This window comes from Nocardioides sp. YR527 (assembly GCF_900101045.1).
GTDB lineage: Bacteria > Actinomycetota > Actinomycetes > Propionibacteriales > Nocardioidaceae > Nocardioides.
In genome coordinates this window covers 168,812-224,423 of sequence record NZ_FNFN01000009.1, presented here as the reverse complement: position 1 = coordinate 224,423, position 55,612 = coordinate 168,812, and the positions used below count along the sequence as shown (strand labels likewise).

54 protein-coding genes and 2 pseudogenes (2 of these 56 cut by a window edge) are annotated in these 55,612 nt (G+C 69.9%); 10 read left to right on the top strand and 46 right to left on the bottom strand.

Annotated features, from left to right (window positions below):
* The 6 genes and pseudogenes from BLT25_RS24990 to BLT25_RS24970 all read right to left on the bottom strand — a co-directional run.
* Nucleotides 1-1,429: the 5' portion of an acetyl/propionyl/methylcrotonyl-CoA carboxylase subunit alpha gene (locus BLT25_RS24990; RefSeq protein WP_091051891.1), read on the bottom strand. It extends 287 nt beyond the left edge of the window; only the first 1,429 of its 1,716 coding nucleotides appear in the window; the start codon lies at nt 1,427-1,429; its stop codon lies beyond the left edge, outside the window.
* A gap of 1 nt (nt 1,430) precedes the next feature.
* Nucleotides 1,431-2,366, bottom strand: a pseudogene (locus BLT25_RS30740) (biotin-dependent carboxyltransferase family protein); the annotation flags it as partial.
* A gap of 93 nt (nt 2,367-2,459) precedes the next feature.
* Nucleotides 2,460-3,062 (bottom strand): annotated as a pseudogene (locus BLT25_RS30735) (allophanate hydrolase subunit 1); the annotation flags it as partial.
* On the bottom strand, nt 3,059-3,853 hold the full coding sequence (locus tag BLT25_RS24980; RefSeq protein ID WP_091051889.1) for a putative hydro-lyase: 795 nt from the start codon (nt 3,851-3,853) through the stop codon (nt 3,059-3,061). The pseudogene BLT25_RS30735 and the gene BLT25_RS24980, both read right to left, overlap by 4 nt.
* Nucleotides 3,850-4,635, bottom strand: a complete 786-nt coding sequence (locus BLT25_RS24975; RefSeq protein WP_091051887.1) for a LamB/YcsF family protein — start codon at nt 4,633-4,635, stop codon at nt 3,850-3,852. Before BLT25_RS24975 ends, BLT25_RS24980 begins: the two co-directional genes overlap by 4 nt.
* 5 nt (nt 4,636-4,640) lie before the next feature.
* Complete coding sequence (locus BLT25_RS24970) at nt 4,641-5,897, bottom strand: NRAMP family divalent metal transporter (RefSeq protein WP_091051886.1); 1,257 nt, start codon at nt 5,895-5,897, stop codon at nt 4,641-4,643.
* Nucleotides 5,898-6,043: 146 nt separating this feature from the next.
* On the opposite strand from BLT25_RS24970, the gene BLT25_RS24965 reads away from it, so the two are divergent.
* Nucleotides 6,044-6,685: a GntR family transcriptional regulator gene (locus BLT25_RS24965; RefSeq protein WP_091051884.1), complete on the top strand. Its 642-nt coding sequence runs from the start codon at nt 6,044-6,046 to the stop codon at nt 6,683-6,685.
* Between the two features lie 52 nt (nt 6,686-6,737).
* Here the strand turns inward: BLT25_RS24965 and BLT25_RS24960 are convergent, their stop codons facing one another.
* From BLT25_RS24960 to BLT25_RS24890, 15 genes are all read right to left on the bottom strand, one after another.
* Nucleotides 6,738-6,923 (bottom strand): hypothetical protein, encoded by a 186-nt coding sequence (locus tag BLT25_RS24960; RefSeq protein WP_091051882.1) that lies wholly within the window; start codon nt 6,921-6,923, stop codon nt 6,738-6,740.
* A 248-nt stretch (nt 6,924-7,171) separates the two neighbouring features.
* On the bottom strand, nt 7,172-7,543 hold the full coding sequence (locus BLT25_RS24955; protein ID WP_091051881.1) for a DoxX family protein: 372 nt from the start codon (nt 7,541-7,543) through the stop codon (nt 7,172-7,174).
* Between the two features lie 191 nt (nt 7,544-7,734).
* Nucleotides 7,735-8,766, bottom strand: coding sequence for a hypothetical protein (locus tag BLT25_RS24950; protein ID WP_143033852.1), 1,032 nt, complete (start codon nt 8,764-8,766; stop codon nt 7,735-7,737).
* Nucleotides 8,767-8,802: 36 nt separating this feature from the next.
* The gene (gene guaA, locus BLT25_RS24945) at nt 8,803-10,377 is read right to left on the bottom strand and encodes a glutamine-hydrolyzing GMP synthase (RefSeq protein WP_091051878.1); all 1,575 of its coding nucleotides are present in this window, start codon (nt 10,375-10,377) and stop codon (nt 8,803-8,805) included.
* A 248-nt stretch (nt 10,378-10,625) separates the two neighbouring features.
* A complete protein-coding gene (locus BLT25_RS24940) occupies nt 10,626-12,338 on the bottom strand; it encodes a GMC oxidoreductase (protein WP_091051876.1) in 1,713 nt (570 codons plus the stop codon).
* Nucleotides 12,335-13,957 carry a succinic semialdehyde dehydrogenase gene (locus tag BLT25_RS24935; RefSeq protein ID WP_091051874.1) on the bottom strand — a complete coding sequence of 541 codons (1,623 nt, stop codon included), beginning with the start codon at nt 13,955-13,957 and terminating at the stop codon, nt 12,335-12,337. The genes BLT25_RS24940 and BLT25_RS24935 overlap by 4 nt, the downstream gene beginning before the upstream one ends.
* Before the next feature lie 48 nt (nt 13,958-14,005).
* Nucleotides 14,006-14,605 (bottom strand): hypothetical protein, encoded by a 600-nt coding sequence (locus tag BLT25_RS24930; RefSeq protein ID WP_091051873.1) that lies wholly within the window; start codon nt 14,603-14,605, stop codon nt 14,006-14,008.
* 89 nt (nt 14,606-14,694) lie between these two features.
* Nucleotides 14,695-15,390 carry a hypothetical protein gene (locus BLT25_RS29560; RefSeq protein ID WP_143033851.1) on the bottom strand — a complete coding sequence of 232 codons (696 nt, stop codon included), beginning with the start codon at nt 15,388-15,390 and terminating at the stop codon, nt 14,695-14,697.
* A complete protein-coding gene (locus BLT25_RS29555; protein ID WP_143033850.1) occupies nt 15,363-16,523 on the bottom strand; it encodes a hypothetical protein in 1,161 nt (386 codons plus the stop codon). Before BLT25_RS29555 ends, BLT25_RS29560 begins: the two co-directional genes overlap by 28 nt.
* Nucleotides 16,523-16,810 carry a hypothetical protein gene (locus tag BLT25_RS24915; protein ID WP_091051868.1) on the bottom strand — a complete coding sequence of 96 codons (288 nt, stop codon included), beginning with the start codon at nt 16,808-16,810 and terminating at the stop codon, nt 16,523-16,525. Before BLT25_RS24915 ends, BLT25_RS29555 begins: the two co-directional genes overlap by 1 nt.
* On the bottom strand, nt 16,807-17,103 hold the full coding sequence (locus BLT25_RS24910) for an SAV_915 family protein (RefSeq protein ID WP_218131474.1): 297 nt from the start codon (nt 17,101-17,103) through the stop codon (nt 16,807-16,809). The genes BLT25_RS24915 and BLT25_RS24910 overlap by 4 nt, the downstream gene beginning before the upstream one ends.
* Nucleotides 17,104-17,173: 70 nt before the next feature.
* The gene (locus BLT25_RS24905) at nt 17,174-18,913 is read right to left on the bottom strand and encodes a glycerol-3-phosphate dehydrogenase/oxidase (protein WP_091051867.1); all 1,740 of its coding nucleotides are present in this window, start codon (nt 18,911-18,913) and stop codon (nt 17,174-17,176) included.
* 84 nt (nt 18,914-18,997) lie between these two features.
* Nucleotides 18,998-19,576, bottom strand: coding sequence for a C40 family peptidase (locus BLT25_RS24900; protein WP_091051865.1), 579 nt, complete (start codon nt 19,574-19,576; stop codon nt 18,998-19,000).
* The gene (locus tag BLT25_RS24895) at nt 19,573-20,754 is read right to left on the bottom strand and encodes a dipeptide epimerase (protein WP_091051939.1); all 1,182 of its coding nucleotides are present in this window, start codon (nt 20,752-20,754) and stop codon (nt 19,573-19,575) included. The genes BLT25_RS24900 and BLT25_RS24895 overlap by 4 nt, the downstream gene beginning before the upstream one ends.
* Before the next feature lie 2 nt (nt 20,755-20,756).
* Nucleotides 20,757-21,527 (bottom strand): serine hydrolase, encoded by a 771-nt coding sequence (locus BLT25_RS24890; RefSeq protein ID WP_176884248.1) that lies wholly within the window; start codon nt 21,525-21,527, stop codon nt 20,757-20,759.
* Between the two features lie 70 nt (nt 21,528-21,597).
* On the opposite strand from BLT25_RS24890, the gene BLT25_RS24885 reads away from it, so the two are divergent.
* The gene (locus tag BLT25_RS24885; protein WP_091051862.1) at nt 21,598-22,503 is read left to right on the top strand and encodes a S41 family peptidase; all 906 of its coding nucleotides are present in this window, start codon (nt 21,598-21,600) and stop codon (nt 22,501-22,503) included.
* A gap of 50 nt (nt 22,504-22,553) precedes the next feature.
* On the opposite strand, the gene BLT25_RS24880 is transcribed toward BLT25_RS24885, so the two are convergent.
* The 6 genes from BLT25_RS24880 to BLT25_RS24855 all read right to left on the bottom strand — a co-directional run bounded on the left by BLT25_RS24880 (nt 22,554) and on the right by BLT25_RS24855 (nt 28,265).
* Complete coding sequence (locus BLT25_RS24880; protein WP_091051860.1) at nt 22,554-23,333, bottom strand: SDR family oxidoreductase; 780 nt, start codon at nt 23,331-23,333, stop codon at nt 22,554-22,556.
* Between the two features lie 95 nt (nt 23,334-23,428).
* On the bottom strand, nt 23,429-24,757 hold the full coding sequence (locus BLT25_RS24875; protein WP_091051858.1) for an ABC transporter substrate-binding protein: 1,329 nt from the start codon (nt 24,755-24,757) through the stop codon (nt 23,429-23,431).
* A complete protein-coding gene (locus tag BLT25_RS24870; protein ID WP_091051857.1) occupies nt 24,754-25,836 on the bottom strand; it encodes a branched-chain amino acid ABC transporter permease in 1,083 nt (360 codons plus the stop codon). The genes BLT25_RS24875 and BLT25_RS24870 overlap by 4 nt, the downstream gene beginning before the upstream one ends.
* Nucleotides 25,837-25,839: 3 nt before the next feature.
* Entirely contained in the window at nt 25,840-26,718 is an 879-nt protein-coding gene (locus tag BLT25_RS24865; protein ID WP_091051855.1) for a branched-chain amino acid ABC transporter permease, read from the bottom strand.
* A 9-nt stretch (nt 26,719-26,727) separates the two neighbouring features.
* Nucleotides 26,728-27,432 (bottom strand): ABC transporter ATP-binding protein, encoded by a 705-nt coding sequence (locus BLT25_RS24860; RefSeq protein WP_091051854.1) that lies wholly within the window; start codon nt 27,430-27,432, stop codon nt 26,728-26,730.
* On the bottom strand, nt 27,432-28,265 hold the full coding sequence (locus BLT25_RS24855) for an ABC transporter ATP-binding protein (RefSeq protein ID WP_256328776.1): 834 nt from the start codon (nt 28,263-28,265) through the stop codon (nt 27,432-27,434). Before BLT25_RS24855 ends, BLT25_RS24860 begins: the two co-directional genes overlap by 1 nt.
* A gap of 165 nt (nt 28,266-28,430) precedes the next feature.
* Here BLT25_RS24855 and BLT25_RS24850 point away from each other — a divergent pair, with 165 nt between their 5' ends.
* On the top strand, nt 28,431-29,636 hold the full coding sequence (locus BLT25_RS24850; RefSeq protein ID WP_143033849.1) for a PucR family transcriptional regulator: 1,206 nt from the start codon (nt 28,431-28,433) through the stop codon (nt 29,634-29,636).
* A gap of 130 nt (nt 29,637-29,766) precedes the next feature.
* On the opposite strand, the gene BLT25_RS24845 is transcribed toward BLT25_RS24850, so the two are convergent.
* The 10 genes from BLT25_RS24845 to BLT25_RS24800 all read right to left on the bottom strand — a co-directional run bounded on the left by BLT25_RS24845 (nt 29,767) and on the right by BLT25_RS24800 (nt 39,882).
* Nucleotides 29,767-30,855 carry an acyl-CoA dehydrogenase family protein gene (locus BLT25_RS24845; protein WP_091051938.1) on the bottom strand — a complete coding sequence of 363 codons (1,089 nt, stop codon included), beginning with the start codon at nt 30,853-30,855 and terminating at the stop codon, nt 29,767-29,769.
* An 11-nt stretch (nt 30,856-30,866) separates the two neighbouring features.
* On the bottom strand, nt 30,867-32,054 hold the full coding sequence (locus BLT25_RS24840; RefSeq protein WP_091051848.1) for an acyl-CoA dehydrogenase family protein: 1,188 nt from the start codon (nt 32,052-32,054) through the stop codon (nt 30,867-30,869).
* Nucleotides 32,051-33,283 (bottom strand): acyl-CoA dehydrogenase family protein, encoded by a 1,233-nt coding sequence (locus BLT25_RS24835; protein ID WP_091051846.1) that lies wholly within the window; start codon nt 33,281-33,283, stop codon nt 32,051-32,053. The genes BLT25_RS24840 and BLT25_RS24835 overlap by 4 nt, the downstream gene beginning before the upstream one ends.
* Nucleotides 33,284-33,286: 3 nt before the next feature.
* On the bottom strand, nt 33,287-34,321 hold the full coding sequence (locus BLT25_RS24830; protein WP_091051845.1) for a phosphotransferase family protein: 1,035 nt from the start codon (nt 34,319-34,321) through the stop codon (nt 33,287-33,289).
* Nucleotides 34,318-34,953, bottom strand: a complete 636-nt coding sequence (locus BLT25_RS24825) for an HAD family hydrolase (RefSeq protein ID WP_091051843.1) — start codon at nt 34,951-34,953, stop codon at nt 34,318-34,320. The genes BLT25_RS24830 and BLT25_RS24825 overlap by 4 nt, the downstream gene beginning before the upstream one ends.
* The gene (locus tag BLT25_RS24820; protein ID WP_091051842.1) at nt 34,950-35,933 is read right to left on the bottom strand and encodes an NADPH:quinone oxidoreductase family protein; all 984 of its coding nucleotides are present in this window, start codon (nt 35,931-35,933) and stop codon (nt 34,950-34,952) included. The genes BLT25_RS24825 and BLT25_RS24820 overlap by 4 nt, the downstream gene beginning before the upstream one ends.
* On the bottom strand, nt 35,930-36,706 hold the full coding sequence (locus BLT25_RS24815) for an SDR family oxidoreductase (RefSeq protein ID WP_091051840.1): 777 nt from the start codon (nt 36,704-36,706) through the stop codon (nt 35,930-35,932). Before BLT25_RS24815 ends, BLT25_RS24820 begins: the two co-directional genes overlap by 4 nt.
* A complete protein-coding gene (locus BLT25_RS24810) occupies nt 36,706-37,461 on the bottom strand; it encodes an SDR family oxidoreductase (protein WP_091051936.1) in 756 nt (251 codons plus the stop codon). Before BLT25_RS24810 ends, BLT25_RS24815 begins: the two co-directional genes overlap by 1 nt.
* A gap of 436 nt (nt 37,462-37,897) precedes the next feature.
* Complete coding sequence (locus BLT25_RS24805; protein ID WP_091051839.1) at nt 37,898-39,004, bottom strand: GuaB3 family IMP dehydrogenase-related protein; 1,107 nt, start codon at nt 39,002-39,004, stop codon at nt 37,898-37,900.
* 59 nt (nt 39,005-39,063) lie between these two features.
* On the bottom strand, nt 39,064-39,882 hold the full coding sequence (locus tag BLT25_RS24800; RefSeq protein WP_176884246.1) for a class I SAM-dependent methyltransferase: 819 nt from the start codon (nt 39,880-39,882) through the stop codon (nt 39,064-39,066).
* A 178-nt stretch (nt 39,883-40,060) separates the two neighbouring features.
* Between BLT25_RS24800 and BLT25_RS24795 the strand changes: the two genes are divergently transcribed.
* A complete protein-coding gene (locus tag BLT25_RS24795) occupies nt 40,061-40,744 on the top strand; it encodes a winged helix-turn-helix transcriptional regulator (RefSeq protein ID WP_091051836.1) in 684 nt (227 codons plus the stop codon).
* Here BLT25_RS24795 and BLT25_RS24790 read toward each other — a convergent pair.
* On the bottom strand, nt 40,729-41,184 hold the full coding sequence (locus tag BLT25_RS24790; protein ID WP_176884244.1) for a DUF3224 domain-containing protein: 456 nt from the start codon (nt 41,182-41,184) through the stop codon (nt 40,729-40,731). The genes BLT25_RS24795 and BLT25_RS24790 overlap by 16 nt on opposite strands.
* Nucleotides 41,185-41,247: 63 nt before the next feature.
* Between BLT25_RS24790 and BLT25_RS24785 the strand changes: the two genes are divergently transcribed.
* A complete protein-coding gene (locus BLT25_RS24785) occupies nt 41,248-42,033 on the top strand; it encodes a helix-turn-helix domain-containing protein (protein ID WP_091051832.1) in 786 nt (261 codons plus the stop codon).
* Here the strand turns inward: BLT25_RS24785 and BLT25_RS24780 are convergent.
* On the bottom strand, nt 42,030-42,857 hold the full coding sequence (locus tag BLT25_RS24780) for a helix-turn-helix transcriptional regulator (protein ID WP_091051831.1): 828 nt from the start codon (nt 42,855-42,857) through the stop codon (nt 42,030-42,032). The genes BLT25_RS24785 and BLT25_RS24780 overlap by 4 nt on opposite strands.
* 118 nt (nt 42,858-42,975) lie before the next feature.
* Between BLT25_RS24780 and BLT25_RS24775 the strand changes: the two genes are divergently transcribed.
* From BLT25_RS24775 to BLT25_RS24755, 5 genes are read left to right on the top strand one after another with little or no spacing between them, the layout of a single operon-like run.
* Nucleotides 42,976-44,397, top strand: a complete 1,422-nt coding sequence (locus BLT25_RS24775) for an MFS transporter (RefSeq protein WP_091051829.1) — start codon at nt 42,976-42,978, stop codon at nt 44,395-44,397.
* A gap of 27 nt (nt 44,398-44,424) precedes the next feature.
* Entirely contained in the window at nt 44,425-45,651 is a 1,227-nt protein-coding gene (locus BLT25_RS24770; RefSeq protein ID WP_091051827.1) for an LLM class flavin-dependent oxidoreductase, read from the top strand.
* Nucleotides 45,648-47,027 carry an NtaA/DmoA family FMN-dependent monooxygenase gene (locus tag BLT25_RS24765; RefSeq protein ID WP_091051826.1) on the top strand — a complete coding sequence of 460 codons (1,380 nt, stop codon included), beginning with the start codon at nt 45,648-45,650 and terminating at the stop codon, nt 47,025-47,027. Before BLT25_RS24770 ends, BLT25_RS24765 begins: the two co-directional genes overlap by 4 nt.
* The gene (locus tag BLT25_RS24760) at nt 47,024-48,109 is read left to right on the top strand and encodes an LLM class flavin-dependent oxidoreductase (RefSeq protein ID WP_091051824.1); all 1,086 of its coding nucleotides are present in this window, start codon (nt 47,024-47,026) and stop codon (nt 48,107-48,109) included. The genes BLT25_RS24765 and BLT25_RS24760 overlap by 4 nt, the downstream gene beginning before the upstream one ends.
* Nucleotides 48,106-49,233, top strand: coding sequence for an LLM class flavin-dependent oxidoreductase (locus tag BLT25_RS24755; RefSeq protein WP_091051822.1), 1,128 nt, complete (start codon nt 48,106-48,108; stop codon nt 49,231-49,233). Before BLT25_RS24760 ends, BLT25_RS24755 begins: the two co-directional genes overlap by 4 nt.
* A 21-nt stretch (nt 49,234-49,254) precedes the next feature.
* On the opposite strand, the gene BLT25_RS24750 is transcribed toward BLT25_RS24755, so the two are convergent.
* The 7 genes from BLT25_RS24750 to BLT25_RS24720 form a co-directional block, all read right to left on the bottom strand.
* Nucleotides 49,255-50,049, bottom strand: coding sequence for a DUF1684 domain-containing protein (locus tag BLT25_RS24750; RefSeq protein WP_091051821.1), 795 nt, complete (start codon nt 50,047-50,049; stop codon nt 49,255-49,257).
* A gap of 17 nt (nt 50,050-50,066) precedes the next feature.
* Nucleotides 50,067-51,020: a transporter substrate-binding domain-containing protein gene (locus BLT25_RS24745; protein ID WP_091051819.1), complete on the bottom strand. Its 954-nt coding sequence runs from the start codon at nt 51,018-51,020 to the stop codon at nt 50,067-50,069.
* A gap of 25 nt (nt 51,021-51,045) precedes the next feature.
* Nucleotides 51,046-51,807 carry an amino acid ABC transporter ATP-binding protein gene (locus BLT25_RS24740; protein ID WP_091051818.1) on the bottom strand — a complete coding sequence of 254 codons (762 nt, stop codon included), beginning with the start codon at nt 51,805-51,807 and terminating at the stop codon, nt 51,046-51,048.
* Nucleotides 51,807-52,775: an amino acid ABC transporter permease gene (locus tag BLT25_RS24735; RefSeq protein WP_091051816.1), complete on the bottom strand. Its 969-nt coding sequence runs from the start codon at nt 52,773-52,775 to the stop codon at nt 51,807-51,809. The genes BLT25_RS24740 and BLT25_RS24735 overlap by 1 nt, the downstream gene beginning before the upstream one ends.
* Nucleotides 52,776-52,912: 137 nt before the next feature.
* A complete protein-coding gene (guaB, locus tag BLT25_RS24730) occupies nt 52,913-54,412 on the bottom strand; it encodes an IMP dehydrogenase (protein ID WP_091051815.1) in 1,500 nt (499 codons plus the stop codon).
* Nucleotides 54,413-54,473: 61 nt separating this feature from the next.
* A complete protein-coding gene (locus BLT25_RS24725; protein ID WP_256328774.1) occupies nt 54,474-55,373 on the bottom strand; it encodes a GNAT family N-acetyltransferase in 900 nt (299 codons plus the stop codon).
* Nucleotides 55,374-55,449: 76 nt separating this feature from the next.
* Nucleotides 55,450-55,612, bottom strand: the final stretch of a protein-coding gene (locus BLT25_RS24720; protein ID WP_256328773.1) for a DUF1684 domain-containing protein. Its footprint extends 623 nt past the window's final position; only the last 163 of its 786 coding nucleotides appear in the window; its start codon lies beyond the right edge, outside the window; it ends in the stop codon at nt 55,450-55,452.

Sequence of the window (55,612 nt, the reverse complement as noted above, 5' to 3'; positions counted from 1 at the left end):
GCATCACCCGGCGACCGTCGATCTCGATCGGCACCCGCCGCAGCGGCTTCTCAGGCGCCGGCTCCGGTCGCCGCTGCGCCTCGAGGCGCGGCATCAGCTCGGTCTCGATCCACTGCGTGTGCACGGCGAACCCGGCGGTCGAGATCGCCGGGTCGTCGAGCAGCGTACGAGCGAAGGGGACGACGGTCGCGACCCCCTCGACGCTGAGCTCGCGGAGGGCGCGGCGGGCACGTACGACGGCGGTGTCCCGGTCCGGCGCGTGCACGATCAGCTTGGCGATCAGCGAGTCGAAGGCGGCCTGTACGGTGTCGCCCGCCTCGATCCCGGCGTCCCAGCGCACCCCGGGGCCGGCGGGTACCCGCAGGCCGGTGACCACGCCGGGGCTCGGCAGGAAGCCGCGGCCCGGGTCCTCGGCATTGATCCGCAGCTCGATCGCGTGGCCCGAAGGCGCCGGCGTCTTCGAGAAGGAGAGGCCCTCGCCCGCGGCGATCCGCAGCTGCTCGGCGACGAGGTCGACGCCGGTGACCGCCTCGGTGATCGGGTGCTCGACCTGCAGCCGGGTGTTGACCTCGAGGAACGAGATCACCCCGTCGGCACCCATCAGGAACTCGACGGTCCCGGCACCGCGGTAGGAGACCGCGGCGCAGATGTCGCGGGCAGCCTCGTGGATGCGAGCACGCTGTCCGTCGGTCAGTCCCGGAGCCGGTGCCTCCTCGACGAGCTTCTGGTTGCGACGCTGCAGCGAGCAGTCCCGGTCGCCGACGACCACGACGTTCCCGGCGCCGTCGCCGAGCACCTGTGCCTCGATGTGTCGCGGTCGCTCCAGGAAGCGCTCGACGAAGCACTCGCCCCGGCCGAACGCGGCCAGCGCCTCGCGCGAGGCGGACTCGAAGGCATCCGCGACGTCGTCGAGCTCGCGGGCCACCTTGAGCCCGCGCCCGCCGCCACCGAAGGCAGCCTTGATCGCGATGGGGAGCCCGTGCTCGCGCGCGAAGGCGACCGCCTCGTCGGCGGACTCCAGCGGTCGGTCGGTGCCCGCCACCAGCGGTGCTCCGACGCTCTGCGCGATCCGGCGGGCGGTGATCTTGTCGCCGAGCTTGTCGATGCTTTCCGGGCTCGGTCCGATCCAGATCAGGCCCGCGGCCTCGACGGCGCGCGCGAACTCGGCGCTCTCCGAGAGGAACCCGTAGCCCGGATGCACCGCGTCGGCGCCGGAGGCCTGCGCCGCGGCCATGAGCCATTCGATGCTGAGGTAGGACTCGGCGGCGGTCGAGCCGCCGAGCACGTACGCCTCGTCGGCCAGGCGCACGTGCAGCGCGTCGGCGTCCTGGTCGGCGTAGACGGCGACCGACACGAGGCCGGCCTCGGCAACCGCCCGCACGACGCGGACGGCGACCTCTCCCCTGTTGGCGATGAGCACCCTGCGCATGTCAGTCTCCTCGGATGTCGGTCGTCGGCCCACCGGCCAAATCAGGCACGGTGGGGGCGACGGGGCGGAAGCGGATGCGGACCCCGGGCGGCAGCTGACCGGCCAGGTCCAGGTCGCGGTCGATGACCGCGCCGATGATCGGATACCCGCCGGTGAGCGGATGGTCGGGCAGGAACAGCACCGGCTGCCCGTCGGGTGGCACCTGGATCGCGCCGGTCACCGCGCCCTCGCTCGGCAGCTCGCCGGCGATGTCGCGCTCGAGCGGGACGGGGCCTTCGAGGCGTACGCCGACGCGGTCCGAGCGCGGCGTGACGGTCCACTCCTGCTCGAGCAGGGTGCGTACGCCGGCCGGGGTGAACCAGTCCTCGCGCGGACCGAGCACGATGCGCAGCTCGACCGTGTCACCGGGGGCGGGCAGCGGGTCGGTGGTCGCCGGGTTGGGGTCGACCGCGTGCGGCGCGGCCGCGGGGCCGTTCAGGGGCACCACATCGCCTGCGCGCAACGGCCGCCCACCGAGGTCACCGGGGCCGAGACCCGCGAGCGTGTCGCTGGAGAGGCTGCCGAGCGCGGGCGGGAGGTCCAGGCCACCGCGCACCGCGATCACCGCGCGCAGACCGGCGCTGACCGCGCCGAGACGCAGCTCCTCGCCGTCCTCGAGCGCGGTGGCCGCGCCGTGCGTCACCGGGAGCGGCGGGCCGTCGCTGCGTACGATCGTGGTCTCGGCGGGTGCGCCCGTGACCGCCACGACCACAGGGCCGGTGAAGCGCAGGGCCGCGCCGCCACCGGCGAGCTCGAAGGCGGCGGCGCCGGGCCGGTTGCCCACGGCACGGTTCGCGGCCCGCAGGGCACGGCGGTCGGCCGCGCCCGACGCGGAGACGCCGAGAGCGGCATGGCCGGAGCGGCCGAGATCCTCGATCACGAGCTGCAGGCCGGGGCGTACGACCTCGACGGCGAACGGGGATGTGTTGGTCTCGACACGACTCCGCCTAGCGGCTCCTTCGGCTCGACCAGCGGTGTCCCGCTCGAGCCGCTCGAACCGCACGGTCATCCCGGGCGCGAGCAGGGCGGGCGGGTCCCGGTGCAGGTCCCACATCGGGGCGTCCGTACGCCCGATCAGCTGCCAGCCACCAGGGCTCTCTCGAGGGTAGACGCCCGAGAACGTCCCGGCCAGGCCGACGGAGCCGGCCGGGATCCGGGTGCGCGGCGAGGAGCGCCGCGGTACGTCGAAGAGCGGTTCGTCGCCGACGAGGTAGCCGAAGCCGGGCGCGTACCCGGTGAAGGCCACCCGCCAGGTCGCGGCCGTGTGGCGCGCGACGACCTCCTCGGCGCTGACCCCGAGCAGGTCGGCGACCTCGTCGAGATCCTGGCCGTCGTAGCGCACGCCGATCGTGACCGAACCCGCCGTCGGCAGGCCGCCGTGGACCGGCTCGACGCGAGCCAGCTCCTTGGCGAGCGTCGCCTCGTCGACGAGCGTCGGGTCGAACCGGACGAGCACCGTCCGGGCGGCCGGCACCAGCTCGACGACGCCGGTCGGCGGCGCGGCCACGAGCGCCGCGTGCAGCCGCATCGCGCCCTCGAGGTCGTCCTCCTCGACCAGCAACGCCCGGTCCGATGCGATGAGCACGCGCCTCACGCCAGATACTCCGAATCCCGTACGTCGGTGATGAACATGTGGCCGGGCGCGTGGGTGAGCGCGAACGGCGGACGTGAGTCCATGATCGCGGCCTGCGGCGTGACACCGCAGGCCCAGAACACCGGCACCTCGCCCTCGCGCACCTCGGGCGCGTCCCCGAACTCGGGAGCGGCGAGGTCGGCGATGCCGAGCGACGCCGGGTCACCGACGTGCACGGGCGCACCGTGCACCGCCGGATAGCGCCCGGAGATGCGTACGGCATCGGCGACCCGGTCGGCGGGGATCGGGCGCATCGAGACCACCATGTCGCCGCGCAGGCGCCCGGCCGGGGCGCACTGGCGCGAGGTGCGGTACATCGGCACGTTGCGGCCGAGCTCCTGGTGACGGATCGGGATCCCGGCGTCTGCCAGACCCGCTTCGAAGGTGAAGCTGCAGCCGATCAGGAACGAGACCAGGTCCGGGTGCTCCTCCCACGCCGCACTCGCGTCGGTGACCTCCTCGGTCAGCACCCCGTCACGCCAGATCCGGTACGCCGGGATGTCGGTGCGCAGGTCGGAACCCCGCGCCAGGGTCGACTCGTACGCGCCCGGGTCGAGCACCTCGAGCACCGGGCACGGCTTCGGGTTGCGCTGCGCGAAGAGCAGCACCTCGAAGGCCCAGTCGGCGGGGACGGAGATCAGGTTGGCCTGCACCAGGCCGTGGGCGACGCCGCTCGTCGGAGCGATCTCGCCCGCTCGGTAGGAGGCGCGCGCGGCGCGCGCCTCCTCCAGCTGGGTGAAGCTCGCGGTCATGCGGCGGTCCCCGTGAACGACGCGATGACGATGCCCTCGGCCTCGAACAGCGCCCGGGTCGCCGCGGCCATCCGGATGGCTCCGTCGCTGTCGCCATGCACGCAGATCGAGTCGGCTCGCACGGCCACATCGGTGCCGTCGATCGCCTCGATCACACCTTCCCGCGCCAGCCGCAGCATCCGGGCCGCGACAGCGTCGGCGTCGTGCAGCACCGCACCGGGCTCGGCGCGCGAGACCAGGTCGCCGCCGGGCGTGTAGGCACGGTCCGCGAACGCTTCGGCGGCCGTGGCGAGGCCGGCTCTGTCGGCCACCTCGAGCACCACGCCGCCCGCCAGGCCGAGCAGCACGAGGGACGGGTCGATCGACTTGACCGCAGCGACGACGTCCTGCGCCTGGCGCTCGTCGCGGGCGATGGTGTTGTAGAGCGCGCCGTGCGGCTTGACGTACCGGACCGCGCCGCCGACCGCCGAGGTCAGGCCGATCAGGGAACCGAGCTGGTACTCGACGTGCGCCTGCAGGGTCGCGGAGTCGAGGTCCATGGCACGGCGTCCGAATCCCTCGTAGTCGCGGTAGCCGGGGTGCGCGCCGATGGTGACGCCGTTGGCCACGGCGTCGGCGAGCGTCCGCCGGATCCCTTCGGGGGTGCCGGCGTGGAACCCGCAGGCGACGTTGGCGCTCGAGACGATCGCGAGCATCGCGGCGTCGTCGGCGACGACCCGGTCGGGCGCGTTCTCGCCGAGGTCGGAGTTCAGGTCGATGGTTGCTGCACGGTTCGTTGTCACAGTGCTCACGCTCCAATGCCGATGAAGGCGAAGATCGGGCCGATCGAGACGACGCCCATGTACCAGCTGAGCAGCGTCGCGAGGGTGCCCAGGGTCAGCAGCCACACCGGGTAGCGGTAGCCGTTCAGGACGTCGCGCTGACGGAACCAGCCGATGTACATGAAGATCGTCATGCCGATCGGCAGGATCAGGCCGTTGAAGCCGCCGACGAAGACCAGGATAGCCGCGGGCGCGGCGCCGATCAGCAGGTAGAGGACGAGGGAGACCACGATGAAGCCGACCGTCGCGACCTGCAGCCGCCACCCCGTTCCCAGCTTCTTCGAGAAGGTCGAGATGAAGGTGGCCGAGGTGTACGCGGCGCCGATGACCGAGGTGATCGCCGCGGCCCAGAAGATCGCACCGAAGATGCGGATGCCCGCATCGCCGAGCACGGCCCCGAAGGCCTGACCGGCAGGGTTGGCGGCCTGGCTCGAGAAGTCGAGGGTGACGCCCGAGGCCACGACACCGAGGATCGCCAGGAAGAGTACGTAGCGCATGATCCCGGTGACCAGGATGCCGCTCATCGAGGCACGGTGCACGGCCGGGACGTGCTCGGGGCCGACCAGGCCGGAGTCGAGGTAACGGTGGGCGCCGGCGTAGGTGATGTAGCCACCGACGGTGCCGCCCACGATCGTGGTGATCGTCGCGAAGTTGAGCGTGTCGGGCACGAAGGTCTGGCGCAGCGCGTCGCCGACCGGAGGCTGTGACGCGATCGCGACGAAGAGCGTCAGCCCGATCATCAGCAGACCGAGCACGAGCACGACCATGTCGACGACGCGACCGGCCCGCTTGTACATGAAGATGCCGATCGCCAGCAGCGCCGAGAGCAGACCGCCGACCTTGGGCTCGATGCCGAGCAGGGCGTTCAGACCGAGGCCAGCGCCGGCGATGTTGCCGATGTTGAACGCCAGACCGCCGATCACGATGAGCGTGGCCAACAGGTGACCGGAGTACGGCACGGCCTCGTTGGCCAGGTCACCGGCTCGCTTGCCGGCGACGGTGATCATCCGCCACACGTTCATCTGGAGCGCGAAGTCGATCAGGATCGAGGCCAGGATCGCGAAGGCGAAGGCCGCGCCGAGCTGCGCGGTGAAGGTCGCAGTCTGGGTGATGAAGCCGGGGCCGATGGCCGAGGTGGCCATCAGGAAGATGGCGCCGAGGATGGGTCCTCGGCGGGAACGGGCGAAGCTCTTCGCGCGCTCGGCGCTGGTTGTCTCAGTCATGGGGGACTCCTGCCATCTACGGGCCGTGTGGCTGGCGCCACACTCTAGGTGTAGTACAGGATGGCACTGATTGTTCAACAATGATAGTTCGGCCTGTTAAATTGATGTTGCGATTGTCCACGGATGCGATCCCCTAGGATGCGGTCATGCCCGATGCCGACGACACCCTCACGAACGCGCTGCGGCGTCGGATCATCGACGGAGAGTTCGCGCCCGGCACCCGGCTGTCCGAGATCTCCCTCGCGGAGAAGCTCGGCGTCTCGCGCAACACGCTCCGCGAGGCGTTCCGCGTGCTCTCGGAGCAGGGGCTCATCGAGCACGTACCCCATCGCGGAGTCTCCGTCGCCTCACCCGGCGTGGCGGACGTCGTCGACATCTATCGGGCGCGGCGCTACGTCGAGCCCGCAGCCCTGGCCGCCGGCTCCCCGCTGCATCCGGCCGTGACCGCGATGCGCGAGGCGGTGGAGCAGGGAGAGTCCGGCCTCGAGGCGCGCGACTGGCGCTCGGTCGGCACTGCCAACATGGCGTTCCACGACGCCATCGTCGCCCTCGCCGACAGCCCGCGCCTCGAGCGGCTCTTCCGCGACATCGCCGCCGAGCTGCGCCTCGCGTTCCTCGAGATCGACAACCCCGAGGCGCTGCACGCTCCGTTCGTCACCCGCAACCGCGCCCTGCTCGAGACCTTCCTCGAACAGGGCGGACCCGCTGCCGCGGCCGAGCTGCAGGACTACCTCGTCCTCTCCGAACGCACCGTCCTCGGCGCCTTCACCCGCCTGCGCCACGACTAGACGCTCGAAGAGCTCGAGTGAGATCAGGCGGTCTTGAGATGCCGGAGTCGGGTCACGGCATCGGCACCGACCGGCGGTGCGGCCATTCAGGAAGGGCATCCACCACCGCCACTGAGACGGTCTCGGGGGCGCGTTCGATCAGCTCGATCAAGGAGGTCAGATACTCGCCTGCATCGATGTCGTCGCCGATGACCTCGAGCACATCGGCAGGGATGGACGGCAGGGCCTCCATCAGCACGCCGTAGGCGGAGTCCTCGATGTTCAGCGCTCCAGTCTGCGGGAAACTTCGACTTCCGGGACCACTCCCGCTCGGACTCACGAGTGGCTCGGTGCCGCTCCAGGAAGTGCGCGCTCATCCATGCCGAGATCTTCGGGCGCTCCGACGGGCGGAACGGCGCACTCGCACCGTCCGCCATCGTCGGATAACTCCATCTCACGAACAGGAACGGGAGTCCGGACCACCGACAGTCTCGGACGCCCGCGAGCTCAGGCAGCGACCAGGCCGCGCAGCCGCTCGTCGCGCGGCCAGGCACCGGCCCAGACGAGGACCGCGGTGGCAATGGCGAAGACGGTGTTGAAGGCCGGCTGTCCGAAGACCAGGTTCACCGTCACCGCGCCGCCCAGGTAGGCGGTGATCAGGACCGTCCCCATCGCCCGGGTGGCCGGGACGTGGTAGGCGATCAGCGAAAGGCCGAGGACCGCGCCGCAGACGACCGGGAACCAGCCCGCTGCGCCGATCTTGTCGTTGAAGTCCATGACGGGTTCGACCCGCAGCAGGTGCGTGACGATGTCGAAGCCGAGGAACAGGGTGACCAGGACGGTGATGACCCAGCCGGCTCGTTGTGCGTTGGTGCTCATCTCGATCTCCTCAGAGGTGGGTGGTGTTGCTCGTACCCACGCGTCGAGCCGGAGCCCGGGATCTCGACATGCCCCTCGAATCTTTTTGGGACCGCAGTGCAGAATCCCGCCATGGCAGGGAAATTCAGCCAGAACCGCGGAGCCAGGCGGACGCTTTCCCGCCATGGCGGGAAAGCGTCCCGTCCCGCCCGTTACGCCAACAGCGCGCGAGCCTCCGGCGAGTCGTAGAAGCTCGAGAGCCGGCGACGGACCAGCTGCTCGAGGACGCCGGCCTCGGCGAGCGCCTCGATCACCGGCGGACCGAAGCGGAGCGCCTCCTCGACCAGGTCGTCGCGGCCCAGCCCCCACTCCTCCAGGAGCCGGTCGAGGGTGAAGCTCCCATAGGTGTCGAAGAAGAAGTCGACACCGGTGTCGACCAGGGCCTGCAGGTAGTCGGAGTCTCGGACGTCGAGCCAGACCTGATAGAGCCCCACGAAGAGCGCGACCAGCTGCTCGTCGTCGACCAGGTCGGCGATCTCGCGCACCGGACGGGTCGCGAGCGCGTCCCAGACCTCCAGCAGCGCGTCGTGCACCTCCTCGTCGGTCACCGAGGTCGCGGCGGTGTCGCTGAGATAGCCGAGCAGTGCGCCTGCACCCCGCTCCGCGAGCTCGCGGGCACTCTGGTCGACGGCCGCGCCGACCGGGGTGCCTTTCACCGTGTCCGCCATCCGGCCGGCGAAGCGCTCCGCGATCGAGAAACCGAAGGAGCCGCCCGGCAGGTTGTCGGCGAGCCGGCGGCCGGTGTCGACGGCACCCCTCGCGGTGCCACGCACCAGGGTGCCGACGCCGGCCTGGATCCCGGAGTTCTCGGCCAGACTGCGCAGGACCTGCTGGCGCAGCGTACGCATCTCGACGAGGGCCTCGACCAGCTCCGCGATCCGCGGCCGGCTGACCACCTTGCCCAGCTGGGTGTCGTTGGCGGGATGCGCCTTCAGCCGCGTCGCGAGCGCCCCGGCGACCTCCGGGATTGCGCCCGGGAGCCGGAAGGTGCTGACGTACTTCAGCGCGACCTCCTTGATCAGGTCGCGCGGCATCACCTGGTCGAGCGTCAGCCCGTTGGCGGCACCCAGCGCGAAGTCGATCTCGCCGGTGACGAGATCGAGAAAGCGTACGCCGCGCAGCGCCGCCATCTCGTGGGCGACATGTGCGTCGAGGAGTCGTCGAGCGAGGTCCGGCTCAGTCATGGACGACATTGTCCACGGCCGGAGTCACTCAACGAATCATTCCCACTCGATGGTGCCCGGGGGCTTCGAGGTGATGTCGACGGTGACCCGGTTGATCTCGCTCACCTCGTTGGTGATCCGGGTCGAGATGCGCTCCATGACCTCGTAGGGCAGCCGGGCCCAGTCGGCGGTCATCGCGTCCTCGGAGGTGACCGGGCGGAGCACGACGGGGTGGCCGTAGGTGCGGCCGTCGCCCTGGACGCCGACCGAGCGGACGTCGGCGAGCAGCACGACCGGCATCTGCCAGATGTCGCGGTCGAGACCGGCGAGGGTCATCTCCTCGCGGGCGATCGCGTCGGCCTCGCGCAGGATGTCGAGCCGCTCCTTGGTGACCTCGCCGATGATGCGGATGCCGAGGCCCGGGCCGGGGAACGGCTGGCGCTGGACGATCTCGTCGGGCAGACCGAGCTGGGAACCGACCGCGCGCACCTCGTCCTTGAAGAGCTCACGCAGCGGCTCGACCAGCTCGAACTCGAGGTCCTCGGGGAGGCCGCCGACGTTGTGGTGGGACTTGATGTTGGAGGTGCCGGCACCGCCGCCGGACTCGACGACGTCGGGGTAGAGGGTGCCCTGGACGAGGAAGGCGACCTTCTCGTCGCTGTCGCCCAGGATCTCGACCTCGGCACGCTCGAAGCAGCGGATGAACTCGCGGCCGATGATCTTGCGCTTCTCCTCCGGGTCGGTGACCCCGGCGAGCGCGTCGAGGAACTCCTTCTCGGCGTCGACGATCTTCAGCTCGGCGCCGGTCGACTCCCGGAACGCCTTCTCGATCGCAACCGACTCGTTCTTCCGCATCAGGCCGTGGTCGACGTAGACGCAGGTCAGCCGGTCACCGATCGCCTTGGCGACGATGGCCGCCGCGACCGCGGAGTCGACGCCGCCGGAGAGGGCGCAGATCGCGCGGTGGTCGCCGATCTGCTCGCGGACCCGCTCGATCTGGTCCTCGGCGATGTTGCCGATGGTCCACGTCTGGCGCGCGCCGGCGATGTCCCACAGGAAGTGCTCGAGGACCTTCTGGCCGTGCTCGGAGTGGAGCACCTCGGGGTGCCACTGCACGCCCGCCAGCTGCTTCTCGACGTTCTCGAAGGCGGCCACCGGGGTGTCGGCGGTGCTCGCGAGCACCGTGAAGCCCTCGGGCGCCTCGGAGACCGAGTCGCCGTGCGACATCCACACGTTGTGGGCCGGCGGGATGTCCTTGAGCAGCGTGCCGGAGACACCGACGGTGACCGGCGTGCGCCCGTACTCCCGCGCGCCGTTGTCATCCACGGTCCCACCCAGGCCCTGGGCCATCAGCTGGAACCCGTAGCACATCCCGAACACCGGGGTGCCCGCGGTGAACAGGGTGTTGTCGATGGCGGGGGCGCCGTCGGCGTACACGCTCGACGGGCCGCCGGAGAGGATGATCGCCTTCGGGTTCTTGGCGAGCATCTCCTCGACCGGCATCGAGTGCGGCACGATCTCGGAGTAGACCTTCGCCTCACGTACGCGGCGGGCGATCAGCTGCGCATACTGCGCGCCGAAGTCCACCACGAGAACCAGATCGTGCTCTTCCGCCCCAGGAGCCTGCGTCATGCACGAATCCTAACGACGCGGTACGCCGCCCGCGAAATGCACCAGGGCCCGGCCGGGGAGGGAGGTGGCCGGGCCCTGATTGCCCGAGGCAAAGCTGTCCCGGACGTAAGACCCGGCATGTATTAGGGAGGGAGCAATCCCGGGTCTGATCACTCCAACGAACTCTCTTAACCACAGTTACGGGTCAACCAAAAACTTCCTGCCAGAAAACTTCCTGCGCAGTTCATGTCACCATGGCAACGGATTGGTCAACGGACGTCAACAATTGGCAGCTGCAGGGCAGCGGGCGCGCTCGCGGGCACCGCGGGCGAGGCCGGCCTGACGGGCTGGATGCGCGCGTAGCCCGCACCCAGCTCCGGCCGCGGGTCGGCCTGGTCCTTGTTGGGCCAGAACGCCATCGCCCGCTCGGCCTGCGCGGTGATCGTCAGCGACGGGTTCACACCCAGGTTGGCGGAGATCGCGGAGCCGTCGACGACGTGCAGCCCGGCGTGGCCGTAGAGCCGCTGGTAGGGGTCGATCACGCCGGTGTCCACCGAGTCGCCGATCGTGCAGCCGCCGATGAAGTGGGCCGTCATCGGCTTGTTGAACGGCTCCCCGATCGTGCCGCCGGCGTACCCCGGCTTCTCGCCCGAGCTCATCACCCCGGCCATCTTCCGCACGGCGTCGAGGCCGGCCGGGATCCAGGTCGGGTTGGGCTTGCCGTGGCCCTGCTTCGACGACATCCGCCACCCGAAGATCGTGCGCTTCGGGAAGGTCGTGATCGAGTTGTCGAGCGCCTGCATGACCAGCGCGATGACGGTGCGCTCGGACCAGTGCTTGAAGTCGTAGAACGTACGCAGCGAGCGCCGCTGCAGCCACATCTCCTTGATCCACCGACGGAGCCGATGCGGACCACCCTCGGTGAGCACCGTCTGCATCGCCGCGATCGCGTTGCTGCCGTGGCCGTAGCGGACCGGCTCGATGTGGGTGTGCTCGTCGGGGTGCCACGAGGAGGTGATCGCCACGCCCTCGGTGTAGTCGACGGCCGTGTCCGGCGCGATGGCGCCGAGGATCGACTCGGAGTTGGTGCGGGTCAGCTCGCCCAGGCGGTCGGAGATCTGCGCCAGATCGCCGGTGCGCTTGAGCTTGTGGAGCAGCTTCTGGGTGCCGAGCGATGCCGCCGAGAAGATCACCTGGTCGGCGGTGAACTTCCGGGTGCGGCCGATGCCGAGCTTCGCCGTGGTGGAGCGGGTCTCGATGACGTACCCGCCTCCGGTCCTGGCCGGGTAGACGCGGGTCACCGTGGTCAGCGGGTGCACCTCGGCGCCGAACTTCTCGGCCAGGTAGAGGTAGTTCTTGACCAGGGTGTTCTTCGCGTTGTGGCGGCAGCCGGTCATGCACTCGCCACAGTTGACGCACGTACGCCGGGCGGGGCCCTCGCCGCCGAAGTAGGGGTCCGCGACCTCCTGCCCGGCCACGTGGTTCGGTCCGCCGAAGAAGACGCCGACCGGCGCCTTGTGGAAGGTGTCACCGCGGCCCGACTCGGCCGCGACCTTCTGCATGACCTCGTCGGCCGGGGTCAGGCCGGGATAGAGGTTGACGCCGAGCATCCGCTTGGCCTGCTCGTAGTAGGGAGCGAGCTCGTCCTTCCAGTCGGTGATGTGGCTCCAGGAAGGGTCCTCATAGAACGGGTCGAGCGGCTCGTAGAGGGTGTTGGCGTAGACCAGCGAGCCGCCACCGACCCCGGCGCCGGCCATGATGACCGCGTCCTTGACCATGTCGATCCGCTGGATCCCGTAGCAGCCGATCGCCGGCGCCCAGAGGTATTTGCGCAGGTCGAAGGAGGTGTTGGGCAGCTCGTCGTCGCTGAACCGGCGACCCGCCTCGACCACCCCGACCTTGTATCCCTTCTCGGTCAGCCGCAGCGCGGAGACCGAGCCACCGAAACCCGACCCGATGACCAGTACGTCGTAGTGGCTCATGCGCGGCCCAGCGACTTCAGCACGCGCAGCGAGGCGGTCATGAACTTGGCGTACGCCTGGTCGCTCATCCCGAACTGCGGGGCGAAACGCAGGATCGCCTGGGAGGCGACCGACTGGGTCTCGGTGTAGCGCAGGATGCCCTCGACACCCTGGCGACGGCCCTGACCGGACTCGCGCATGCCGCCCATCGGGGCGTCGATGCTCGCGAAGGTGGCGCCGAAGGCCTCGTTGATGTTGATCGTGCCGCACTTGATCTGGCGGGCGATGCGGCGGGCGCGGGCGGTGTCGCGGCTGTAGATCGAGCCGTTGAGGCCGTACTCGCCGTCGTTGGCGCGCTCGATCGCCTCCTCCTCGCTGTGGAAGCGGTAGACGGAGACGACCGGGCCGAAGGTCTCGTTGCCGAAGCAGGTCATCTCCGGGGTGACGCCCTCGAGGATGGTCGGCTCGAAGAAGAACGGCGCCAGGTCGGGGCGGGCCTTGCCGCCGGCGAGCACGCGGGCTCCCTTGGAGACGGCGTCCTCGACGTGGGCGGCCGCGGTGTCGACCTGGGCCTGCGAGATCAGGGTGCCCATGTCGTTCTCCCACCCGAGGGTGGCGCCGAGGGTCATCGCCTGGGTGCGGGCGACGAAGCGCTCCACGAACCGGTCGTAGACCTTGTCGTCGACGAAGAGCCGCTCGACGCTCACGCACAGCTGGCCGGAGTTGGAGAAGACCGCGCGGGTCGCGCCCTCGGCCGCCTTCTCGATGTCGGCGTCCTTGAGGACGAGCATGGGGTTCTTGCCCCCGAGCTCCAGGCTGGCGCCGATCAGCCGCTCCGCGGCCTGCTTGGCGACGATCTTGCCGGTGTTGGTCGAGCCGGTGAAGCAGACGTAGTCGGCGCGCTGGATGATGCTGGTGCCGATCTTCGAGCCCGGTCCGGCGACGACCGTCCACAGGTTCTCCGGGAGCCCGGCCTCCGCGAGCAGCTCGGCGCCGAGGAGCGCGCTCAGCATGGTCTGCGAGTCGGGCTTGATGACCACCGCGTTGCCGGCGGCGATCGCGGCCAGGCCGTCGCAGAGTGCCATCGTGAACGGGTAGTTCCACGGGCTGATGATCCCGACGACACCCTTGGGGACGTGGTTGAGCTCGACCCGGGTGAGCACCGGGATGACGCCGAGCTTGCGCTCGGTGTCGAGGATCTTGCTGCTCTTGCGCCCGTAGTAGCGGGCGGTCAGCGCGATGTGCAGCGGCTCGTCGAAGGCGTGCTTGCGGGCCTTGCCCGACTCCAGCACGATCAGGTCGAGGATCTCGTCCTGCCGGTCGAGGACGAGGTCGTGCAGCTTGATCAGGATGCGCTCGCGCTCGGCGACCGAGGTCGCCGCCCACTTCTCCTGCGCGACCCGTGCCTTGGCGAAGGCCGCGGCGACATCGTCGTCGCTCGACTGCGGGATGTGCGCCAGCGGCGCCCCGTTGAGCGGACTGATGACCTCTCGGCTCTCCCCCGTCGTCGCCACGACTCGGCCGGTCAGGCGGGAGACGTAGTCAGGCTCGAGGGCCAGGGACGCCGCGGCGTCGTGCTCGGGATCGAGCGGGCCCTCGACGATCGGGCCGCCTGAAGAAGTCGGGTTCGATGCGCTCATGTACCGAGAGTATGTGACCGGCGTCTCGGAAGCCAGACAGGCGTCCCACTAACTCACGATACGAACGTCGGCGGCCCACCACAGATAGCTGTGTTGCTCGGCGGGGAGGTCGATGACGACGCGGTCCAGCGGCAGCCGGTCGAGGGCGTACACGGTGCACTCCTCCGCGGGCGTCGCCCGGTAGAGATAGGCGTCCAACGGCCATTTCGTACGCAGCCACTCGTCGAGCCGCTCGGCGACCGACGCGGTGAGCTCGGGATCACGGTCCTGGCGGAGCCAGTAGCTGACACGGGCGGTGGAGCCGCCGGCGTACCTGAGGAGGGTGCGGGCGTCGGCGCCCATCGCCTCCAGGTAGGGGAACAACGGCTGCACGTAGAGGCAGCCGAGGGAGGAGGTGCCCTCGGGGTCGAGGAAGAGGTAGGTGAAGGCGCGCTTCGCCTGGTGGTCGGACCAGTGCCTGATCACCAGCGGCAGGTTGTCGTCGCTGCCGAAGCCGGCCACCGGCCAGCGGCCACAGCTGTGGTCGCGGATCACGTCCGGGCTGGCCAGGTACGCCTCGGTGTCAAGGTCGAGCAGCTCGGGTCGGAGCGGCGCGAGCACGAAATCGTCGGTGGCCAGCGGCTCGGGGGGATCAGCGACCAGGAACATGTCGTCAGAGTGCTACGTCAACCGCTTGGTCCGCCACGGCAATTCGTGGCACGGCCCATGCCGGGCTCGGTCGCGACCCGCGAGCACCATCAGCTCGAGGTGAACCGCTCCAAGGACGCCAGCTCTACGCGGTCGGCGGGGGTCGTGGCATACCGGGACACAAGACCGATGACCTCTTTGGCGGGGAGAGCTACAGCCGTGATACCAATTTTGATCTCCTCGTCACCACGCAGGCGCAGCCCGATCCACCCGTCCCAGAGTGGATCGCTCTCCACCTCGAAGATGTCGCGCCACGACACGGTGCGTGATCGGCTCAGCATCGGGTACGAGGTCAAACCATCCGGAGTCAAGAGCAAGCCGCCCCGACGACGGACAATGGCGACGGCCATGAAGCCGGCCAGTACAAGTAACCCCGGCGCGCAGATGACAAGCGCTCCTGCGCGGCGGTCTCCTGCATCGGCAACGAGCGAGACGACCCCGACGATGGCGCCTCCGACAGCCCCGAACAGGCAGACGGCGAACACTTCGGCGGCATAACCCGGGCGTCGCGGCAGCAGTACGCCACCGCCGAACGCCTCCGGTTCCAGGCGTCCCCGTGGCGCGTACACAACATGGGCTGAAACGCCGCACGCGATGACCCCGCATCCCCCGGCAATCTGGAGCCACGTTGAGTCCGAAAGTGCAACCAGGAACGCAGACGCGATGACACCCGCCGCCAGGAGAACCCCGACCCCAAGTCGATGACGCCGGCGGCGGCTCAGACCCATCCAGTCGCCCAATCCCATGCGTTCTCGACTCCATCCGTCGCGCCGTTCCAGCCATCTTTGATTCCTTCATCGACCGAGTCGGTGAAGGAATCCGGTAACGCGTCCCAGCCTGCCGCCGCGCCCGCACCTGCAGCAACGCCAACCACCGCTGCCCCAAAGCCGACGGCCAGTGCCGTGCCCCATGCTGGCGACGAAGCCGTGATCCCAGCGATGGCGGCCCCCGCCACCATTCCGGCCCCGATACTGGCCGCGGTTGAGGTGATCACTTTCCCCGGCGACTTCCCCTCTTTGAGGTCACCGTAGGCGTTCCAGAGTTCGAGCCCAATCCCGATGGGCCCAAAAGCCTTGCCACCCTTCCCTGCCCACTCGGCGAACTTGCCGAGTCCCTTGACCTTCGCCTTGGTTGTCGCCTTGTTGCCCTCCGCACGCCGGCCGGGATGGCCAGAGCGTCTCAGTTTCCTGAGATCCTCGGCCTCCTTCATAAGCTCCTTCGCTCGCTTTCCGAGACCCTTTTCGCCTCCCGACGTCGTGAATCCAATCAGCAACGCATGTGCGTTGTCCTTCAAGAAGTCCCTAAACTTGTCCAGGCCAGACGTCTCTTGCTTGATCTCGGCCCGGGCTGGGGTCAGATTGGCCGCGATCCACTGTGTGAACGACTCACGCTCGGCAACGACCTCGTCGATCAGTCGGTTGTAGAGCTCGACTTTCGCTGCCGCAACCTCGTATGCCGCCATGGCCTGATCCAGCTGAGCTTGCTCACCAGTGCTCAACGCCCTGGATGGCACGCTAGGACCCACCGCTGTCGGCGGCTCGGCAATCACCGTACCGCTGACGTTGAGCCCACCGGCCGAGGCTTTTTCACGCGAGTCCGCCATTCGATCTTGACAGGTCCTCAGACGGTGGGCATAGAGCTCGAACTTGCTTGCCGCCCGCTCAACAACCGGGGCCAGATCGTCAGCCGCGGCGACGAGACCTCGCGCATATCCACGGTAGGCATCTCCAGCGTCACCCTCCCAGCCGTCGAGGGCCATCGAACGCGCCACCTGGACCTTGTCACCAGCGGTCGTAACGGCGCCTTTCAGCCGCGAGCGGAGCCAATTGGCAGCAGCTTCCACATCCCCGGGCGCGCCATCTACCTTCGTTTCGAGCATCATCGCACCTCCGATGCGAGCAACTCGAAGGTGAAGGCGACATCTTCGTCAGTCACCTGAAGGTCAAGGATCGACGAGGTCACCATCTCCGAACTGGCCCGGTTGATCATCGCCAGCGTTCCAGCTGCATCGGCGACTTCGGCGAGTATCCCCGTCAAGTCGGGCGCGCCCTCACCACCGTCAACACTCTCCGGAATCGACCCGGCCAGGTCATCGATCCCGTCCGCCGCGTCCACGTGTGCGCTCTGAATACCCTCCGCACTCCTGGGATCGATTCGGATGGTCACGACGTACCCTCCTGCGACATCAGGCGCATCTGTGGCGGCAGCGGTATGTCAAGGTAAGCCGCGTCGTACGGCTTCACCGCCTTCAGATCCGCAAGATCGGCCGTCTGGTAGAGCACCCAAGGGTGAACATCACCGCAACAGGCCATGAACCGGTCCAACGCTGTGTAGCCCATCAGGGCGACCGTGCCGTCGGCCATCTGGACCATCAGGATCTCGTCGACCTCACCCGCATCGTTGAGTTTGCAGGGCAGGTACGCAACAGGTGGCTGGATCGCAGCCGGTTCCCGAGTCATGCTGTTCTCCTACCGCGGCGTCGCCATTCCAAACATTCTCGCCCTGAATTTTACCTTCACCGCAGACAGGTCAGACGAGGTCTTCGACCTCCAAGCGCGCGCGGTCGGCCTCCTCGTCGGTGACCTGGAGCTGCGAGCGGCGCTCGGCCTCGATGCGGCGCAGGTAGTGGTCGACCTCCTCCTTGGTGCGCGCCTCGTCCCAGCCGAGCTCGTCAGCCATGATCTTGGCGACGCCCGGGGCAGCGCTGACGCCGCGGTCGAAGGTCTCCATGGAGATCCGGGTGCGGCGCTCGAGGACGTCGTCGAGGTGACGAGCCCCCTCGCACTGGACGGCGTAGACGACCTCGGCGGCCAGGTAGTCCTCGGCGCCTTCCAGGGGCAGCGCGAGCGGGCGGCGTTCCTGGATGAGGTCGAGCACGTCGTCGATCAGGCCGCCGTGACGGCCCAGGAGGTGATCGATCCGGGCGACGTGGAGGCCGGAACGACGGGCCAGCAGGACGCGCTGGTTGGAGCGGGTCTCGAAGCCCTCGGCCCCGACCAGGCGCACCTTGTCGGTGATCGAGTCGCGCAGGGTCATGTTGGTCGTGGTCCCCAGCGAGTGGGCTGCGGCGTCGACGGCGTCGCGTGCCATCACCCGATAGGTCGTCAGCTTGCCGCCGGCGATCAGCACCAGGCCCGGAAGCGGGGTGACCACGAGGTGCTCACGGCTGAGACCTGCGGTCTGGTCGGACTCACCGGTCAGGAGCGGGCGGAGCCCGGCGTACACGCCCTCGACGTCCTCGAGGTCGAGCGGCTCGCGCAGGATCGCGTTGACGTGATCGAGGACGTACTCGATGTCGGTCTTGGAGGCGGCCGGGTGGGCGAGGTCGTAGGTCCACGGGGTGTCGGTGGTGCCGATGATCCAGTGGCGGCCCCACGGGATCACGAAGAGGACCGACTTCTCGGTGCGGACGATGAAGCCCGACTCGGAGCGGATCCGGTCGCGCGGTACGACGAGGTGGATGCCCTTGGACGCCTTGACGTGCAGGGCGCCGCGGCCGCCGACCATCGCCTGGATGTCGTCGGTCCATACGCCTGCGGCGTTGACGACGGTCTTCGCCCGGATGACCAGGTCCTGGTCGTGCTCGAGGTCGCGGGCCCGGACGCCGACGACCCGCTCGCCCTCGCGCAGGAACCCGGTCACCTGGACCCGGGTCGCGATGTGGGCGCCGTGGGAGGCCGCGGTGCGGGCGATCGTCATGACCAGGCGGGCGTCGTCGACCTGGGCGTCGTAGTACTGGATCGCGCCGGTGATCGTGTCGGTGCGGAAGTCGGGGGCGATCCTCGACACGCCCCGGCGGGTGAGGTGGCGGTGGCGCGGCAGGCCGGAGTTGCCCATCCCGGAGAGCGGGCCGAAGCTCGCCATGCCGTCGTAGAGCGCGAGGCCCGCGCCGATGTAGGCGCGCTCCCACACCGGGTTGGTCAGCGGGTAGAGGAACGGCACGGGCCGGACCAGGTGCGGGGCCAGGGTGTTGAGCAGCAGACCGCGCTCCTGAAGCGCCTCGCGGACCAGCTCGAAGTCGAGCATCTCGAGGTAGCGGAGCCCACCGTGGACGAGCTTCGAGCTCCGCGAGCTCGTTCCCGAGGCCAGGTCGCGCTGCTCCACCAGCCCCGTGCTGAGGCCTCTGGTGACGGCGTCCAGCGCCACCCCGGCGCCGGTCACACCCCCTCCGACGACGAGGACGTCGAGCTCGGTCTCTCCCGCTGCTCCGACCATCGCTCCGATCGCGAGATCACGGCTGTGTGGACTCAGTGCCCCTGTACGAGTCATACGTTCGAAGTTAACTCACCACATCGAATTGTCACTTCTGGCGCGCGAGAATTCACCGGCGCGGACTGATAAGTCACGCAGCCGTCACAGACGGGCGGCGCTGACGAGCGTGGCGAGGCGGTCGGCGGGCATCGGCTCCTCGACGACGAGCATCTTGTCGCCGTCGGCGTGGATCATCGGGCGGGCACCGTCGGGCTCGGGAGGCGCGGTGGCGATGGCGACGTGCATGACCCGTCCGTCGGGGCGCGCGAAGAAGTAGAGGTCGCCCTCGGTGACGTCGTCGAGGTCGATCGCCTCGAGCGCGGCGGCCTGGTCGCGGGCATCGCGTGGGAGACGTACGCCGATGGCCTCTGCGGCTCGGAAGACCAGGCCGGAGCAGTCGATGCCGGCATCCGTCGTGCCACCCCAGACGTAGGGAACGCCGAGGTAGGTGCGTGCCTTGGCGAGCAGGGTGTCCACGGGTGCGGCCAAGGCAGCTGTCGGCAGCCAGCCTGGATAGCCCCGCTCGTCCTTCGAGGAGGCGTGGGAGGGGACCACGACGTACGTCCACTCCCCCTGCGTCTTCAGGACGACGACCTCCTCGCCGGGGACGACCTCGGTCTCGTGCTCGGCGTCGTCGGCAGGCTCGGTCACGACGAAGGTGGGCTGGTTCACGGTGGTCATGCAAGGACTCCTTCGATACCGAGGCCGGGGGCGCCGGGGAACAGGATGCGGGGACCGTCGTAGCCGATGCCGCCTTCGTACGGACTGGTCCTCGCCCACCAGCCGGCATCGAGGTCCTGCTCGCCGGGGATGCCGAGCGCTGCCACCAGGGCTGCGGCCGCACCGATGCCAAGGTGGGACTCCATCATGCAGCCGACGAGGCGGCCGAGGCCGTGGCTCCTCGCGACCTCCAGCAGCTCGACCGCAGGCGTGATCCCGCCGCACTTGGCCAGCTTGATGTTGACCGCGTCCGCCGCCCCGGCCCGGATCACGTCGACGAGGTCCTCGAGGTCGAAGACCGACTCGTCGGCGAGGATCTTGTAGGGCTGGTGACGCCGGACGTACGCCATCCCCTCCAGGTCTCGCCGAGCGACCGGCTGCTCGACGAGCTCGAGCTCGACGTCCTTGTCGGCAAGTGTCGTGAGCACCGCGACCGCCTCGTCCGCGCGCCAGCCGGTGTTGGCGTCCAGCCGGAGGCGGCATTCCGGGGCCGCCTCACGGACCGCGAGCACTCGCTCGGCATCGCCCGCCGGATCCGTCCCCACCTTGATCTTTAGCGTCGTGAACCCGTCCCCCGCTCGGGCGGCCGCCGCCTCCGCGAGGTCGGCGGGGGTGCCGACGGAGAGGGTCATGTCGGTCAGCAGCTGTGTTGGTTTCGACACGCCTCCGCCTCGCGGCTCCGAGGTCTGAACGAAGTGGCCTTCAACCAACGGGGGGCCAGCGTTGGTTGAGCCGGGCGAGCGCCAGCGAGCCCGTGTCGAAACCAACACATCCAGGTGCTCGACCATGGACACCCCGGCCCGCCGGGCGACGAGGTCGTGCAGCGCGATGTCGGCGGCCATCTTGGCCGACCGGTTGCCGACGACGGCGGCTTGGACCAGGCCGGCTGACGACAGGTCGGCGGCGGCACCGACCAGCGCGTCCGAGATCGGCCCCTCGAGTGCCGCGGCGGACCCGGCGAGCGAGTCGCCGGTGACCTTCCAGACCTGCGGCGCCTCACCCCAGCCGACGCACCCGTCGGAGTCCTCGACGGTCACGACGACCGTCTCCGCGAAGTCGGTGCGACGCAGAGCCGTCACGAACGGGGTGTGCAGCGGCACCCGGACACGCCGGGTACGCACCGCAGCGACGCGAGGCACCGTCACAGGGTCGACCACAGATAGCGAGCGACCTCGCTGATCCGGAACTCCGACTCGTCGTCGTCCAGGCCGGTCGTGAGCACGACCATCACCTGCGGTTCGCCCTGAGCGGGCCGGATGATCGCCATGTCGTGGCGTACGCCGTCTACCCAGCCGGTCTTGTTGCCGACGACCGCATCCTCAGGCACCCCGAGCGGGATCGCGTCGCGGTACTCCTGGGCGACCAGGATCCCCTCGAGCTCGGCGGTCGACTCGGGTGAGAGCAGCCGGCCGGAGGCCAGCTTGGTGAGCAGCTTGCCCATGTCGTTGGCGGTCGCCAGGTTCTGCAGCCCTGCCTCACGGGCGGGCGCGTCCTCGATCCCGCGCAAGACCGTCGTCATCGGCGTCACGCCGGCGTCGGCGAGCACCGCGGCGACCTCCTCGAGGCCGACCCGCTCCAGCACCAGGTTGACGGCCAGGTTGCCGGAGACGGTCAGGGAGCGACGTACGAGATCACCCAGCGGCAGCGGGGAGCCGACCGCTGCCCAGGTCTCGGGGTCCTGGTCCTCGGCCGGGTCCATCTCGAAACGCGACCCGTCTACGGCGGAGTCGAAGTCGGGATGCACCCCGATCGGCTCGTCCAGCGACAGCAGGCCGCGGTCGCGCAGCCGATAGGCGGCGATCGCGACCGGCACCTTCATCAGGCTCGCCGCATAGTGCTGCTGGTTGACGTTCTGCGCCTGCGTCGGGATGCCGTCGAGGCCACTGAGCCAGGTCGAGACCAAAGGTTCCACATCCGCGAGACTAGTGGAGGTCGCCCAAACGTCGTTGACGGTTTCCCGGGCCGGTGCTCTACTCCCTGCCGTGACTCCTGTGACGACGCTCCAGCCTGCCTCGGTCATCGACGAGACGACCCGCCTGCTGACCGCGCACTACGTCTTCCCAGAGATCGCCGAGCAGGTCGCCGAACTGCTGAAGCGCCGCCTCGCCGAGGGCTCCTACGACGTCGAGGACGCCGCGGAGCTCGCCGGTCTCGTCACCGCCGACCTGCAGTCCGTCAACGACGACAAGCACCTACGTCTCAAGCACCACGCCGAGCCGGTCTCCCCCGAGCAGGGCGCCGCCACCATGGAGTCGATCCGGCGTGACTTCGACACCTCGCTCGGCGGCGCGCCCCGGCTGGAGCTGCTCGACGGCGGAGTCGCCGTCCTGGAGCTGGCGCCGATGCTGTTCCCGCTGGAATGGGCCGCCGAGCCGCTGGGCGCGGCGCTCACCGTGACCTCCCGCGCCGAGGCGCTGATCGTGGACCTGCGCGGCAACCGGGGCGGCGACCCCGACACCGTCGCCTTCGTCTGTAGCTACCTCCTCGACGAGCGCACCCATCTCAACACCATGCACTGGCGCAGCGACGGTCGCACCGAGCAGTCCTGGAGCCTTCCGTACGTCCTCGGCGCACGCTTCGGCGGCATCAAGCCGCTCTACGTGCTGACCAGTGGGAGCACCTTCTCCGCCGCGGAGGAGCTGGCCTACGACCTGCAGCAGCTCGGCCGTGCCGTCATCGTCGGCGAGACCACCCGCGGCGGCGCGCACCCGTGCAAGGGCTGGACGGTGCACCCCCACCTGGAGGCGACCATCCCCACCGGCCGCGCCGTCAACCCCGTCTCCGGCACCAACTGGGAGGGCACCGGCGTACGCCCGGACGTCCCGTGCCCGGCCCACGAGGCCCTCGCACAGGCGCACACACTGGCCCTGGACCGCCTGGGAGGCTGACTCGACAGGCCCTCGGTCGCACCCGCGGTGTCACTGCGGCTGCCACGGCCTCAGGCGTGGCCGTCGAGCTCCTGCCGGAACCGGTTCACACCGTCGAGCCAGGTGTCGACGTCCGCTGCGCGCGCGGCGTACTCCTCGGCCACGTCGGGCTCGAGCGACACCCAGAACTGCGAGGTCTGCCCGGCCTCCCAGACCGCGTCGGCGACCTCCTCGGCGGTGAGCGCACCCTCGGCCGAGATGAACCCGGGCAGTCCCGAGGACCGCTCGAGCATCGCCGTCTTCACGCTGCGCGCGACGATCGCCTGAGCGACGACCCCCTGGTGCCGGTACGTCGCGGCGAGCCACTCCGCGAAGGCGATCTCGGCATGCTCGGTGGCCGCGTAGGAGGGCGAGCCGAGCAACGTCAGCAGACCGGCGGAGGACGAGGTCACCACGAACCGTCCGGCGCCCCGCTCGACCCAGTCCGGCAGCAGCAGCCGCGCGGCGCGTACGTGGGCGAGGACGTTGACCTCGTAGGAGGTCAGCCAGGCATGGTCGGAGGCCTCGAGACCGCGGCCCCGGTCGACGCCGGCGTTGCCGTACCACGCGTCGATCTTCCCGAGCTGCTCCCTGGCCGCCTCCACGAGCGCGGCGGAGCCGGAGGCCGAGGCAGTGTCACCGGGGACGGCGAAGGCGCCGATCGAGTCCGCCACGATGGCGAGCTCGTCGGCGTCGATGTCGGCCACGACGACGCGACATCCCTCCGCGACGAACCTCGTGGCCAGAGCCTTCCCGATTCCTCGGGCTGCTCCGGTCACGACGACCCCGCTCCCGGGTGCGAGTACGTTCACGGACCGACCTCCAGTGGCGTGAGTGAGGGTTCATCACTGTAACCGAGGTCGGCCCGTGAACGTGCGGGTACCTACTGATCAGTATCTGCGGGGGTTCACTCCGGGATGCCGGAGGACGGCGGGACGTCCGAGGCGGCGCTGTCGTCCTCCTCGATGGCGGCGTCGCCGATGTCGGTGACGAGGACCGGCGTGAGCGGCTCGGAGGCGCCGTTCTTGATCTCGACGACGCTCATCCCGGAGATGCCCAGGTGCGAGTCCTCGGAGAACCGGAACGGAGCCAGCCCGGGACCTTCGAAGGAGGCACCCTCCTTCTCGATCGTCTCCACGATCGACTCGCGGGTCAGGTCCTTGCCGTTGGCCTGAAGTGCCTGGACGAAGGTATAGGCCTGCGACATGCCGTAGATCCGGTAGTTGGTCAGCTTCTCCGAGCCCTTCTTGGAGTACTCGTCCCAGACCTTCTGCCACAGCTTGACCCACTCGTCGTCAGGAGCGTCGACGCCGGGGATGTACTCGGTCGTCATCATCCCGTCCATCAGCTTCACGCCCTGCTCGGCCGGGATCTTGCCCTTGGTCATCGAGGCCAGCAGCCCGCCGACGAGCGCCGGGTCGGAGCCGACGTTCGAGTAGAACCACTTCGACTTGAAGCCGACGCCCTGGGCGGCGATCTGGCTCAGCGCGGTGTAGGACGGCGTGTTGAAGCCGATCACCAGGTCGACGCCCTTGGACTTGAACGAGGACATCTGCGGGGAGAAGTCGGTCGACCCGCCCGGCGTGTACTTCTGTACGTCGACGATCTGGGCGTCGAGGAACTGCCGCGCGCCCTTCTCGCCGTCCTCGCCGAAGTCGTCGTCCTGCAGGAAGAGGCCGACCTTGGCGTCGGGCATGTTCTCCTTGACGTACTGACCGATGACCTTGCCCTCGATCTCGTAGTCCGGCTGCCAGCCGAACGTCATCGGCGAGCCGGCCGGGTCGTCGCCCCACTGCAGCGAACCGCTGGAGACGAACAGGTCGGGGATGCCGTCGTCGTTGAGACGCTGCACGACCGCGCGGTGCGTGGGGGTGCCGAGGCCACCGACCATCGCGAAGATCTCGTCCTGCAGGATCATGTCGTTGGTGACGGCGCTGGTGTTGGTCGGGTTGTAGGCGTCGTCCTTGACGACCATCTCGATGTCCCGGCCGTGGACGCCACCGTTGTCGTTGACGTACTCATAGAACGCCTGGTGGCCGGAGGGGATCTCCGAGTAGCCGGGCGCGGCCGGGCCGGTCAGCGGGAAGTGCGCACCGACCTTGATCGAGGTGTCGGTGACGCCCACTGCCGTCCCGTCCTCCGACGGTCTTTCCTTCCCCGCGCCACAGGCCGCGAGGAGCGAGGCAGTGGTGAGGACACAGACGACCTGTACGGCTCTGCGTGCAGTGTTTCTCATGTTGTCTTCTCCTTGGTTGACCCGAGAGGTGAGCGAGCTAGGAAAGTGCGCAGGCTGCCGACGATCCCTGCCGGAGCGAGGAGGATGACGAGCATCAGCACCAGCCCGTAGACCACCGGGGTGACCTCCGCGGCCTGGGTTGCGCTGAGCCCCACCGACTCCCCGAGATCGGTGGCGAACTTCGGGAGGAATGCGAGTACGCCGGCCCCGATGAGCGCTCCGGTCAGGCTGCCCAGCCCGCCCAGGACGACCGCGGCCAGCAGGGTCAGCGAGAGCGTGATCGTGAACGCGCCCGGGGCCGTGAGACGTACGTTCATGGCCATCAGGCCGCCCGCGAGCCCGGCAGCCATGGCGCTGACGGTGAAGGCGACCACGCGGGCACGGCCGAGGTGGATACCGGCCAGCTCGGCGGAGACGTCGTCGTCCCGCACCGCGCGCCAGCGACGACCGACCCGGGAGCGACTCAGGTTGGCGAGCGCCACGAAGGTGATCGCGAGCAGCAGCCAGCCGAGGTACGCGAGGAAGGAGTACTGGTCGATCTCGACGGCGGTGAAGAACCAGACCAGGTCCTGGATCCAGGCCGGGAGATCGGTGGCGCGAGGCACGGACACCTGGAGCCCCTGCTCGCCGCCGAAGACCTCCCACTGGTTGGCCAGTCGGGGCACCGCGACGGCCAGCGTCAGGGTCGCGCCGGCGATGTAGGGCCCGTGCAGCCGCGCTGCCGGGACCCCGACCACCACCCCGACCACGGCACAGACCGCGATCGCGACCAGCAGGGCGACGAAGACGTCGGCCAGGGTCTCGCCGCCGGTGCGCTCGAGCACGAGGGTGGCGGCGTACGCCCCGACGGCCATGAGCGCGCCGTGGCCGAGGGAGAGCTGGCCGGAGAGGCCGGTCAGGAGCGTGAGACCGCCGGCGGCGATGGCGAAGTAGGCCATCTCGGCGTAGCGGGTCTGCAGGTACTGGCTGGAGCTGCCGATGACCGCCATCGCCACCACGAAGGCGACCAGGGCCACGACGAGGTGGCGTGCCAGGGGCACCGACGCCACCGGGCGGATGATTGAACGCAGACGTTCCATGGGTCAGACCCTCCTGGCCGCAGCTGCCGCGAAGAGGCCGCTGGGACGCACCAGCAGCACCACCATCAAGATCCCGAGCGCGACCAGCGGCGCCAGGTGCTCACCGACGTAGCCGGTGACGTAGGAGAGCGAGAGACCGAGGATCAGGCCGCCGATCACCGACCCGAGCGGCGAGTCGAGGCCACCCAGCACGGCGGCGATGAAGCCGTAGATCACGAACGGGTCCATGAACGCCGGGTTCACCAGGTCGCCACCGGCGATGAGCATCCCGGCCACCGCGCCCACCGCGGCGGCGAGCGCCCAGCCGAGGGTCAGCATGCGGCCGACGCGTACGCCCAGGAGGCGGGAGACCTCGCCGTTGAACGCGGCCGCCCGCATCCGCAGCCCCAGGTCGGTGAAGCGGAAGAGGACCACGAGCCCGGCCATCACGAGAGCGACCACGACGATCGTCAGGATGCCGAACGGGGTGATGCCGATCGAGGTGTCCCCGACCGAGATCGCGCTGGTGCCGACCGGCGCCGGGAAGCCACGGTGCTGGACGCCGAAGGTGATCGCGGTCAGGCCGTGGAGCACCATGAACAGCCCGAGCGTGAGGATCACCGCGTTGAGCTCGGCCTTCCCCTCGACCGGGCGGATGATCACCCGCTCGATCACCGCGCCGAGTCCGAACCCGGCGGCGATCGCGGCCATGAAGGCGACCCAGTAGGGCACGTCGGCGTTGATCAGCGAGAGCGCGATGTAGGTGGTCACCATCGCCATCGCCGCCTGGGCGAAGTTGACGATCCGGGTCGAGCGCCAGATCAGGCACAGGGCCAGCGCGAACGCGGCGTAGACCGCGCCCAGGACCAACCCCCCGAGAGTGGTGTCGAGAAACTGCTGCATGTCTGCTCCTCAGAACCCGAGATAGGCGTGGCGGAGCTGCTCGTCGGCGGCCAGCTCGGCGGCCGGCGCCGAGGCGACGACCTTGCCGAGGTTGAGCACGACTCCGTGGTCAGCGATGGACAGGGCACTGCGGGCGTTCTGCTCGACCAGGACGACGGTGAGCTCCTCGGTCTGCACCAGCCCGCGGAGCAGGTCGAAGATCTGAGCCACCACCCGGGGCGCGAGCCCCAGGGAGGGCTCGTCGAGCAGGAGTACGGTCGGTCGCGCCATCAGCGCGCGGCCGATGACGAGCATCTGCCGCTCGCCGCCCGAGAGCGTGTGTGCGGTGGCCTCGCGGCGCTCGCCCAGGCGCGGGAAGAGCTCGAAGACGCGCTCTACCGGCATCGGCTCGGAGCCTGTCGCGCGGTGCAGCCCGCCGAGCCGGAGGTTCTCGGTGACGGTCAGCTCGGCGATCACGCCGCGCCCCTCGGGGACGTGGGAGAGGCCGTACGAGGTCAGCTTCTCGGTCGCGGTGCGCGTGATGTCCTTGTCGTTCAGCTTCACGCTGCCCTTGGTGGACCTCACCAGGCCGGACACGGTGCGGAGCAGCGTGGTCTTGCCGGCGCCGTTGGCGCCCAGGACCGCGGTGACCTGGCCTCTCGCCGCGGTGAAGGTGACGCCGTTGAGCGCCTTGACGGGTCCGTACGCGGCGCTCAGGTCCTCGACGGCGAACATCAGGCCTCCTCGGCGACGGTCAGTGCGTGGACTTCGGCGGCGTCGTCGTGCTCGACCTGGTCACCCAGGTAGGCGGCGAGGACGGCCGGGTCGTTGCGGATCTCGTCGGGTGTGCCGGCCGCGATGACGCGGCCGAAGTCGAGCACGGTGATCCGGTGGCAGACCGACATCACCAGGTCCATGTGGTGCTCGACGAGCATCACGGCGGTGCGTTCGGTCAGGCCGGTGATGATCTCGCCGAGCTCGGTCATCTCCTCGGCGCTCAGCCCGCTGGCGGGCTCGTCCAGGAGCAGCAGCTCCGGCTCGGCCACCAGCGCTCGCGCGAGCGCGACCTTCTTCCGGATCGGGTAGGGCAGGCTGCCCGGGTAGCGGGCGGCGTACGACTCGATCCCGAGCTCGCCGAGGACCTCCCGCGCCTTGGCGGCCAGCCGGGCGTCGTCGCGGTGGCCGATCCCGAGCAGCCCGCGCACGAAGCCGGCGCGGGCGAGACGGTCGGCCCCGACCATCACGTTGTCGAGCACCGTCATCCGCTCGAAGAGCCCGAGCCCCTGCAGGGTCCGGGCGATGCCGTGGCCGGCGAGCTGGTGCGGGCGGAGGGCGTGGATCTTCTCGCCGCGCAGCCGGAGCTCGCCCTCGGCGGGGCTGACGAAGCCGCAGACGACGTTGAACAGGGTGGTCTTGCCGGCACCGTTGGGGCCGATGACGCCGAGCACCTCATGGGGCGCGACCTCCAAGGAGACGTCCTCGAGGGCGCGTACGCCCCCGAACCGGACCGAGACTCCCTCGACCGCGAACAGCGGCGAGGCCTGAACGTCGTGACCTGTGCCAGGCATCTGCATCGTGCTCCCTTCACCCGTTGTGACGGCTATCACTTTGGACTCTCCGCACAACGGGGGATATGGGCACTGCGCCCAAAATCCTTCGGGCGCTGCGTCTGGGATTCCCTGGTTAGGTGGCGAAGGGGGCAGTCGGCATGGGACGCTCCGCACATGGGTGTGATGAGCGACACATCTCCCGACTCGGAGCTTCGTCCGCTGGTGGAGCGTGCTTGGGCCTCGCTGGTGAATCAGGCGGACGCGATCGCCGACGACATCACGCTGACGTTGATCGCGATCCAGCCGGAGTGGCACCAGAACGCCGAGCCGGCGGTGCGCGCCGACCTGCGCTCGAGCACGCGGGAGCACGTACGCCGCGGCATCCGGGCCATGGCCGGGCTGACCCCGGGGGCCAATCCTGTCGATCTGTGGCGCGACACCGGGCGGCGGCGGGCGCGCCAGGGCGTACCTCTGGAGTACTGCCTCAACGCTTACACCGTCGGCACCCGGATGCTGTGGGAGGCGATGGTCCACCAGCAGGAGGAGCTGGGGATCGACGACCGGGTGATGGTGCTCGCCGGACGCCAGGTGTGGACCGACCTGGACGTGCAGAACTCGGTCATGTCGTCGGCCTACCGGAAGGAGGCGGCGCTGCTGCAGCGTCGCGACCTGCAGCTCCAGGGCCGGCTCCTGGACGGGTTGGCCGAGGGTCGCGGTGGCGACCCCGCGTTCGCCGCCGAGGTGCAGGACATCCTCGGCGTCGCCGCCGACGCGCAGATGGCCTGCGTGGTCGCGGCCTTCGACGGCAACCGCGACTCACCGCTGCGCAATCCCGACGACCGGCTGGAGAAGGCCGGACTGGTGTCGTTCTGGCACGTCCGCGGCGACCACCACTTCGGGCTGGTCCCGGTGGGGTCTCGCCCGGTCGCGGAGGCCGTCGCCGATCTGGTCGAGCAGCTCGCCGTCTGCAACTCGGGCCGGGTCGGGATCGCCACCGCCGATGACCTCAGCGGCTTCGGCACCGCCTTCCAGCTCGCCACCCACACGGTGGAGACGGTGCCACGGGGGCGCAGAGACATCGCGGTCGTCGACGACCGCCTGCCACAGGTGCTGCTGACCGCCTCGCCGGCGGTCTCCTCGCTGCTCGTACGCCGCACCCTCGGCCCGATCCTGGCGCAGCCGACCCACCAGTCCGACGTGCTGCTGGCGACCCTTCGCGCCCTCATCGCGCACGGCGGATCCCCCACCCACGCCGCCGAGGACCTGATCTGCCACCGCAACACGGTCATCTACCGCATCAAGCAGATCCAGGACCTCACCGCGAGGAGCATCTCCGACCCGCGCGACCGCCTGCTGTTCGCTCTCGCCCTGATGGCCCTGGAGAAGTAGCCCGCTGGTCGAGCCGCGAGCGCCGGCGAGCGTGTCGAGACCAACACAGTCCCCTCGGCACTCGATCGGACCGTGTTGGTCTCGACACGCCTCCGCCTAGCGGCTCCGGCGGCTCGACCAGCGAGCGGGCCTAGATGTCGACGATGGCCCCCAGACGGTCGCGGTGGAGGCCGGGGAGGCCGTACGCGATCTGGTCGGCCTTGGCCCGCTTGAGGTAGAGATGGGCGGGGTGCTCCCAGGTCATGCCGATGCCACCGTGCAGCTGCACCGCCTCCTCGGCCGCGGTGACGGCCAGATCACCGCAGTACGCGGCGGCGACGTGGGTCGCGATCCGGGTCTCCTCGGCGTCCCCGAGAGCCAGCGCTCCGGCGGCGTAGCGCGCTGCCGCGCCGGCTCCTTCGACGCTGGTGTAGAGGTCGGCGAGCCGGTGCTTGAGCGCCTGGTAGCCACCGACGATCCGGCCGAACTGGCGCCGGACCTTGAGGTACTCCACCGTCGTGGTCAGGCACCACTGCGCCACCCCGACCTGCTCGGAGGCCATCAGCGCGGCCCCGGCCAGCAGACCGGAACGTACGGCGTCGGCACCGTCCTCGGCGGCCACGACGACCTCACCGGCGGCCGGGTCGAGGCGTACGTCGGCGAGCCGGCGAGTCATGTCGAGCGAGCTCACCGGGGTGATCTCCGCGTGGGCCGCGGGCACGGCCCGGACCTCGACGCCGGCGGGTGTCGTGACCGGCACCAGGAGCGTGTCCGCCTCCAGGGCACCGGCCACCGACCTGACCTCGGTCTCGACGGCCTCCAGCGGCTGGACGGTGGTGGCGGGCAGCGGTACGACCAGGGCCGCGGTGCGCTCCCCTGCCGCCAGTCCGCCCAGCAGCTCGACGCCCTTCTCGGTGGGCGCTGCCAGCAGGACCGACGTCGCCACGACCGCACTGGTCAGGAAGGGCACCGGTGCGACCGAGCGGCCCAGCTCCTCGAGGACGACGGCGGCCTCGCGGGCTGACGCGCCGGCGCCACCGTGGGACTCCGGGATCAGCAGGCCGGCCAGCCCGAGCTCGGCCGAGAGGCCCTTCCACAGGACCGGGGTGAGTGAACCGTCGCCGTCGTAGGCCTTGACCACGTCGGCCGGACCGCAGCGCTCGGCCAGGAACGACCTGACCGTGGCCCGCAGGTCGGCATCGAGCTCGTTGTCGAGCAGTTCGACTTCGGCTGCGCTCATCGCGGGCTCCTTCATCGGGGAATGGCCTTCCAGGAAACGTCCTTGTCGACCCGGTGCTCCCCGGGGAGGCCGAGGACGCGCTCGGCCACGATGTTGCGCAGGATCTCCGAGGTGCCGCCCTCGATGGAGTTGCCCTTGGCACGCAGGTAGCGATAGACCGCGTCGCGACCGCCGAAGTCGACGTGCTCGGGCCGGACCATCGCCCAGCCGTCACCGTCCTCGTAGCGAAGACCCTCCTCGCCACGCAGCTCCAGGTCGAGGCCGGTGAGCTGCTGGTTGACCTTGGCGAAGGTCAGCTTCATCGCCGACCCCTCGGGGCCGGGCTGGCCGACGGCCAGCTTCTGCCGCAGCCGGGCACCGGTCAGCCGGGCCACCTCCGACTCGACCCACAGCTTCAGAAGCCGGTCGCGGAGCTCCGGGGTGTGGTTCTCCGGATGCTCCCGCCACGACTCGGCGACCACGCCGAGCATCCCGCCCTCGCGAGGCATCGCGGCGCCACCGATGGCGACGCGCTCGTTGTTGAGGGTGGCGTTGGCGACCTCCCAGCCCTGCCCGACCGCGCCGAGGCGGTGGGCGTCGGGGATCCTCACATCGGTCAGGAAGACCTCGTTGAACTCCGCCTCGCCGGTGATCTGGCGCAGCGGCCGCACCTCGACGCCCGGATCGTGCATATCGCACAAGAAGTACGTCAGACCGCGGTGCTTCGGGACGTCCGGGTCGGTGCGAGCGACCAGGATCGCGAAGTCGGCGTTGTGAGCACCCGAGGTCCACACCTTCTGCCCGTTGACGACCCACTCGTCACCATCGAGGACGGCTCGGGTCGCCAGGCCGGCGAGGTCGGAGCCGGCGCCGGGCTCGGAGAAGAGCTGGCACCAGATCTCCTCGCCGCACCACAGCGGCTCCAGGAAGCGAGCCTTCTGCTCCGGGGTGCCGTAGGCCAGGATCGTCGGCGCGGCCATGCCGAGCCCGATCCCGTTGCGTCGCGGGTTGTTGTCGGGGGCACCGGCCGCCTCGAAGAGGTCGGAGACCAGCGGCTGCAGCGCCCGGGAGGCGCCGAGACCACCCTGGCCCTCGGGGAACGCGACCCACGCCAGCCCCGCCTGGTAGCGGGCGTGGAGGAACGCGCTCGGCTCGGTGGTCGCGACCGGGTGCTCGGCCAGGAACGCCTCGACCTGGCCGCGTAGCTCCTCGGGAGTCACTGCCGGCCCTCGCGTCGCGCGGCCTGCTTGCGCAGCTCGGCCTTGGCGAGGGCGTTCTTGTGCACCTCGTCGGGGCCGTCGGCGAACCGCAGCGTGCGGATGCCGGCGTAGGACTTGGCCAGCGGGAAGTCTTGGGAGAGACCACCGGCGCCGTGGGCCTGGATCGCCTTGTCGAGGATCCACTGGACGGTCGCCGGGGTGGCGATCTTGATCGCCTGGATCTCGGTGTGGGCGCCCTTGTTGCCGACCGTGTCCATCAGCCAGGCGGTCTTGAGGACGAGGAGCCGCAGCTGCTCGATCCGCACCCGCGACTCGGCGATCCAGTCACGGATCACGCCCTGCTCGGAGAGCGGCTTGCCGAAGGCGACCCGCTCCTCGACCCGGGCACACATCAGCTCGATCGCCCGCTCGGCCAGTCCGATGGAGCGCATGCAGTGGTGGATGCGACCGGGGCCCAGGCGGGCCTGCGCGATCGCGAACCCCATGCCCTCGGTCCCGATGAGGTTGCCCACCGGGACGCGTACGTCGGAGAAGACCAGCTCGGCGTGACCGCCGTGGTCGTGGTCGTCGTAGCCGAAGACCTCCATGCCGCGCTTGATCGTCAGGCCGGGGGCGTCACGGGGCACCAGGATCATCGACTGCTGCTGGTGGCGCTCGGCGGACGGGTCGGTCTTGCCCATCACGATGAAGATCTTGCAGTTGGGGTTCATCGCCCCGGTGATCCACCACTTGCCGCCGTTGATGACGTACTCGTCGCCGTCGAGAGCGATCGAGGTCTCGATGTTGGTCGCGTCGGAGGAGGCCACGGCCGGCTCGGTCATCGCGAAGGCGCTGCGGATCTGCCCGTCCAGGAGCGGCTCCAGCCACTCCTTCTGCTGCGCCTCGTTGCCGAAGTCGTGCAGCACCTCCATGTTGCCGGTGTCGGGCGCGGCGCAGTTGAACGCGGCCGGCGCGAGGTGGCTGCGGCCGGTGATCTCGGCCAGCGGGGCGTACTGCAGGTTGGTCAGGCCGGCCCCGCCCTCACCGGGCAGGAAGAGGTTCCACAGGCCGCGCTTGCGAGCCTCGGCCCGGATCTCGCCGAGCACGGGCACCGAGTCCCACGCCCACTTGTCCGGCAGTGCCGCGATCTGCTCGTCGAAGACGGCCTCGTTCGGCTCGACGTACGTCTTCTGGAAGTCCCACACCGAGGCGACGAGCTCCTCGGTCCTGGCGTCGGGTGCGAAGTCCATGCGTCAGTTCTCCTTCATCGCGGTGATGCCCATGTCCAGGAGCGGGTGGATCCCGTCCCCGATCTTGTCGAAACCGGGCCCGACGGTCTGGCCCTTGAGGTAGCGGTAGTGGATCCCCTCGAGGATCGCGGCGAGCTTGTAGGCGGCCAGCCCGCGGTAGAAGCCGAACTCGCTCAGATCGCGCGGGCTGGCGGCGTCGTAGCGGGCGATGATCTCGTCCTCGGAGAGCCAGCCGGGGGCGTTGCTGACGTCGGTCACGGTGCCGTCGCCGGAGACCGTGGCCATCTGCTGGTAGGTGAGCAGGATCGCCAGGTCGGTGACCGGGTCGCCGAGCGTGGCCATCTCCCAGTCGACGACCGCCCTGATCTGGTCGGCCTCGTCGGTGAGGACGTTGTCGAGCCGGTAGTCGCCGTGCACGATCCCCGGCCCGCTCGAGGCGGCCTCCGCGGCACCCACCCGGCGCTCCAGCAGCGCGTGGAGCTCGTCGGCGGCGGGGAGGTCGCGGGAGTGGGACGCCTCGAGCTGCTTCTTCCAGCGCCTGACCTGTCTGCTCAGGAAGCCCTCGGGGCGACCGAACTCGCTCAGCCCGACCTCGGCCGGGTCGACGGCGTGCAGCGCGGCCATCACATCGATGAGCTGCTCCGAGATCGCCTTCGTGCGGTCCGCACCGAGCGGCTCGAGCTCGCGGGCGTAGCGGTAGGGCCGGCCATCGACCTTCTCCATCACGTAGAACGGCGCCCCGAGCACCTCCTCGTCCTCGCAGAACGCGTAGGTGTGCGGCACCGGCACGTCGGTGTCGCGCAGCGCGGTGATCACGGTGTGCTCACGCTTCATGTCGTGCGCGGTGGCGAGCACGTGCCCCAGCGGCGGGCGGCGGACGATCCACTCGTGGGTGCCGTCGGAGACGGCGTACGTCAGGTTCGACTTGCCACCGGAGATGTGGGTCGCGCTCAGATCGGCGCCGGCGCCGTCGAGGTTCTTGGCCAGCCAGGGGCCGAGCCGGTCGAGGTCGAGCCCGGGCAGGGAATCGGTCGTCACGCGGCACCTCCGAGTGCGGGAATCAGCTGTGCGAGCCTTGCGCGCGTGCTCGCCGGGTCTGTGTGCAGCAGGGCGTCGAGACCGACCGCTCGGGCGCCGAGCACGTTCGGCTCGGCGTCGTCGATGAAGAGGCACTCCTCGGCCGGCAGACCGAGCCTGCTCAGGGTGCGGTCGAAGATCGGCGCCTCCGGCTTGCGCATGGCGACCTCCTCGGAGATCACCACCACCTCGAACAGCGCGTCGACCTGCTTGCGAGGGTAGAAGTTGCCCCAGCTGTTGGAGAGCAGAGCGAGCCGGATGCCGGCGTCGCGGAGCTCCTCGGCCAACGCGAACATCTCCGGGTTCGGCCGCATCCCGGCGAAGAGCCGGTTCAGGACGCCATCGGGATCGACCGGGCTACCGTCGTACGTCTCCAGCCGATCGGCCAGGAGCTTGTCGAACTCCTTGACCGAGAGCTCGCCGAGCTCGAGGCGGTGGATCGGGGTGCCGGCGTCGGCATAGCGGCCGAGCCACTCCTTGAGCACCTTCGAGAAGCTCTCCGGCCGGATGCCGTCAGCCTTCAGCCAGGCGCGGATCGAGTCGCCGATCGGCGTGGTCAGCACCCCGCCGTAGTCGAAGATGACCGCCTTCATGCGACGTACACGACCCTTCCGACGGTGGTGCCGTCGGCAAGACGCTGTACGCCGTCGGCCACCTCCTCCAGAGACAGCGTCTCGCTGACCAGCGGCTTGATCGAGCCCTCGGCCGCCATCCGGGTGAGCTCGTCGTGGCACTCCTTGACGAGCTCGGGGGCAACCATGTTGTAGAGACCCCAGTGGAGCCCGACGATCGAGTAGTTCTTGATCAGCGAGTGGTTGAGCGCTGCCTCCTGGATGCGGCCGCCGGCGAAGCCGATGATCAGGATCCGGCCTTCGAAGGCGATGCACTTGGTCGAGCGGTCGTAGGTGTCGCCGCCGACCGGGTCGTAGATCACGTCGGCGCCCTTGCCGCCGGTGATCTCCTTGACGACCTTGACGAAGTCCTCGGTGTGGCGGTCGATGACGTGGTCCGCGCCCAGCTGTCGGGCGACCTCGGCCTTGTCCGGCCCGCCGACGACCCCGATCACGGTGGCCCCGGCGGCCTTGCCGAGCTGGATCGCGGCACTGCCGACGCCGCCCGCCGCGGCGTGCACGAGCAGCGTCTCGCCGGGCTGGATGTGCGCGCGGCGGTGCAGCGCGAACCAGCCGGTCTGGTAGCCGATGTAGAGGCTCGAGGCCTCGGCGTCGGTGAGCGCCTCGGGAGCCGGGAAGGTCGTCGCGGCCTCCATCAGCGCGAGCTCGCCGAAGCCGCCGTAGGGCAGGGCGGCGCCGCCGATCACGCGCTCACCGACCTGGAACGCATCCACGCCCTCGCCGAGCGCGACCACCTCGCCGCACAGCTCGACGCCGGCGGTGAACGGCAGCTCGGGCTTGACCTGGTAGAGACCGCGGGCCATCAGGACGTCCGGGAAGTTGGCCGGGCTGGCCAGCACCTTCACGACGAGCTGGTTCTTCCCTGGAGTGGGGTCGGGCACCTCCTCGAGCCTCATCACGTCCTTGGGTTCACCGAGCTCGTTGATCCGCCATGCCTTCATACCTGTCCCTCCACGTGCTGCCAGAGTCGGTTCATCCCGCCGAGCCACTTGTCGGTCTGCGTCGCCCGCGCGGCGTAGTAGTCGCCCACCTCCGGGTGCGGCAGCACGAGGAAGCGGTCGTCGCTCGTGGCCTCCCAGGCGGCGTCGGCGACCTGCTCGGGCGTCAGCGCGGTGTCGCGGCTGAGCAGGTCCTTCATCACGCCGGACCGCTCGAGCATCCCGGTCTGCACACCCTGGGGGCAGATCGCCTGGACGACGATCCCATGGTGGCGGTAGGTCGCCGAGAGCCACTCGGCGAACGCGACCGCGGCGTGCTTGGTAACCGTGTAGGTCGGTGCGCCGATCATCATCAGCAGCCCCGCAGCGCTCGCCGTCACCACGTAGCGACCGCTCTTCCGCTCGACCCAGTCGGGGACGAGGAGCCGCGCCGCCCGGACGTGGGCCATCACGTTGACCTCGTGCGAGGCCTGCCAGTCCTCCTCGGGACAGTCCAGGCCGATGCCGCGGTCGATGCCGGCATTTCCGTACCACGTGTCGATCTGGCCGAGGTGTTCCTTCGCCGCCTCGACGAGGGCCTCCACGCCCTGAACGGAGGCGGCGTCACCGGCCACCGGATGGGCGCCGATCTCCTGGGCGGTCGCTTCGAGGCGTACGGCATCGAGGTCGTTGACCACGACACGTACGCCCTCGGCTACCAGGCGGGCGGCCAGCGCGCGGCCGATCCCGCCCGCGGCGCCGGTGACGACCGCCGTGCTGTCGGGAGCGATGGGCATCAGACGCGTCCGCCGGCGAGAGTGAGGCCGCCGTCGACGGTGACGAGCTGGCCGGTCATCCAGCCGGCGTCCTCGGAGAGGAGGAACGAGGCGACGCCGGCGATGTCCTCGGGGGTGCCGAGGCGCTTGAGCGGGTAGGCCGCGGACACCTCGGCCTCGCGGCCCTCGTAGAGGAGCTCGGCGAACTTGGTCTTCACCACGGCCGGGAGGATCGCGTTGACGCGTACCTTCGGGCCGAGCTCGACCGAGAGCTCCTGGGTGATGTAGCTGAGCATCGCCTTGCTCGCGCCGTAGGTCGCGATCAGCGGGGTCGGAGCCAGGCCGGCCACCGAGGAGATGTTGACGACCGCGCCCCCGTGCTCGGACATCCACTGCCGCCAGACCTGCTGGGTCCAGCCGATCGGCGAGAGGCAGTTGACCTCGACGGTCTTGCGCGCCGACTCGCGGTCCATGTCGATCAGGCCGCCGGCCTTCGGGTTGATGCCGGCGTTGTTGACCAGCAGGTCGGCGCTGCCGAACGTCTCGATCGCGGTCGTGACGACCTCCTCCTGGTGGGCGGGGTCGTCGGCCTTGCCGGCGACGCCGAGGGCGACCTCCTTGCCGCCGAGCCCCTCGACCGCCTCCGCGAGCGCCTCGGGCTTGCGCGCCGTGATGACGACCTTCGCCCCCTCGTCCACCAGCCGCTGGGCGATGCCCAGACCGATGCCCCGGCTGGCCCCGGTGATGATCGCCGTACGTCCCTCGAACCTCGACATGCTCATTCCCTCGTGTGCTCGGCTAATCTAAGCGCTTGCTTAGGTGGTGACAGCGGTCACTCTACGGGGTAGCCCACGAACATGGAAGGTCGGTGTCCACGCAATGCCGAGAAGTCAGCCCCGTCGGCCGAGGCGTCACGTACGTCGGGCGAAGCGTCACAGCTATGACACTTCGCCCGACCGCAGCGACCTCTCGCCCGACCGCAGCGACGCCTCGGCGAGTGGGTAGTTCTGGTGACCCCAGACGTAGTTGTGGGCGACGAAACTCGCGTTTCGTCGCCCACAACTACAGATTCGGCCCGCCACAAGTGCGGATTCGGCGGCTCAGCCGACGTGTAGGTCTCGACGCGCGGTCGCGCCGGGCGCGCTTCGCTTGCCCGGGCGCGCTTGCTCGACCTTGTCGCCGGCGCAGCTCCCTCGCTGCGCTCGGGACCTGCTAGCCGACGACAACCTCGATCCGCTGGAACTCCTTGAGGTCGGTGTAGCCGGTGGTGGCCATGGCGCGCTTGAGGGCGCCGACGAGGTTCATGGTGCCGTTGGCCACGTGAGAGGGACCGAAGAGGACCTCCTCGAAGGTGCCGACAGGCTCGAAGGCGACGCGCTCGCCGCGGGGCAGGTCGGCGTGGTGGGCCTCGTTGCCCCAGTGGAATCCCTTGCCGGGGGCGTCGGTGGCGCGGGCGAAGGGCGAACCGACCATGACCGCGTCGGCACCGCAGGCGATCGCCTTGGCGATGTCGCCGGAGCGGCCGACGGCGCCATCGGCGATGACGTGGACGTAGCGGCCGCCCGACTCGTCCAGGTAGTCACGACGAGCAGCAGCCACATCAGCCACCGCCGAGGCCATCGGCACGGCGACGCCCAGCACCGTCCGCGTCGTGTGCGCCGCACCGCCGCCGAAGCCGACCAGGACACCGGCCGCGCCGGTGCGCATCAGGTGCAAGGCCGCCTGGTAGGTCGCGCAACCGCCCACGATCACCGGCACGTCGAGCTCGTAGATGAACTCCTTGAGGTTGAGCGGCTCGGCCTGGGAGGAGACGTGCTCGGCCGAGACGGTGGTGCCGCGGATGACGAAGAGGTCGACGCCGGCGTCGACGACGGCCTTCGCGAACTCCTTCGTACGCTGCGGGGACAGCGCCCCGGCGACGGTGACGCCGGAGGCGCGCACCTCACGCAGCCGCTCGGTGATCAGCTCGGCCCGGATCGGGGCCTCGTAGATCTCCTGCAGACGCCGGGTCGCGTCGACCCCGCTCAGCTCGGCCAGCTCGTCGAGCAGCGGCTGCGGGTCGTCGTACCGGGTCCACACGCCCTCGAGGTTGAGCACCCCGAGGCCGCCGAGCTTGCCCATCGCGATCGCGGTCGAGGGCGACATCACCGAGTCCATCGGTGCGGCGATCAGCGGGATGTCGAAGCGGTAGGCGTCGATCTGCCAGTCGGTGCTCACCTCGGTGGTGTCACGGGTGCGCCGCGACGGCACGATCGCCACGTCGTCGAAGGCGTACGCCCGTCGTGCTCGCTTGGCCCGGCCGATCTCGATCTCAGTCACATGACGGATTGTTCCACGGGACCGGATCGAGATCGGAAAGGCCACACGCACCGAGCGGGCTAGCTACGCACCGCGGTCAGCAGCAGGTACTCCCACTTCATCACCCCGGCCGTGACGTAGCGGTCCCCCAGCTCGGCGAGCGCGGCGTCGAGCTCGGCGGTCCGGGTCTCGTCGTCGGCGATCCCGCGATAGGCGACGATCGTCGGCCCGTAGCAGGCCTTGAAGAAGTCACGGAACTCCGCGCCGGTCTCGAACGAGTCGATGTCGACCATCCGCTTCTCGGCCCGGACAGAGGTCACCTGGTCGCCCAGCAGGCCGCGTACATGGGTCTCGTCGCCCCATCGCGGCGGCGGCTGTGCGCCCTCGGGCGGCGGTGCCATGAACGGCTTCATCGTGGCGAACATCTGGCCGATGAAGCCCTCCGGCGTCCAGCTGACCAGGCCGATCCGACCGCCCGGCCGGACGACCCGGACGAGCTCGGCAGCGGCCTTCTCGTGGAACGGCGCGAACATGATGCCGACGCAGGACATCACGACGTCGAAGGCGGCGTCGTCGAACGGCAGCGCCTCGGCATCGGCGACGCGCCAGGTGAGCGAGTCGGCTCCCGCCTCGACTGCGTGAGCCTGCCCGATCTCGAGCAGCTCGGGCGACAGGTCGCTGGCGGTCACCTCCGCGCCGGCGAGGGCGGCAGGGATGGCGGCGTTCCCGGTGCCGGCGGCGATGTCGAGCACGCGGTCGCCCGACCCGATCTCACAGGCCTCGACGAGCACCTGGCCGAGCTCGGGGATGAGCTCGTCGGCGACCCGGGCGTAGTTCCCCAGGCCCCACATCGCGCGGTGCTTGGCCTTCAGGTCGGGTGAAGCTGGTGTTGCGGTCATGTCTTCCTCCAAAGACGTTGACCCGAGACTTGATCTGGAGGTTCCAGCCTCGCTCGGTGCCACCGCGGGCGGCTAGTGCCGAATCTGAACTCATCGAAGTTCAGGATCTGTACTTGCCGTCCGCCCACGTCAGCGGTCTACTGATGACAGGATCTCGGGCTGCGAAGGAGGCGGTCCAGTGGCGGGATACGGCCAGTTCTGTCCGGTGGCGAAGGCCATGGAGGTGCTCGACGAGCGGTGGACGCTGCTCGTCGTTCGCGAGCTGCTGCTCGGCAGCACCCACTTCAACGAGCTCCGCCGGGGCGTGCCGAAGATGTCGCCGGCTCTGCTCTCCAAGCGGCTGCGCACGCTGGAGCGCGCCGGCATCATCGAGCGGCGCGGCGAAGGGCAGCGTTCGTCCTACCACCTCACCGTCAGCGGTCAGGAGCTCGCGACGGTCGTCACCGCGCTCCACCATTGGGGCATCCGCTGGGTCGGCGAGCTCGGCCAGGCCGACCTCGACCCCCACCTGCTCTTCTGGGACATGCGCCGCACCATCTCGATAGAGGTGTGGCCGCGGCAGCGCACCGTGGTCGAGTTCCGCCTCACCGATGTCGAGCCGAAGGTCGCCCGCTGGTGGCTCGTGGTCTCGGCCGACCAGGCCGAGGTCTGCGACTTCGACCCCGGTTTCGACATCGACGCCCGGCTCACCGGCAGCCTGCGTACGCTCACCGAGATCTGGCGCGGCGACCTCGCCTGGCCGATGGCGCTGCGCGCCGAGATGGTCAGCATCGCCGCCGCCGAGGACGTACGCCGCGACCTCCCAGCCTGGCTCGGCCAGTCCACCGCCGCCAGCGTCCCGCGCCCTCAGCTCCAGTCGTAGGAGAGGACGAAGCCGTACGCCTCTCCGCCGCCCTCCTCGGAGAGGACCATGTCGGCCTCGCCGACGAGACCTTCGAGGCCGCCGGTACCGAGGCCGGGGACGACGGTGAGGCGGGAGCGGACGGTGGCGTCGGCGTAGGTCCCGCTGATCCGCCACACGCACGAGCCCTCCTGGCCGGCGATGGAGCCGGTGAACTGCTCGTACGCCTCGAAGACCGCGCCGCCGGCCGGGTTGCCGTAGGCCCCGATCATCCGCGCGACCCCCGTGCCCTGGATCTCACCGGCGTAGGTGTAGTCGGTCTCGGCGGTGGTCAGGCCGCGGTGCGGGATGTAGACGTCCTCGCCCATCTTGGTGCCTTCGCCGTCGATGTCGACGTAGGCCGCCTCGTGCCAGCGGGCGACGGTCATCGTGGTGCTTGCCTTGTTGCCGTAGGTCTTCATGGGTCCAGCCTGCTCCGGCACCAGGGGCGCGGGATTGAAGGAACGCGCCATATCGTTGGCGGCATGGAGAGCAGGGGCTACCCGGATGCGATCGTGCGGCCGGTGACGGCCGCCAGGGCGATCACCACCGAGCGGTTCGAGCCGTCGCCCGAGATCGCGGGCCACGTGGACTATCACTGGTACGTCGGCTGGGACCTCGCCCAGCCGCACGACCAGCAGGTCATCCCGCAGCCCCGGATCCATGTCGCCGCCGAGGACGGCCGGCTGCTGGTGCACGGCATCGGCCGACGCCCGTTCGTCCGGCACCTCACCGGCCGCGGGCACACTCTCGGCGTCTCGTTCCTGCCCGGCCTCTTCCGTCCGGTGCTCGGCAGCCGGGTCAGCGCGATCGCCGACCAGGTCGTCCCGGCGCAGGAGCTGCTCGGTGTCGACGACCGGCCGACGGCCGAGCGGATCCTCACCTCGACGGACCCGGCGGAGATGGCCGCCGCGATGGAGGCCTACCTCCTCGACGTCGGCCTCCCGAGCGATCCCGTCGCCGAGGACGTACGCCGCTGGGCGGCCCTCGCCGAGGAGGACCGCTCGATCACCCGGGCCGAGCAGCTCGCCGACCACGCCGGCCTGAGCCTGCGGTCGCTGCAGCGCCTGTTCAGCGAGTACGTCGGGATCGGCCCGAAGTGGGTCGTGCAGCGGTTCCGCGTGCTCGAGGTCGCCGCCCGCGCCCATTCCGGTGACGTCGACTGGGCCGCGGTCGCCGCGGAGCTGGACTTCAGCGACCAGGCCCACCTGGTGCGTACGTTCCGGGATGTCGTCGGCGCTCCCCCGGCGACCTACGCCAAGGATCTCTAGGGGTTGTGAAGCCGTTCCAGCGCGTCCGCTGACGGCGATCCGGGCTCGGCCCGGTAGAGCACGATGCGCTGGCTGGTCTCGGGCAACACCATCGCCTCGTACGCCAGATCCAGCCGCCCCGCGACCGGATGCCGCAATCGCTTGATCCCGTAGCCGCAGTCCATCACCGGATGCTCGGCCCACAGCTCGGCGAACAGGTCGCTGCGCTGGACGAGCTCGCCGACCAGGCAGCTGAGGATGTGGTCCTCGGGGTGCAGGCCCGAGGAGTAGCGCAGGAAGCCGACCATCTGCAGCGCGGTGCCCTCGGGGTCGACGAAGAGCTCGGACCCACCCGGCTCGAGGAAGAACCGCCGGATCATGTTGGGCCGCTTCGGCCGACCGGCGAAAGGCGCATCGAAGTCCAGCCCGTGGCCGAAGAGGCGGTGCCCGAGGTCGTTCCAGGCGAGCACGTAGTTGGCGTGGTCGGTGATGAGCGCCGGTCCGGGATAGTCCATCAGCATCGCCACCGCGGTCGGGCGCGGCTCCTCGTCGCGGCCGCTCGCCGACACCGTCTCGACCGGCCGCGCCAGCCTCCGTAGGTGGACACGCTCCTCGGCACTGAGCCGCAGCGCGCGGGCGAGCGCGTCGACCACCGAGTCGGAGGCATTGTGGTGGTCGGCCTGCTCGAGCCGGGTGTAGTAGGTCGGCGAGACGCCGGCCAGCATCGCCAGCTCCTCACGCCGAAGCCCGGGCACACGGCGGGCGCCGTAGGACACCAGCCCGGCGTCCTCGGGACTGATCGCCGCCCGGCGGCTGCGCAGGAACTCTCCGAGCTCGGTCGTCATGGTTCCTATAGTGCGGCCGACCGGCGATTTCTTCCTGACCCTGTCAGTGACAGGCACGCGGATGGGTGGCAGGACAGGTGTCTGGCTGACGTACGCCGGCTGCCGGAGCGTTGGCGTCATGACCACGATCACCCAGGCCGAGCCCGTACGCCAGGCCACCATGAGCCGCGGACAGCTGCTGGTGCTCCTGCTGCTGCTCGCCTCCCAGTTCACCCTCACCGTCGACTTCTCGATCCTCAACGTGGCGCTGCCGACCGTCGGCGTGGACCTCGGCTTCGCCGAGGCCCACGTGCAGTGGATCGCGACCGCCTTCGCACTGTGCGCGGCCGGGTTCACGCTGCTCTTCGGCCGGATCGGCGACTACGTCGGCCGACGCCGGGTCTTCCTGATCGGCATGGTCGCGCTGGGCGCCGCCTCGCTGCTCGGCGGGGTCGCCACCTCACCCGAGCTGCTGCTCACGGCCCGGGTCGCCCAGGGTCTGGCGACCGCCGCGGTCACCCCGGCGGCGCTGTCCTTGCTCACCGTCTCCTTCCCCGAGGGACCGCTGCGCCAGCGCGCGCTCGGGTTGAACAGCGTGGTGATGTCGACCGGGTTCACCGCCGGGGCGGTGCTGGGTGGCGTGCTCACCGATCTGCTGTCGTGGCGCTGGGCGTTCCTGGTCAACGTGCCGATCGCGCTGCTGGTGGTCGCCGTCGCGCCGTTCGTGCTGCGTGACTCCGCCGACCGGGAACGGTCGCGGCTCGACCTCCCGGGCGCCGTGCTGGTGACGACCGGGCTGCTCGCGCTGGTCTACGGCGCGACTCGGCTGGGTGAGGCGGGCATCGCCGACGTGTGGGGCCTGGCGTCGATCCTGGTCGCAGTGGTGCTGCTGGTCGCGTTCTGGCGGGCCGAGTCGACCCACCCGCACCCGCTGGTGCCGCTGCAGATCCTCACCCGGCGCACGATCGGGTTCGGCAACATCGCCGGCTTCGCGACCTTCGCCTTCGAGTCGTCGCTGGTCTTCGTGCTGACGATGTATCTGCAGCACGTCCTCGGCCTCGACGCCCTGCAGACCGGCCTGATGCTCGTCGCGATGGGGGCGGGCGCGATCATCGGCGGATCCGTCGGCTCGCGGGTGATCGAGGCCTTCGGCGTACGCAACACCGTGGCCGGCGGACTCGCGATCCAGGCGGTCACCACCGGCGCGCTCGTCCTGATCGGACCCTCGGTCGGCTGGCTGTGGTTCCTCGGCCTGATGAACTTCATCGGCGCCATCGGACACGTCGCCGCGATCGTCGGGTTCATGGTCGCGGCGACCTCCGGGCTCCCCGACCACGAGCAGGGCCTGGCCACCGGGCTGGCGATGATGACCCAGCAGGTCGCGATCGCGCTCGGCATCCCGATCATGTCCACCGTCGCCACCGCCGCCGGCGGAGTCGCCTCGCTCGGTGCTCTCCACGTGGCCATCGCGGTCAACGCGGGACTGGTCCTGGTCGCGGCGCTGCTCGTGGCAGTCGGACTGCCCCGCTCGCCGTCCATCCTCCGAAACTCTCCACACTAAGTTGATGAAGTCAGTAGACTTTTACTCATGAGCGCGCCCACACCTCGTCTTCGACTCGCCGTAGCTCTCGACGGCGCCGGGTGGCACCCGGCCGCTTGGCGAGAGCCGAACGCACGGCCCGCGGATCTGCTGAAACCCGGCTACTGGGCCGGTCTCGTCCGGGAGGCCGAGGCCGGCCTGCTGGACTTCGTCACGATCGAGGACTCGCTCTCGATCCAGACCGACTCGCCATTCGGCGCCGAGGACGACGACCGCACCGACCGGGTGCGCGGGCGGCTCGACGCGGTGCTGATCGCGTCCCGGATCGCACCACTGACCAGGCACATCGGCATCGTGCCGACGGCGGTCGTGACCCACACCGAGCCGTTCCATCTCAGCAAGGCGATCGCGACGCTGGACTACGTCAGCCGCGGCCGAGCCGGCGTACGTGTGCAGGTGGCGCCGCGACCGCGGGACGCGGCGCTGTTCGGCCGGCGCGAGTTCCCGGAGATCTCGTACGCCGCCCTCGGCTCCCCCGAAGGGCAGGAGCTGATCCGGGACGCGTTCGCCGAGGCGGCCGACTACGTCGAGGTCCTGCGACGGCTGTGGGACTCCTGGGAGGACGACGCGGAGATCCGCGACGTCCCGACCGGACGGTTCGTCGACCGGGACAAGATCCACTACATCGACTTCGAGGGCCGCTACTTCGAGGTGAAGGGGCCATCGATCACCCCGCGGCCGCCGCAGGGACAGCCGGTCGTGGCCGCTCTCGCCCACCGCGACCGTCCGTTCGAGCTCGTCGGGACCTCGGCCGACGTCGGGTTCGTGACGCCTCGGACGGCGGCCGACATCGCCTCGATCACCGCCGAGATCCGGGCCGCGCAGGACGCCGCCGGACGTGCCGGCGAGACGGTCCACGTCTTCGGCGACGTCGTCGTCCTCCTCGACGAGACCGAGCACGGTGCCCGGGAGCGGCTGGCTCGCCTGGACGAGGCAGCCGGGGCTGCGTACGCCTCGGACGCCCTGGTCTTCGCCGGCACTCCGGAGGGCCTCGCCGACCTGCTCGCGACCTGGCACGCCGCCGGGCTCGCCGGGTTCCGGCTGCGGCCGGCGGTGCTCCCCGACGACCTGGAGCAGATCACCCGCCGGCTCGTGCCCGAGCTGCAGAGACGCGGGCTCTTCCACGATGCGTACGACGAGGCGACCCTGCGGGGCGCGCTCGGTCTGCCGCGTCCCACCAGCCGCTACGCCACCACCGAGGGGACGCCCGCATGAGCACGCCGCGCAGCAACGACAGGCCGAAGAAGCAGGTCCACCTCGCCGCCCACTTCCCCGGGGTCAACAACACGACCGTGTGGAGCGACCCGGCGTCGGGCAGCCACATCGAGTTCGACTCGTTCGTCGAGTTCGCGCAGATCGCCGAGCGCGGCCTGTTCGACTTCATGTTCCTCGCCGAGGGGCTGCGGCTGCGCGAGCAGGCCGGGGAGATCTACGACCTCGACGTGGTCGGGCGGCCGGACACGTTCACGATCCTGGCCGCGCTCGCGGCGGTCACCGAGCATCTCGGCCTGACCGGCACGATCAACTCGACCTTCAACGAGCCCTACGAGGTGGCCCGTCAGTTCGCCTCCCTGGACCACCTCTCCGACGGGCGGGCCGCGTGGAACGTGGTCACCTCCTGGGACGCGTTCACCGGCGAGAACTTCCGGCGTGGGGGCTACCTGCCGCAGGGCGAGCGCTACGAGCGGGCCCGGACGTTCCTCGACGCCGCGACCCGGCTGTGGGACACCTGGAAGGGCGACGAGATCCTCGCCGACCAGGCCACCGGTGCCTTCCTGTCGACACCGCTGTCCACACCGGCACCGGGCGCGTTCGAGCACCACGACTCGCAGTTCGACATCAGCGGCCGGTTCAACGTCCCGCGCAGCCCGCAGGGCCGCCCGGTGATCTTCCAGGCCGGTGACTCCGAGGAGGGTCGCGACTTCGCCGCGCAGAAGGCCGACGCGATCTTCTCCCGGCACAGCCACCTCGAGGACGGCCAGCGGTTCTACGTCGACGTGAAGGGACGCCTGGAACGGTTCGGGCGGCGCCCGGAAGATCTGCTGATCCTGCCCGCGGCCACCTTCGTGCTCGCCGACACCGACGCCGAGGCCGTCGAGCTGGCCCGGGAGATCCGGCTGCAGCAGGTCTCCCCCGCGACCGCGATCAAGCTGCTCGAGCAGCTGTGGAACCGCGACCTCTCCGACCACGACCCCGACGGCCCGCTCCCGACCGTCGACCCCTCGGAGAACGACGACCTGATCGCCAAGGGCCGCGCCAGCGCCCGTTCGCACGGCGACCGGTTGGAGCAGGCCGAGCGGTGGCGGGCGATCTCCCAGTCGAAGGGCCTGAGCACCCGCGAGACGATCGTCGAGGTCACCGGCCGCCAGAGCTTCATCGGCTCGGCGGAGACGATCGCCGACACGATCGACACCTACGTGCAGAACGACGCCGCCGACGGCTACATCCTGGTCTCCCACATCACCCCGGGCGGCCTGGCACCCTTCGTCGACCATGTCGTGCCACTGCTCCAGGAGCGCGGCGTCTTCCGCACCGCGTACGAGGGGACCACGCTCCGCGAGAATCTCGGCCTGAGGGAGCCGACCAGATGAGGTTCCTGGCCATCACGCTCATCGTCCACCGGCCCGATCCGGCGACGGGGCAGCAGAAGACGACGTACGACAGGTTCCAGGAGGTGATCGCCAACGCCGTCCTCGCCGAGGAGCTCGGGTTCGACGGGTTCGGGGTCGGCGAGCGGCACGAACGGCCGTTCATCTCCTCCTCCCCGACGGTGGTCCTCTCCCACCTGGCCGCCCTGACGAGCCGGATCAGGCTCTTCACCGCGGTGACGACGCTGGCGCTGCTGGACCCGGTGCGGGCCTACGAGGACTACGCCACCCTCGACCATCTCGCCGGCGGCCGGCTCGAGCTGATCATCGGCAAGGGCAACGGCTCCGCGCAGCGTGACCTGTTCCAGGTGACGCCCGAGGACCAGTGGGACCGGAACGCGGAGTCGTACGAGATCTTCCGGAGGCTGTGGCGCCAGGATCGCGTCACCGCCTCCCCTCGCTTCCGCCCGGAGCTGGTCGAGGCGGAGGTCTGGCCGCGGCCGCTGCAGCAGCCGGTGCGCGTGTGGCACGGGAGCGCCACCTCGAAGGAGTCCGTCGACCTCGCCGCGCGCTACGGCGACCCGCTGTTCTCGGCCAACGTCACCAACCCGATCGAGCCCTACGGCGAGCTGGTCGACCACTACCGCGACCGCTGGGTGGCCCATGGCCACGACCCCGCCGACATCGCGATCGGCGCCGGGACTGCCGGGCTGTTCGTCGCCCCGACCAGCCAGGAGGCGTACGCCGCCTATCGGCCGGTCTTCGAGGGTCAGCTCGCCTTCCAGGCCGGTCTCGGGCTCGAGCCGGTCTTCCCGACCCTGGAGGACTTCGTCGAGCGGTCCTCGGCGCTGGTCGGATCACCGCAGCAGGTGATCGAGAAGATCCACCGCTACCACGAGCGCTTCGGGCACCAGGTCGTCCACGTCCAGGCGGACGCCAGCGGCCTGACCGAGCAGCAGCACCGCGACAGCCTGGCGCTCTTCGCCACCGAGGTGGCCGCACCGCTGCGGACCGCTCTCCCCGACCCTCCCTGGGGCTGGGGCTCCCCGGCCGAGGACATCTCCACGATCGGAGCACACCGATGAGCCGCACTCCCCTGTCAGTCCTCGATCTCGTGCCGGTGACCTCCGGGGCCTCCGGCCCCGATGCCGTACGCAACGCCGTCGCGCTCGCGCAGGCGACCGAGTCCTTCGGTTACCACCGCTACTGGATCGCCGAGCACCACCTCAACCCGGGCGTCGCCGGCACCTCGCCGGCGGTGGTCCTCGCGCTGCTGGGCGCGGCGACCTCGCGCATCCGGCTGGGCTCCGGGGCGGTGCTGATGGGACACCGGACGGCGCTGTCGACGATCGAGGAGTTCGGGCTGCTCGACGCCGCCTTCCCCGGTCGGATCGACCTCGGTCTGGGCCGCTCCGGAGGCAGGCCCGGAGCCTCGGGCCCGGTGGGGATCCCGGTGGAGCTGGTCGACGGACGCACCCCGGAGGGACTGCTCGTCCCGCCCAAGTTCGATCCGAGCGGGCTGCTCGGGTCGCCGCGGTTCCAGCTCCAGAAGGAGCTCCTGCAGCTGCCTGGGGCGACCTCCGCCGACTACGGCGAGCAGATCGACACGATCCTCGCCTTCATCGACGGCACCTACCGGGATGCCGCCGGCACCCCGGCACGGGTCGTCCCTGGCGAGGGTGCCGAGCTCGAGCTGTGGGTGCTGGGGAGCAGCGGCGGCGAGAGCGCCGAGGTGGCCGGCAAGCGCGGACTCCGGTTCGCGACGAACTACCACGTCAACCCCTCCGGCGTGCTCGAGGCAGCGCACTCCTACCGCACGGCCTTCGCACCCTCCGACACCCTGACCGCACCCCACGTCGCGGTCTCGGCCGACGTGGTGGTCGCCGAGACCGAGCAGGAGGCCCGCGACCTCGCCACCGGCTATGGCCTCTGGGTCCGTTCCATCCGCACCGCCGAGGGCGCCATCCCGTTCCCCACCCCTGACGAGGCCCGCGCCTGGGAGTGGACCGAGGCGGACCGGGCCCTGGTCCAGGACCGCCTCGACACCCAGTTCGTCGGCACCGCAGCGCAGGTCGCCGACCAGCTGGAGATCCTCCAGCGCGCTGTCGACGCGGATGAGCTGGTCATCACGACCATCACCCACGACCACGCCGACCGGGTCCGCTCCTACGAGCTGATCGCCGAGGAGTGGGCCCGCCGCGGTCACTGAGGCCGCGGCGAGCCGCGTGCGTCAGGGCTTCTTCTCCCCCGCCTCGACCGCGACCGGGAGCCGGTTGCCGGCCGGCGGGAGCGGGCAGGTGGCGTGGTCGGTGTAGGCGCACGGCAGGTTGGTCGCGCGGTTGAAGTCGACCACCACCGTGCCGTCGGCGTCAGGTGCACCGACGGAGAGCGAGCGGTTGGCGGCGTACGTGGTCCGGCCCGAGGTCTCGTCCACGAACAGCACGTGCAGCGAGCCGGGCGCGAAGCCGGGGAAGGCGATGAGGCTGTGCACCGCGCCGCCGACCTCGAACTCGATCTCGCCGACCGCCTCGTAGACGTGCTCCAGGCCGTCGACGACCGAGCCGACGGTGGTCGGCACGGGCGCCGCGTACGCGACGAACCGCCCGGGCACGGCCCAGCTCGGGTCCGGCGCGTACGCCGCCGTCCCCTGGTAGCCGGTCAGGACCGGGTTGTCGGGGTGGCGGGGGCGGATGATGTCGCTGCCGCCGCGCCGGGCGATCTCGACGACCGCATCGCCGAACTCGGCGGTGATCCCGCCGCGCTCGTCGATGACGCCGAACGAGTGCCGGCCGGTGATCTCGACGCCGTCGACGACCAGCGACTCACCCGGGGCCAGCGAGACCACGATGCCCTCGGGGCCGCTCGACCAGGCGCCCGGCACGTCGTCGTACGTCTCCGGCGCCTCGCCGAGCCAGCGGATCGAGGTGATCGCGAGGAATCCGTGGGCCGAGGCGCGCTTCTTCTCGTGCTCCTCGTGCCACGCCGCCCAGTCCTGGGCGAAGGTGTCGGTGTCGGTGACGGTCATAGGTCCTCCCGGAAGGTTCAGAATGCCGGCTTCGGATTGAACTCCGACTTGTCCAGCTTTATGTCGGAAACGTCCCATTTCGTGAAGATCTTGTTGTAAGTCCCGTCGGCGATGAGCGCATTGATGGCGTCGACGAGCACCGGCGCGAGCGGTGACTTCTTGGCGACGACGAAGCCGACGTCGGTGAGGCTGAGCTCGCCGAGGTACTTCAGGCCGGGCTGGTGGGAGACCAGGTACTTCAGCGACAGGGTCGGCCCGAAGTAGAGGTCGGTCTTGCCGTTCTGCAGACCGAGCAGGATCGCGGCGTTGTCCTTGAAGTACTCGACCTCGTAGGCCTTCTTGCCCGCCTTCTCGCACTCCGCGGCGCCGTCCTCGAGGATCTGCTGGAAGCTGGAGCCCGGCGAGGTCGCCACCGTGTGCCCGCAGATGTCGGTCAGCGTCTCGACCTGGTCGAGATCGCTGTCCTCGCGGGTGACGAACGACTGCCCGTCGAGGAGATAGGTCGCGTAGTCGACCACCTTGATCCGCTCGGAGGTGACCGCGAAGTTGGCCTGGCCGACGTCGTACTTGCCGCTCTGGGTGCCCGGGACGATCGTCTCGAAGCTGCCGAACTCCGTCTTCCAGGTCACCCCGAGCTTGGCTGCCAGCGCGTTGCGCAGGTCGATGTCGAGACCGATCTGCTCACCGGACTGGTCCGAGCCGCCGTGCGGGAGCCCCTGCTCGCCGGTCGCCTCGGTGGTGCCGAGGACGAGGGTCTTCGACTTGCGTACGTCGGCGGGCAGCCGCTCGGTCAGCGCCGGGTCGGCCTGGACGCCGGAGACGACATCCTGGGTTGGGATCGCGGCCGGCTCCGCGGAGGCCGAGCCGTCCGATCCGATGCCACGCTCAGCGTCGCTGAGCGTGTCGGAGGCATTGCCGCATCCGGCGAGGGCGAGGGCCGCGAGGGCGACCAGGGCGAGCTTGAGCTTCACGGAACGGGGTCCTTTCGAGTGGGGGTCACAACACAGCGGAGAGGAACGCCCGAGCGCGCTCATGGGTGGGAGAGGCGAGTACGTCGTCGGGTGCCCCGGCCTCGACCAGGCGGCCCTCGTCGAGGAAGACGACCTGGTCGGCGACCTCGCGCGCGAAGCCGATCTCGTGGGTGACGACGATCATCGTGATCCCGGTCTGGGCGAGGTCCTTCATCACGCCGAGCACCTCGCCCACCATCTCGGGGTCGAGCGCGGAGGTCGGCTCGTCGAAGAGCATCAGGTCGGGTTCGACCGCGAGGGCGCGGGCGATCGCGACGCGCTGCTGCTGGCCACCCGACATCTGGCGCGGATAGGACCGCTCCCGGTCGGCCAGGCCGACCCGGTCGAGCAGCTCACGCCCGCGCGTCTCGGCCGCCCGGCGGCGTACGCCTGCGGCCAGCTGCCCTTCCAGGATGTTCTCCAGCGCGGTCTTGTGCGGGAACAGGTTGAACTGCTGGAAGACCATCCCGATCCGGCTGCGCTGTCGGGTGATCGCCCGGTCGGAGAGCTCCCTCAGGTGGGTGTTCTCACGCCGGTAGCCGATGATCTCGCCGTTCACCTCGACGAAGCCGGCGTCGGGCTTCTCCAGGTGGTTGACCGTACGCAGCAACGTGGACTTGCCCGAGCCCGACGGCCCCAGGACGACCGCCACCGAGCCGCGGGTGACGTCGAGGTCGATGCCATCGAGGACCGTGTGGGGGCCGAACCGTTTGGTCAGGCCGCGGACGCGCACGAGAGGCTCGCTCATCAGAGCACCTCCACGTCTCGACGGGGGCGTGACCGCGGCACGAGCGGGAGCTGACCCCGCCACAGCCGCCAGAATCCGGTGCGCGCGCCCTTGCCGCGGGCGTAGTAGCGCTCGATGAAGAACTGGATCGTCGACAGGATCGTGACCAGGATCAGGTACCAGATGGTGGCGACCAGCAGCAGCGGGATGACCAGGTAGTTCTGCGCGTAGATCAGCTGGACCGAGTAGAGCAGGTCCTGCACCGCGATCACCGAGACGATCGAGGTGCCCTTGAGGAGCCCGATCAGCAGGTTGCCGGAGGCCGGGATGATCGCCGGCATCGCCTGCGGCAGCACGATCCGCCAGAAGATCCGCGCGCTGGACAGGCCGAGCGCCTTGGCCGCCTCGGTCTGGCCCGCCTCGACCGAGACCAGGCCGCCGCGGATGATCTCCGCCGCGAACGCGGCGATGTCGAAGGTGAGTCCGACGAAGGCCGCGAGCAGACCACTGAACAGGTGAGCCGTCTCGATCGTCACGAACGGCTCCAGGAACGGGATCCCCAGGCTGAGCTGCGGATACAGCGAGGCCATCTGGAACCAGAAGAGCAGCTGCAGCAGCGGCGGAACGCTCCGGAAGAACCAGATGTAGACCGCGCTGACCGAGCTCAGCACCGGGTTCGAGGAGAGCCGCATGACGGCGAGCACGATGCCGAGCAGGTAGGAGCTCACCAGCACCGCGGCGGTCAGCCACAGGGTCAGCACCAGACCGTCGAGGATCGAGGGGCGCAGGAAGAACGCGCCGACCACGTCCCAGTGGTAGCGCGGGTTCGTCACCAGGCTCTTCACGATCCCGGCGACGACCAGCAGCACGAGCACCGCCGAGATCCACTGTCCCGGTTTGCGGCGTCCGACGAGCCGGGCATCGAGGAGCTCGTCGTCGCCCTCGCGAGCGAGCAGGGGGTGGCGACGTACGGCCTCATCAACACTCACGCGCGACCACCTCTATATGTCGAGTAACTTGCTCAACATTCTATCCGTAACGAGTTCTCCCGGGTGAGGCATCCGAGAAATGGGACGAGCCCCGAACCCAGGGGGTTCGGGGCTCGACGCGCGAGGGGCCGTAGATCTCAGACGTGGTAGTTCGGCGCCTCGGCGGTGACCTGGACGTCGTGGGGGTGCGACTCCTTGAGCGAAGCGGAGGTGATCCGCATGAAGCGGCCCTGGGTCTGCAGCTCGGGGATGGTGCGCGCGCCGACGTAGAACATGGTCTGGTGCAGGCCGCCGGTGAGCTGGTGGGCGACGGTGGCCAGTGAGCCCTTGTAGGCGACCTGACCCTCGACACCCTCGGGGACGATCATGTCGTCGTCGGTGACCTCGGCCTGGAAGTAGCGGTCCTTGGAGAAGGACTTCTTGCCGCGCGAGGACATGGCCCCCATCGAGCCCATGCCGCGGTAGGCCTTGAACTGCTTGCCGTTGATCAGGACCGTGTCACCGGGGGTCTCCTCGGTGCCGGCGAGCATCGAGCCGAGCATCACGGTGTCGGCACCGGCGACGATGGCCTTGCCGATCTCGCCGGAGTAGCGCAGACCGCCGTCGGCGATCACCGGCACGCCGGCGGGCTTGCAGGCCAGGGATGCCTCGTAGACGGCGGAGATCTGCGGCACACCGACGCCGGTGACGACGCGGGTGGTGCAGATCGAGCCCGGGCCGACGCCGACCTTGACCGCGTCTGCGCCCGCGTCGACGAAGCTCTGCGCGCCCTCCTTGGTCGCGACGTTGCCGCCGATGACCTGGACGTGCTTGGTGGCCGGGTCGGTCTTGAGGCGGCGGACCATGTCGATCAGCATGCGTACGTTGCCGTGGGCCGTGTCCGCGACGAGCACGTCGACACCGGCCTCGATGAGCGTGGTGGCCCGCTCCCACGCGTCACCGAAGTAGCCGATCGCGGCGCCGACGAGCAGCCGGCCCTGGGCGTCCTTGGAGGCGTCGGGGAACTGCTCGGACTTCACGAAGTCCTTGACGGTGATCAGGCCGGTGATGCGGCCGTCGGTGTCGACCAGCGGAAGCCGCTCGAGCTTGTGCTGGCGCAGCAGCTTGGTGGCCTCTTCGCGGGAGATCTCGGCGGGGCCGGTGATCAGGTCCTTGGAGGTCATCACCTCGTTGACCTTCGTGGTCGCCCACTCCGCGACCGGGGTGAACCGGAGGTCGCGGTTGGTGATGATGCCGATCAGCTTCTGGTCGACGTCGACGACCGGGAAGCCGGAGATCCGGTATTCACCGGCGAGCTTGTCGAGCTGCTCCAGCGTCGCGTCGGGGCCGATGGTGACCGGGTTGGAGATGATCCCGGTCTGGGTGCGCTTGACCAGGTCGACCTGGTAGGCCTGATCCTCGATCGACAGGTTGCGGTGGAGCACGCCGATACCGCCCTGGCGGGCCATCGCGATCGCCATCCGGGACTCGGTCACGGTGTCCATCGCCGCGGAGATCAGCGGGACCCGCAGGTTGATCTCGCGGGTCAGCCGGGAGGTCGTATCGATGTCGGACGGCGCCAGATCCGAGTATCCAGGCATCAGGAGTACGTCGTCGTAGGTGAGGCCGAGCGTCGCGAACTTCTCCGGGATCTCCATGAAGAGATTCTACGGTCCGGCTCGCGTGTCCCCGAAAACGCCAGGAGTCATCCCGAAGAAATCAGGTCTGCAACGGTTTGAGGTCCCGCACCGGAACCTTGACGGTCAGCAGGTCGCCGGCCATCCGGATCCGTCCGCGCATCCCGGCGGCGAGAACCATGGGCAGCACCGCCTGGTTGTCGGACTGGGTGGTGAGCAGGATCTCGTCGGCGCCGAGCATGTGCGCGAGCCTGGCGGTGTCGACCAGCAGCCGGGTGCCGATGCCGCGGCGCTGCCAGGCCGGGTCGACGCGCAGGTTGACGACACGTACGTTCTCGTCGTCCTCGGTCGGGGCCAGGACCTCGCCGATGCCGACGGCGACGCCGTCGATCAGTGCGGTGACGGTCTCCCCGGTGACGACGAGCTCGGGGGTGCTTCCGGTGCCCAGCCGGCGGACGGGCGGGGTGGTGCCGATGGCCGCGGACTCGCGGCTGCGGTCGAGGACGTCGTTGACCAGGTCGGCCATCGCGGACCCACGGGCGTGCTCGGTCGCGGTGAAGGGTGCGGTGCGGTGCAGCTGGACGTCGACGTCGGCGACCCGCAGCTCCATGGTGTCGTGGACGACCCCGGGCGGGGCCTCGGCCTCGGCGTCGAAGAGCTGGGCGACCACCTCCGGGAACGACATCGGCCGCTCCAGGACGTGCCGGGCCGCTTGCACGTAGCGCGTCGGCTGGTCGGCGAGCGCAGCCTCGTTGGCGGTCTGGATCACCATGTCGCACCCGCCGGCCGAGGCCAGCAGCTCAGCCACGCGCAGGTCGTCCCAGCCCGGTGGCGTACGCAGCACGAACTCGTCGGTCACCTCTTCCAGCCCGGGGAAGATCTGCATCCCCAGGATGTTGACCCCGGCCTCACCGCAGCGCTGCGCCAGCGCCGCCAGCGTGCCCGGTCGGTCCGGCAGCGTCGTACGTACTCTCCACAACATCGTCCCCACCATGCGCCCTAGTCTGCCTGTTTCGCTGTTTCTGGTCCGTTACCCAGGGTTAAACCTTCGGCCCGGCTCAGTCTGCGGGCGGCCGCGGCGGGGTCCGCTCGCCCGCCTCGACGAGCACGTCGATGTGGTTGGTCGCGGGCGGGAGCGGGCAGGTGGCGTGGGTCGTGTAGGCGCAGGGCATGTTCGCGGCGCGGTTGAAGTCGAGGATGACGGTGCCGTCGACCGGCGGC

Bases quoted from the DNA above. Each gene is read 5' to 3' on its own strand.
- BLT25_RS24980 (WP_091051889.1), bottom strand. From the start codon at position 3,853: ATGACCGCGAGCTTCACCCAGCTGGAGGAGGCGCGCGCCGCGCGCGCC.
- BLT25_RS24970 (WP_091051886.1), bottom strand. From the start codon at position 5,897: ATGACTGAGACAACCAGCGCCGAGCGCGCGAAGAGCTTCGCCCGTTCC.
- BLT25_RS24965 (WP_091051884.1), top strand. From the start codon at position 6,044: ATGCCCGATGCCGACGACACCCTCACGAACGCGCTGCGGCGTCGGATC.
- BLT25_RS24955 (WP_091051881.1), bottom strand. From the start codon at position 7,543: ATGAGCACCAACGCACAACGAGCCGGCTGGGTCATCACCGTCCTGGTC.
- BLT25_RS24950 (WP_143033852.1), bottom strand. From the start codon at position 8,766: ATGACTGAGCCGGACCTCGCTCGACGACTCCTCGACGCACATGTCGCC.
- guaA (WP_091051878.1), bottom strand. From the start codon at position 10,377: ATGACGCAGGCTCCTGGGGCGGAAGAGCACGATCTGGTTCTCGTGGTG.
- BLT25_RS24940 (WP_091051876.1), bottom strand. From the start codon at position 12,338: ATGAGCCACTACGACGTACTGGTCATCGGGTCGGGTTTCGGTGGCTCG.
- BLT25_RS24935 (WP_091051874.1), bottom strand. From the start codon at position 13,957: ATGAGCGCATCGAACCCGACTTCTTCAGGCGGCCCGATCGTCGAGGGC.
- BLT25_RS24930 (WP_091051873.1), bottom strand. From the start codon at position 14,605: ATGTTCCTGGTCGCTGATCCCCCCGAGCCGCTGGCCACCGACGATTTC.
- BLT25_RS29560 (WP_143033851.1), bottom strand. From the start codon at position 15,390: ATGGGATTGGGCGACTGGATGGGTCTGAGCCGCCGCCGGCGTCATCGA.
- BLT25_RS29555 (WP_143033850.1), bottom strand. From the start codon at position 16,523: ATGCTCGAAACGAAGGTAGATGGCGCGCCCGGGGATGTGGAAGCTGCT.
- BLT25_RS24910 (WP_218131474.1), bottom strand. From the start codon at position 17,103: ATGACTCGGGAACCGGCTGCGATCCAGCCACCTGTTGCGTACCTGCCC.
- BLT25_RS24905 (WP_091051867.1), bottom strand. From the start codon at position 18,913: ATGACTCGTACAGGGGCACTGAGTCCACACAGCCGTGATCTCGCGATC.
- BLT25_RS24900 (WP_091051865.1), bottom strand. From the start codon at position 19,576: ATGACCACCGTGAACCAGCCCACCTTCGTCGTGACCGAGCCTGCCGAC.
- BLT25_RS24875 (WP_091051858.1), bottom strand. From the start codon at position 24,757: ATGAGAAACACTGCACGCAGAGCCGTACAGGTCGTCTGTGTCCTCACC.
- BLT25_RS24870 (WP_091051857.1), bottom strand. From the start codon at position 25,836: ATGGAACGTCTGCGTTCAATCATCCGCCCGGTGGCGTCGGTGCCCCTG.
- BLT25_RS24865 (WP_091051855.1), bottom strand. From the start codon at position 26,718: ATGCAGCAGTTTCTCGACACCACTCTCGGGGGGTTGGTCCTGGGCGCG.
- BLT25_RS24860 (WP_091051854.1), bottom strand. From the start codon at position 27,432: ATGTTCGCCGTCGAGGACCTGAGCGCCGCGTACGGACCCGTCAAGGCG.
- BLT25_RS24855 (WP_256328776.1), bottom strand. From the start codon at position 28,265: ATGCCTGGCACAGGTCACGACGTTCAGGCCTCGCCGCTGTTCGCGGTC.
- BLT25_RS24850 (WP_143033849.1), top strand. From the start codon at position 28,431: ATGAGCGACACATCTCCCGACTCGGAGCTTCGTCCGCTGGTGGAGCGT.
- BLT25_RS24845 (WP_091051938.1), bottom strand. From the start codon at position 30,855: ATGAGCGCAGCCGAAGTCGAACTGCTCGACAACGAGCTCGATGCCGAC.
- BLT25_RS24835 (WP_091051846.1), bottom strand. From the start codon at position 33,283: ATGGACTTCGCACCCGACGCCAGGACCGAGGAGCTCGTCGCCTCGGTG.
- BLT25_RS24825 (WP_091051843.1), bottom strand. From the start codon at position 34,953: ATGAAGGCGGTCATCTTCGACTACGGCGGGGTGCTGACCACGCCGATC.
- BLT25_RS24820 (WP_091051842.1), bottom strand. From the start codon at position 35,933: ATGAAGGCATGGCGGATCAACGAGCTCGGTGAACCCAAGGACGTGATG.
- BLT25_RS24815 (WP_091051840.1), bottom strand. From the start codon at position 36,706: ATGCCCATCGCTCCCGACAGCACGGCGGTCGTCACCGGCGCCGCGGGC.
- BLT25_RS24810 (WP_091051936.1), bottom strand. From the start codon at position 37,461: ATGTCGAGGTTCGAGGGACGTACGGCGATCATCACCGGGGCCAGCCGG.
- BLT25_RS24800 (WP_176884246.1), bottom strand. From the start codon at position 39,882: ATGACCGCAACACCAGCTTCACCCGACCTGAAGGCCAAGCACCGCGCG.
- BLT25_RS24790 (WP_176884244.1), bottom strand. From the start codon at position 41,184: ATGAAGACCTACGGCAACAAGGCAAGCACCACGATGACCGTCGCCCGC.
- BLT25_RS24785 (WP_091051832.1), top strand. From the start codon at position 41,248: ATGGAGAGCAGGGGCTACCCGGATGCGATCGTGCGGCCGGTGACGGCC.
- BLT25_RS24780 (WP_091051831.1), bottom strand. From the start codon at position 42,857: ATGACGACCGAGCTCGGAGAGTTCCTGCGCAGCCGCCGGGCGGCGATC.
- BLT25_RS24775 (WP_091051829.1), top strand. From the start codon at position 42,976: ATGACCACGATCACCCAGGCCGAGCCCGTACGCCAGGCCACCATGAGC.
- BLT25_RS24770 (WP_091051827.1), top strand. From the start codon at position 44,425: ATGAGCGCGCCCACACCTCGTCTTCGACTCGCCGTAGCTCTCGACGGC.
- BLT25_RS24765 (WP_091051826.1), top strand. From the start codon at position 45,648: ATGAGCACGCCGCGCAGCAACGACAGGCCGAAGAAGCAGGTCCACCTC.
- BLT25_RS24760 (WP_091051824.1), top strand. From the start codon at position 47,024: ATGAGGTTCCTGGCCATCACGCTCATCGTCCACCGGCCCGATCCGGCG.
- BLT25_RS24755 (WP_091051822.1), top strand. From the start codon at position 48,106: ATGAGCCGCACTCCCCTGTCAGTCCTCGATCTCGTGCCGGTGACCTCC.
- BLT25_RS24750 (WP_091051821.1), bottom strand. From the start codon at position 50,049: ATGACCGTCACCGACACCGACACCTTCGCCCAGGACTGGGCGGCGTGG.
- BLT25_RS24740 (WP_091051818.1), bottom strand. From the start codon at position 51,807: ATGAGCGAGCCTCTCGTGCGCGTCCGCGGCCTGACCAAACGGTTCGGC.
- guaB (WP_091051815.1), bottom strand. From the start codon at position 54,412: ATGGAGATCCCGGAGAAGTTCGCGACGCTCGGCCTCACCTACGACGAC.
- BLT25_RS24725 (WP_256328774.1), bottom strand. From the start codon at position 55,373: ATGTTGTGGAGAGTACGTACGACGCTGCCGGACCGACCGGGCACGCTG.